Origin of the sequence: Halomonas sp. SpR8 (assembly GCF_031010195.1) — a bacterium.
Taxonomy (GTDB): domain Bacteria; phylum Pseudomonadota; class Gammaproteobacteria; order Pseudomonadales; family Halomonadaceae; genus Vreelandella.
In genome coordinates this window covers 1-57671 of sequence record NZ_JAUAMC010000005.1, presented here as the reverse complement: position 1 = coordinate 57671, position 57671 = coordinate 1, and the positions used below count along the sequence as shown (strand labels likewise).

At 56.1% G+C, this 57671-nt stretch carries 48 protein-coding genes, 2 tRNA genes and 1 rRNA gene (1 of these 51 running past the window's edge); 28 read left to right on the top strand and 23 right to left on the bottom strand.

The window, feature by feature from the left end:
• On the top strand, positions 1 to 234 hold the 3' end of the coding sequence (dapB, locus tag QT230_RS11245) for a 4-hydroxy-tetrahydrodipicolinate reductase (RefSeq protein ID WP_308321871.1). Its footprint begins 573 nt before the window's first position; the window shows 234 of its 807 coding nt (coding positions 574-807); its start codon lies beyond the left edge, outside the window; it ends in the stop codon at positions 232 to 234.
• Positions 235 to 372: 138 nt separating this feature from the next.
• Here the strand turns inward: dapB and guaD are convergent, their stop codons facing one another.
• The 4 genes from guaD to QT230_RS11225 all read right to left on the bottom strand — a co-directional run bounded on the left by guaD (position 373) and on the right by QT230_RS11225 (position 7049).
• A complete protein-coding gene (gene guaD, locus QT230_RS11240) occupies positions 373 to 1722 on the bottom strand; it encodes a guanine deaminase (protein ID WP_308321870.1) in 1350 nt (449 codons plus the stop codon).
• Positions 1723 to 1754: 32 nt separating this feature from the next.
• Positions 1755 to 4166, bottom strand: coding sequence for a xanthine dehydrogenase molybdopterin binding subunit (gene xdhB, locus QT230_RS11235; protein ID WP_308321868.1), 2412 nt, complete (start codon positions 4164 to 4166; stop codon positions 1755 to 1757).
• Positions 4150 to 5628 carry a xanthine dehydrogenase small subunit gene (xdhA, locus tag QT230_RS11230; protein WP_308321866.1) on the bottom strand — a complete coding sequence of 493 codons (1479 nt, stop codon included), beginning with the start codon at positions 5626 to 5628 and terminating at the stop codon, positions 4150 to 4152. Before xdhA ends, xdhB begins: the two co-directional genes overlap by 17 nt.
• 62 nt (positions 5629 to 5690) lie before the next feature.
• The gene (locus QT230_RS11225) at positions 5691 to 7049 is read right to left on the bottom strand and encodes an NCS2 family permease (protein ID WP_308321864.1); all 1359 of its coding nucleotides are present in this window, start codon (positions 7047 to 7049) and stop codon (positions 5691 to 5693) included.
• Positions 7050 to 7646: 597 nt separating this feature from the next.
• Between QT230_RS11225 and carA the strand changes: the two genes are divergently transcribed.
• The 3 genes from carA (at position 7647) to greA (ending at position 12568) form a co-directional block, all read left to right on the top strand.
• On the top strand, positions 7647 to 8792 hold the full coding sequence (gene carA, locus QT230_RS11220) for a glutamine-hydrolyzing carbamoyl-phosphate synthase small subunit (RefSeq protein ID WP_308322211.1): 1146 nt from the start codon (positions 7647 to 7649) through the stop codon (positions 8790 to 8792).
• Between the two features lie 72 nt (positions 8793 to 8864).
• Entirely contained in the window at positions 8865 to 12095 is a 3231-nt protein-coding gene (gene carB, locus QT230_RS11215) for a carbamoyl-phosphate synthase large subunit (protein ID WP_308321863.1), read from the top strand.
• Complete coding sequence (gene greA, locus QT230_RS11210) at positions 12092 to 12568, top strand: transcription elongation factor GreA (RefSeq protein ID WP_308321861.1); 477 nt, start codon at positions 12092 to 12094, stop codon at positions 12566 to 12568. The genes carB and greA overlap by 4 nt, the downstream gene beginning before the upstream one ends.
• 94 nt (positions 12569 to 12662) lie before the next feature.
• On the opposite strand, the gene yhbY is transcribed toward greA, so the two are convergent.
• Positions 12663 to 12989: a ribosome assembly RNA-binding protein YhbY gene (yhbY, locus tag QT230_RS11205; RefSeq protein ID WP_008958789.1), complete on the bottom strand. Its 327-nt coding sequence runs from the start codon at positions 12987 to 12989 to the stop codon at positions 12663 to 12665.
• 114 nt (positions 12990 to 13103) lie between these two features.
• Here yhbY and rlmE point away from each other — a divergent pair, with 114 nt between their 5' ends.
• The 19 genes from rlmE to QT230_RS11110 all read left to right on the top strand — a co-directional run bounded on the left by rlmE (position 13104) and on the right by QT230_RS11110 (position 34213).
• Positions 13104 to 13751: a 23S rRNA (uridine(2552)-2'-O)-methyltransferase RlmE gene (gene rlmE / locus QT230_RS11200; protein ID WP_308321858.1), complete on the top strand. Its 648-nt coding sequence runs from the start codon at positions 13104 to 13106 to the stop codon at positions 13749 to 13751.
• 237 nt (positions 13752 to 13988) lie between these two features.
• A complete protein-coding gene (ftsH, locus tag QT230_RS11195) occupies positions 13989 to 16001 on the top strand; it encodes an ATP-dependent zinc metalloprotease FtsH (RefSeq protein ID WP_308321857.1) in 2013 nt (670 codons plus the stop codon).
• Between the two features lie 113 nt (positions 16002 to 16114).
• Positions 16115 to 17029 carry a dihydropteroate synthase gene (gene folP / locus QT230_RS11190; RefSeq protein WP_308321855.1) on the top strand — a complete coding sequence of 305 codons (915 nt, stop codon included), beginning with the start codon at positions 16115 to 16117 and terminating at the stop codon, positions 17027 to 17029.
• Positions 17026 to 18375 (top strand): phosphoglucosamine mutase, encoded by a 1350-nt coding sequence (gene glmM, locus QT230_RS11185; RefSeq protein WP_308321853.1) that lies wholly within the window; start codon positions 17026 to 17028, stop codon positions 18373 to 18375. The genes folP and glmM overlap by 4 nt, the downstream gene beginning before the upstream one ends.
• A gap of 108 nt (positions 18376 to 18483) precedes the next feature.
• Entirely contained in the window at positions 18484 to 19233 is a 750-nt protein-coding gene (tpiA, locus tag QT230_RS11180; RefSeq protein WP_308321852.1) for a triose-phosphate isomerase, read from the top strand.
• 4 nt (positions 19234 to 19237) lie between these two features.
• On the top strand, positions 19238 to 19597 hold the full coding sequence (gene secG, locus QT230_RS11175; RefSeq protein WP_308321851.1) for a preprotein translocase subunit SecG: 360 nt from the start codon (positions 19238 to 19240) through the stop codon (positions 19595 to 19597).
• A gap of 94 nt (positions 19598 to 19691) precedes the next feature.
• A tRNA-Leu gene (locus tag QT230_RS11170) sits at positions 19692 to 19778 on the top strand.
• Positions 19779 to 19927: 149 nt separating this feature from the next.
• Positions 19928 to 20004, top strand: a tRNA-Met gene (locus tag QT230_RS11165).
• 244 nt (positions 20005 to 20248) lie between these two features.
• Positions 20249 to 20710 carry a ribosome maturation factor RimP gene (rimP, locus tag QT230_RS11160; protein WP_308321849.1) on the top strand — a complete coding sequence of 154 codons (462 nt, stop codon included), beginning with the start codon at positions 20249 to 20251 and terminating at the stop codon, positions 20708 to 20710.
• A gap of 72 nt (positions 20711 to 20782) precedes the next feature.
• Positions 20783 to 22297, top strand: coding sequence for a transcription termination factor NusA (gene nusA / locus QT230_RS11155; RefSeq protein WP_308321848.1), 1515 nt, complete (start codon positions 20783 to 20785; stop codon positions 22295 to 22297).
• Positions 22298 to 22324: 27 nt separating this feature from the next.
• Positions 22325 to 24922: a translation initiation factor IF-2 gene (gene infB / locus QT230_RS11150; RefSeq protein ID WP_308321847.1), complete on the top strand. Its 2598-nt coding sequence runs from the start codon at positions 22325 to 22327 to the stop codon at positions 24920 to 24922.
• A gap of 18 nt (positions 24923 to 24940) precedes the next feature.
• Positions 24941 to 25351, top strand: a complete 411-nt coding sequence (gene rbfA / locus QT230_RS11145; protein WP_308321846.1) for a 30S ribosome-binding factor RbfA — start codon at positions 24941 to 24943, stop codon at positions 25349 to 25351.
• Positions 25351 to 26271 (top strand): tRNA pseudouridine(55) synthase TruB, encoded by a 921-nt coding sequence (gene truB, locus QT230_RS11140; RefSeq protein ID WP_308321845.1) that lies wholly within the window; start codon positions 25351 to 25353, stop codon positions 26269 to 26271. The genes rbfA and truB overlap by 1 nt, the downstream gene beginning before the upstream one ends.
• Positions 26272 to 26435: 164 nt before the next feature.
• A complete protein-coding gene (gene rpsO / locus QT230_RS11135; RefSeq protein ID WP_007111823.1) occupies positions 26436 to 26705 on the top strand; it encodes a 30S ribosomal protein S15 in 270 nt (89 codons plus the stop codon).
• Between the two features lie 339 nt (positions 26706 to 27044).
• Positions 27045 to 27839, top strand: coding sequence for a DUF4886 domain-containing protein (locus QT230_RS11130; protein WP_308321838.1), 795 nt, complete (start codon positions 27045 to 27047; stop codon positions 27837 to 27839).
• A 170-nt stretch (positions 27840 to 28009) separates the two neighbouring features.
• A complete protein-coding gene (locus tag QT230_RS11125) occupies positions 28010 to 28933 on the top strand; it encodes a hypothetical protein (RefSeq protein WP_308321837.1) in 924 nt (307 codons plus the stop codon).
• 58 nt (positions 28934 to 28991) lie between these two features.
• Positions 28992 to 30563: a porin gene (locus QT230_RS11120; protein ID WP_308321835.1), complete on the top strand. Its 1572-nt coding sequence runs from the start codon at positions 28992 to 28994 to the stop codon at positions 30561 to 30563.
• Positions 30564 to 30739: 176 nt separating this feature from the next.
• Positions 30740 to 32908: a polyribonucleotide nucleotidyltransferase gene (pnp, locus tag QT230_RS11115; protein ID WP_308321834.1), complete on the top strand. Its 2169-nt coding sequence runs from the start codon at positions 30740 to 30742 to the stop codon at positions 32906 to 32908.
• Positions 32909 to 33043: 135 nt separating this feature from the next.
• Positions 33044 to 34213, top strand: coding sequence for an MFS transporter (locus tag QT230_RS11110; protein ID WP_308321833.1), 1170 nt, complete (start codon positions 33044 to 33046; stop codon positions 34211 to 34213).
• 66 nt (positions 34214 to 34279) lie between these two features.
• Here the strand turns inward: QT230_RS11110 and QT230_RS11105 are convergent, their stop codons facing one another.
• The 11 genes from QT230_RS11105 to dksA all read right to left on the bottom strand — a co-directional run bounded on the left by QT230_RS11105 (position 34280) and on the right by dksA (position 46723).
• A complete protein-coding gene (locus QT230_RS11105) occupies positions 34280 to 35458 on the bottom strand; it encodes an acetyl-CoA C-acetyltransferase (RefSeq protein ID WP_308321832.1) in 1179 nt (392 codons plus the stop codon).
• Between the two features lie 220 nt (positions 35459 to 35678).
• Positions 35679 to 36059: an aspartate 1-decarboxylase gene (gene panD, locus QT230_RS11100; RefSeq protein WP_088702203.1), complete on the bottom strand. Its 381-nt coding sequence runs from the start codon at positions 36057 to 36059 to the stop codon at positions 35679 to 35681.
• A gap of 29 nt (positions 36060 to 36088) precedes the next feature.
• On the bottom strand, positions 36089 to 36961 hold the full coding sequence (gene panC / locus QT230_RS11095; protein WP_308321830.1) for a pantoate--beta-alanine ligase: 873 nt from the start codon (positions 36959 to 36961) through the stop codon (positions 36089 to 36091).
• Between the two features lie 98 nt (positions 36962 to 37059).
• Positions 37060 to 37851, bottom strand: a complete 792-nt coding sequence (panB, locus tag QT230_RS11090; RefSeq protein WP_308321829.1) for a 3-methyl-2-oxobutanoate hydroxymethyltransferase — start codon at positions 37849 to 37851, stop codon at positions 37060 to 37062.
• Between the two features lie 156 nt (positions 37852 to 38007).
• On the bottom strand, positions 38008 to 38508 hold the full coding sequence (gene folK, locus QT230_RS11085) for a 2-amino-4-hydroxy-6-hydroxymethyldihydropteridine diphosphokinase (RefSeq protein ID WP_308321828.1): 501 nt from the start codon (positions 38506 to 38508) through the stop codon (positions 38008 to 38010).
• A 6-nt stretch (positions 38509 to 38514) separates the two neighbouring features.
• Positions 38515 to 39903, bottom strand: a complete 1389-nt coding sequence (gene pcnB / locus QT230_RS11080) for a polynucleotide adenylyltransferase PcnB (protein WP_308321827.1) — start codon at positions 39901 to 39903, stop codon at positions 38515 to 38517.
• A gap of 892 nt (positions 39904 to 40795) precedes the next feature.
• Positions 40796 to 42181 carry a sigma-54 dependent transcriptional regulator gene (locus QT230_RS11075; RefSeq protein WP_308321826.1) on the bottom strand — a complete coding sequence of 462 codons (1386 nt, stop codon included), beginning with the start codon at positions 42179 to 42181 and terminating at the stop codon, positions 40796 to 40798.
• On the bottom strand, positions 42159 to 45119 hold the full coding sequence (locus tag QT230_RS11070; RefSeq protein WP_308321824.1) for an ATP-binding protein: 2961 nt from the start codon (positions 45117 to 45119) through the stop codon (positions 42159 to 42161). Before QT230_RS11070 ends, QT230_RS11075 begins: the two co-directional genes overlap by 23 nt.
• Positions 45109 to 45285, bottom strand: a complete 177-nt coding sequence (locus QT230_RS11065; protein WP_007111811.1) for a hypothetical protein — start codon at positions 45283 to 45285, stop codon at positions 45109 to 45111. Before QT230_RS11065 ends, QT230_RS11070 begins: the two co-directional genes overlap by 11 nt.
• 1 nt (position 45286) lies before the next feature.
• Positions 45287 to 46198: a tRNA glutamyl-Q(34) synthetase GluQRS gene (gene gluQRS / locus QT230_RS11060; protein WP_308321822.1), complete on the bottom strand. Its 912-nt coding sequence runs from the start codon at positions 46196 to 46198 to the stop codon at positions 45287 to 45289.
• Positions 46199 to 46285: 87 nt separating this feature from the next.
• Positions 46286 to 46723: an RNA polymerase-binding protein DksA gene (gene dksA / locus QT230_RS11055; protein ID WP_308321820.1), complete on the bottom strand. Its 438-nt coding sequence runs from the start codon at positions 46721 to 46723 to the stop codon at positions 46286 to 46288.
• A gap of 230 nt (positions 46724 to 46953) precedes the next feature.
• On the opposite strand from dksA, the gene QT230_RS11050 reads away from it, so the two are divergent.
• Entirely contained in the window at positions 46954 to 48114 is a 1161-nt protein-coding gene (locus QT230_RS11050) for an aminotransferase class I/II-fold pyridoxal phosphate-dependent enzyme (RefSeq protein WP_308321819.1), read from the top strand.
• Positions 48114 to 48842: a DNA/RNA nuclease SfsA gene (sfsA, locus tag QT230_RS11045; protein ID WP_308321818.1), complete on the top strand. Its 729-nt coding sequence runs from the start codon at positions 48114 to 48116 to the stop codon at positions 48840 to 48842. Before QT230_RS11050 ends, sfsA begins: the two co-directional genes overlap by 1 nt.
• A gap of 7 nt (positions 48843 to 48849) precedes the next feature.
• On the opposite strand, the gene QT230_RS11040 is transcribed toward sfsA, so the two are convergent.
• From QT230_RS11040 to QT230_RS11015, 6 genes are all read right to left on the bottom strand, one after another.
• Positions 48850 to 49299: a DUF4426 domain-containing protein gene (locus QT230_RS11040; protein ID WP_308321817.1), complete on the bottom strand. Its 450-nt coding sequence runs from the start codon at positions 49297 to 49299 to the stop codon at positions 48850 to 48852.
• A gap of 39 nt (positions 49300 to 49338) precedes the next feature.
• Entirely contained in the window at positions 49339 to 49932 is a 594-nt protein-coding gene (metW, locus tag QT230_RS11035) for a methionine biosynthesis protein MetW (protein ID WP_308322210.1), read from the bottom strand.
• Positions 49932 to 51158: a homoserine O-acetyltransferase gene (locus tag QT230_RS11030; RefSeq protein ID WP_308321815.1), complete on the bottom strand. Its 1227-nt coding sequence runs from the start codon at positions 51156 to 51158 to the stop codon at positions 49932 to 49934. Before QT230_RS11030 ends, metW begins: the two co-directional genes overlap by 1 nt.
• Positions 51159 to 51246: 88 nt before the next feature.
• Complete coding sequence (locus tag QT230_RS11025) at positions 51247 to 51840, bottom strand: YggT family protein (protein ID WP_308321814.1); 594 nt, start codon at positions 51838 to 51840, stop codon at positions 51247 to 51249.
• 55 nt (positions 51841 to 51895) lie between these two features.
• Positions 51896 to 52720, bottom strand: coding sequence for a pyrroline-5-carboxylate reductase (gene proC, locus QT230_RS11020; protein WP_308321813.1), 825 nt, complete (start codon positions 52718 to 52720; stop codon positions 51896 to 51898).
• Between the two features lie 64 nt (positions 52721 to 52784).
• Positions 52785 to 53501: a YggS family pyridoxal phosphate-dependent enzyme gene (locus tag QT230_RS11015; RefSeq protein WP_308321812.1), complete on the bottom strand. Its 717-nt coding sequence runs from the start codon at positions 53499 to 53501 to the stop codon at positions 52785 to 52787.
• A 32-nt stretch (positions 53502 to 53533) separates the two neighbouring features.
• Between QT230_RS11015 and QT230_RS11010 the strand changes: the two genes are divergently transcribed.
• Positions 53534 to 54577 carry a type IV pilus twitching motility protein PilT gene (locus QT230_RS11010; protein WP_308321811.1) on the top strand — a complete coding sequence of 348 codons (1044 nt, stop codon included), beginning with the start codon at positions 53534 to 53536 and terminating at the stop codon, positions 54575 to 54577.
• A gap of 35 nt (positions 54578 to 54612) precedes the next feature.
• Here the strand turns inward: QT230_RS11010 and QT230_RS11005 are convergent, their stop codons facing one another.
• Entirely contained in the window at positions 54613 to 55752 is a 1140-nt protein-coding gene (locus QT230_RS11005; protein WP_308321810.1) for an anhydro-N-acetylmuramic acid kinase, read from the bottom strand.
• Between the two features lie 152 nt (positions 55753 to 55904).
• Here QT230_RS11005 and tyrS point away from each other — a divergent pair, with 152 nt between their 5' ends.
• Positions 55905 to 57104, top strand: a complete 1200-nt coding sequence (gene tyrS, locus QT230_RS11000; protein ID WP_308321809.1) for a tyrosine--tRNA ligase — start codon at positions 55905 to 55907, stop codon at positions 57102 to 57104.
• A gap of 461 nt (positions 57105 to 57565) precedes the next feature.
• Positions 57566 to 57671: ribosomal RNA gene (locus QT230_RS10995) — 16S ribosomal RNA — on the top strand; the annotation flags it as partial.

Sequence of the window (57671 nt, the reverse complement as noted above, 5' to 3'; positions counted from 1 at the left end):
GTAGGGCAGTGCGGCCCACGCAGTGATAAAGAGATCGGCTTTGCCACCGTCCGTGCTGGTGACATCGTTGGCGAGCACACGGTGATGTTTGCCACCGAAGGTGAGCGTATTGAAATTACCCATAAAGCTTCTAGCCGTATGACGTTTGCCAAAGGCGCAGTGCGCGCGGCGCGCTGGGTCGCTGACAAAGCGCATGGCCGTTACGATATGCAGGATGTGCTGGGTTTAGAGTAATGAGGTAATGCAACAGGGTGCATCTCGATAGGCATTTTGTTGGTCGTTGAATATGACGTTCTGGATGGCCTTCGAACCTGCCAAGGTGAGGGGGCTTAGCTACTTCTGGCCCCCCCCCCCTTCCGGCTGATTCTCTCCTCAATTCTGACGTCGGTGCTGCAGGCGCCCTCCGGCCCAGGTTTCGCAGATGGCGCGGTCGTCGCCCAGCATCATTAGGGTGAATAATTCCTCAGCCAAACTTTCGCATCGCGCCATGCGCCTTGCCATCAGCGGTGAGGCTGACAGGTCGATGACAACGAAATCGGCATCCATGCCCGGCGCGAGGCGGCCGATGCGGTCATCAAGCGACAGGGAGATGGCATTGCCCCGGGTCAGGGCGTGGAAGCCTGCCCAGGCCGTCAGTGGTTGGCCGAGCAATTGTCCTACTTGATAGCCCGCCTTGAGAGTGGCGAGGCCGGAAAGATCGGTACCAGCGCCAATATCGCTGGCTAGGGTTAGATTCAACCCGCTTTCATGTGCTGCGTGGCGGTCGAACAAACCGCTACCAAGGAATAGGTTAGAACTGGGGCAAAAAGCGATATTGGCACTGCGTTCGGCCAGCCGCTTACGCATTCCATCGTTCAGGTGGATGCCGTGGGCAAACGTGCTGCGAGGCCCAACAAGGCCGGACTGTTCGTAAACCTCAAGGTAGTCACGGCTTTCCGGAAATAGCTCGGCTACCCAGTCCAGCTCGCCGAGGTTTTCCGATAAGTGGGTTTGCAGCCATAAGCTGTCATCGTTGCGCAGCAGGCCACCGGCAGCATCCAGTTGGGCGCGAGTGGACGTGGGAGCAAAGCGCGGCGTAACACTGTAGCCAAGGCGGTCGGTGCCATGCCAGTCACTGATCAAACGCTCGGTATCGCGGATGCCGCCGAGGGTTTTATCGGTAAGCGCCTCGGGGGCATGACGATCCATCAGTACTTTGCCGGCGAGCATGCATAAGCCACGGCGTTGGGAAGCGCTAAAAAAGGCATCTACCGAGTTGGGGTGACTCGAACAGAACACCTGCGCCGAGGTGGTTCCGACCCGCATCAGTTCGTCGAGGAAGGCATCGGCCATGGTGTCGGCATGTGCGCGCTGGGCGAAACGACACTCCTCGGGGAAAGTGTAGTCATTCAGCCAGTCCAGCAATTGGCGGCCATAGGAGGCCATGATGTCGAGCTGCACGTAGTGAACATGGCTGTCAATAAAGCCTGGCATGATCAGCTTGTCACGCTGGTCGATGATACTGATATCTGCGGGCAGTCTAGGGGCTAAATCGTGGTAGTCGCCGACGCCCTGTATGCGACCGTCGGACCACCATAGGGCGCCGTCCTGATGGTAGACAACGCTGCCCTCTCGAGGTGTATCACCATCACCTGGGTCGGCATCGAAACTCAGGATGCGTGCACGGATCAGCCAGGCATGGCGCTGATCGCGTGTCGGGGCGTGCCCTTGCTCTTCATTCATAGTGTTGCTCCTGAAGGCAATTGAAAAGGGTGTTAGTGACCATTGCTGTGTCCTTCGTTCGTGGTATGGCCGAGTTTGGTGCGTGCGGCTTCGGCTGCTGCCATGACTCGCTCCGGTGTGGCTGGCGTGTCTAGGGGAATCGCCTGTGTGTATCCGTTTAGGCTGGCTAAGCCGTCACGCAGGGCCGCCCATACGGAGATGCCGAGCATAAAGGGGGGTTCGCCCACAGCCTTGGAACGATAGATACTGGCCATGGAGTTAGGGTGACCCTCCATTAGGCGGGTGTTGAAGGTGGCGGGAAGGTCGCCGTAAGTGGGGATCTTATAGGTCGCTGGGCCATTTGAGATCAGTTGGCCTCGGTCATTCCATTTCAGTTCTTCGCTGGTTAACCAGCCCATCCCCTGTATGAAGCCGCCTTCGACTTGGCCGATATCGATGGCGGGGTTAAGGGAGTCGCCCACGTCATGGAGGATATCGACACGCTCCACCAAGTATTCACCGCTCAGAGTGTCTATTGAGACTTCCGCCACCGCCGCGCCGAAAGCAAAGTAATAGAAAGGCCGCCCACTGCCTCTGGCGCGGTCATAGTGGATGAGGGGGGTGGCGTAGAAGCCTTTTTCAGATAGTGAGATGCGTGATAGGTAAGCGGTCTGAATCAGCTCTCCCCAAGCAATGCGGCGTTCACTTTCTCCGAAGCCTGCGATTAGATAACCATCTTTCATGTGGATGGTTTCTCGATCGAGATGGTAGTGCTCGGCAGCAAAGTCAAACAGCCGTGTTTTAAGCTTGAGCGCTGCATCGCGGGCCGCTTGACCATTGAGGTCGGCGCCACTGGAGGCTGCGGTGGGAGAGGTGTTGGGCACCTTGTCGGTACGTGTGGCGGTGATGCGTACGCTGTCGAGATCTAGCCCTAGCTCACGCGCTACCACTTGGCAAATCTTCGTATGCAGCCCCTGGCCCATCTCGGTGCCGCCATGGTTGATCATTACGCTGCCGTCGGTGTAGACGTGCAGTAGCGCCCCTGCTTGGTTGAGGTGCTGGGCAGTGAAGGAGATGCCGAATTTTACCGGGGTCAACGCTAAGCCTTTGCGAATGACGGGGCTTTTGGCGTTGAACTCTTGAATCGCTTGGCGCCGTTGCCAGTAATCGCTAGAGGTTTCGAGTTGTTCAACCAGTTCATGCAAGAGGACAGTCTGATCCACTGTCTGGCCGTAATGTGTTGTGTTGCGCCCGTCGCGGTAGAAGTTACGCTTACGTATCGTCAACGGGTCTTCGCCTAAGCTGCGAGCGATATCTTCCATGGCCGCCTCGATCACCATCATACCTTGGGGGCCGCCGAAGCCGCGGAAGGCCGTGTTAGAGGCAGTATGAGTGCGGGCGCGGTGCCCAGTAACGCGGACGTCACCCAGCGAGTAGGCGTTATCCGAGTGAAACATAGCGCGGTCGACAATGGCGTCGGAAAGGTCGGGAGAGTAGCCACAGTCGCCGATCACATTGATATCGCCACCCAGAATCACACCATGGGCATCGACGCCAAGGCGATAGTCATTATGAAAAGGGTGGCGCTTTCCGGTTACCCGCATGTCATCGACCCGCGGTAAGCGTAAGCGGCAACTGCGTCCGGTTCGCCTGGCGATTAAGGCGGTCAGGCAAGCCCAGGGAGAAGCCTGTGTCTCCTTGCCTCCGAATCCGCCCCCCATGCGTCGTGTCTCGACGGTAACGGCATGCAAGGGAATGCCTAGTACCTCCGCAACCAGTTTCTGAGTCTCACTGGGATGCTGGTTTGAGGTATGAATCATGACGCCTTCGTCTTCGCTGGGATGAGCGACGCAGGCCTGCCCTTCCAGGTAGAAGTGTTCCTGGCCACCGACAAACTGTTTGCCAGCAACGACAATGGCTGCATCGGCAAAGGCTTTTTCCCAGTCTCCACTGATCTGCTGGTGGGTGGGGCGTACCAGGTCGCCCGCTGTGACGGAGGCAACGGGGTCGAGGCTAGCAGGGCGCGCTTCGATCTCGATGATCGCCTTTTCGACTGCTTGACGGGCAGCGCGGTGGCTTTCGGCCGCCACGGCGAACAGTACTTGGCCGGCGTAGAGCACTTCGCCGTCAGCCATGATGGGATCCCCAGGGAAAACGGGGCCGATATCGGTATGGCCTGGTACGTCTGACACGCTAATGACATCGACCACGCCAGGAGCAGACCTTACGGCGTCCAAGTCCATGCGAGTGATACGACCGTGGGCGACTGATGAAAGACCCACGGCTAGATGCAGGGCATTGGCCGGAAGGGCTAGATCATCGATATAAGCCGCGCGTCCGGTGACATGCTTGATGGCACTCTCGTGATTGGCCGACGCGCCAGAAAAAAAACGGCCGGTATTCTGTGCTGGTTGAGAGGCTTTCTGCTCAGGCTGTGGTGCTGGCAGATCAGTGAGCGTACGCATGAAGCATCACCTCCTGAGTTGTTTGGGCGTGGGTAGACGATTCGATGACAAGGCGCAGGCGCTCAAGTAGCGCGCTGGCTGACCGTTGGCGGTAGTCGGCACTGCCGCGGACATCGCTCATCGGTGAAAAGTCACTGGTGAGTGCTTTGCGCGCAGCCTCGAATACGGTTGGTGATGGTGAATGCCCTTCGAGAGCAGCTTCGGCCCCTCGGGCTCGAGCTGGAATGCCGGCCATGCCGCCGAATGCCAGGCGTACATCGCGTAGATATCCATCCTCAAGATGCCAGGCAAAGGCACCAAGCACGGCTGAAATATCATCTTCGCGCCGCTTCGAGAGTTTCCATACTTTCAACTGACGGCCTGTTTGGGAGGCAGGAATAAAAATCGCGCTTAATACTTCGTTTTCAGCCAAGTCAGTCTTTTTGTAGTCGATGAAGAAATTGCTGGCGGCAATCTCGCGGGAACCTTTAGGGCCGGTAAGGCGAAGCTGTGCATCAAGAGCCAGCAGCACAGGTGGGGTGTCGCCGATGGGGGAAGCATTGGCGACGTTGCCTCCCAAAGTGCCGCGGTTGCGCACCTGAGCTGAGCCTAACCGGTGCAGAAGGTGGGCAAAGGTTGGGTATTCTTTATTGAGCAAGGGCTCCAGGCGAGCATAGGTGACGGCTGCACCGATCCACCAGCCGGGACGTCCGTTGACATCCCGGCCTTGCTCAATTTGCTGAAGCTCGCTTACGCGCGTGGTATCGATAACCCGTGGTAAGTCCTTAAGCTGTTGGGTGACTTCAAGCCAAAGATCCGTAGCACCCGCTACCAAGCGTGCTTCTGGGTGGGCAGCGCGTAGGCGTACCAGGTCATTCAGTTGGTGAGGCTGGTGGAAGCGGCTGCTAGCTTCGTCCAAGTCCGTGTGCTGGTTATCTTGCGCATCATCCAGCGTTGCATCCAACCATAAGGGGCGATGGCCATCGATGCTGTTCATTGCCAATGCCGCATCACGAATAGGGCGATAGCCAGTGCAGCGACACAGATTGCCGCCCAGTGCGGCTTCAAGGCGTTCGGGGCTAAGTGGAGCCGCGAGCGGGGCCGCATGCTGTTCTTCGTGCAGTGTGAACAGTGACATCACAATGCCCGGTGTGCAGAAGCCGCATTGGCTACCATGGCATTCGACCATGGCTGCCTGGGCGGGATGCAAGTATTGCTGGTTGTCAGCAAGACCTTCGACGGTGACTAAGTGGCGGCCTTGGAGCTGGTGAGCTGGCATGATGCATGCGTTGGCGCTGTGGTAGCGCAGCTCGCCATTGGCATCGAGGGCCCCGATGGCGACGGTGCAGGCGCCGCAGTCACCCGACGCGCAACCTTCTTTGGTGCCGGTCAGGTGTAATTGTTCTCTTAGCAGTTCCAGAACGCTAAGGTGAGCATCCGCTGCAACGCGATGTGGTTGCCCATTGAGGTGAAATGTAATCATGGTCTTACTCGTTATGTTGTTATGGGTTGTTTGGCTCATATATTAGTGGTCGCGAAAGCTGGCTACTGTGCTGTCAGCAGCATAACCACCGCTAACAGAGCAGAGACCCACATGGCGGGCTTAATCTCATGTAGTTTGCCGGTAGCCAGTCGGATTAGCACAAAGCTGATAAAACCAAAGGCGATGCCCAGGGTGATGGAGTAAGTCAGCGGCATTAATATGATGGCTAGAAATGCGGGGAAGGCTTCCTCGAGACGGCTCCAATCGATCTTTCCAATCGGTGCCATCATAAACAGTCCCACCAGTACCAGGGCTGGAGCAGTGGCAATACTGGGGACTAGGGACAGTAGCGGTGAGAGAAACAAAAACGGCAGAAACAATACGCCAATAACGACGGCCGTGAGTCCTGTGCGGCCGCCCTGGGCAACGCCGGCACCGGATTCGATAAAGGTTTGTGCAGCACTAGTACCGAGGGGGGCTGCGATCATCGATGCGAAAGCATCCACCGTCATGGAGCGCTTAAGGTTGCGTGGATTGCCGTTGGCATCCTTGAGATCAGCCGACTCGGACAGGGCCATAAAGCAAGACAGTGAGTCGAAGAAGTTAGTGAACAGCATCACGAAAATGAACGGCAGGTAAGCCACCTTGAGGGCGCCTAGAATGTCGACTTTCATCACTGCCGAGAAATCCGGCCATGCGGCTAGGCCTTGCCAGGCTACCAAGACGTCGTCACTCCACAGCCGCCCCATAGGGGCTGCCAGCAGAGTGGTTAGGGCGATGCCTAAGATTAGAGCGCCATTGAAGCCGCGAATGACCAATATCGCGGTGGCCATCAGGCCGATAAAGAAGGTTATTAGGCTTGCGTTTAGATCACCGAGGCTAATAAGGGTCGCTGGGTTGGCAACGATGAATCCGGCATTCTTGAGCCCAATAAAGGTGATGAATAGGCCTATCCCACAGGTAATGGCATAGCGCAATGAGGCAGGAATGGCCTCGATAATGGCTTCGCGAACGTTAAACAGCGCCAGGACAGCGAACAGTACTCCCGACCAGAATACGCATCCCAGAGCAACTTCCCACGATAACCCTGCGCCAAGCACCAGGGTGTAGGTGAACAGCGCATTCATGCCCATGCCGGGAGCAACTAAAATCGGGTTGCGGGCATAAAGGCCCATGGCCAAGCTACTAAAAAAGCTAATGACCACCGTGGCAGATAGTGCGGCAGAGAAGGGGATACCCGCATCGGATAGGATGGTTGGGTTGACCACGATGATATACATCCCGGCCAGAAAAGTAGCGATACCTGCAAGCACTTCGGTCTTCACCGAGGAGCCACGGCGACTGACATTAAAGTAATTATCCAGTGTGGTCGTTGCCTTTGCGGGAGGAGAGCCGGAATACGGCGTAGGGCTTTGCGGCATGACGATATTCTCTTTGTATTTGTTGGGTGAGCGATCAAAAAAACGCATTTGACCATTCGGTCAGCTATGGAGAGCGTAGACAAAAAAACACCAAAAAAGCAACAAAATATATTAATTACGTATACAAAAAAATTTCGGATAACTGCCATCATCCTCATTTATCGAAGAATTGAAGGCCGTGGCATATTGATTGCACAAGTAAAATGGCGCATATAAAGTTATTGGTAGTCGTAGGGCTAGCCTAAGATCGATAAAGCCTGTAAAATTCAAAAAATTTTGGTCCAGTGGCTGCAAAAAAGCAGCAGCATATCTGCATTAGACACACGTCTGAATAAGTGTGAAGTACGTGGATATAGAGAAAGCACCGCGCTTGTTGCACTGGCCTCAGGTTAGAAAAAAATAGTCAGCTAAATGCTGCGCCATGGCCATTCGCCACGGAAGAGAACAACAAGCGGGATGAGACCGATTTTTTACTTCGGCTTCGTCCCGCTTTTTTACGACCCGACGTTTGCACGCAAACGCCGACAAACCGGATCGCCGAGCCTGCTCCCACAGGCTCCCACCAGCATGGGAGAACTTGTCTTGAATAACCCCGCATTGAGCAAACCCGCGATATTGGCTCTGGAAGATGGCAGTGTGTTCCACGGCATCGCGATTGGCGCGGATGGCGTCACAAGCGGTGAGGTAGTATTCAACACGGCCATGACCGGTTATCAAGAGATCCTCACTGACCCCTCCTACACCCGCCAAATCGTTACTCTCACCTATCCTCATATCGGCAATACCGGTGTTAACGGCGAAGATGTTGAGTCGGCCTCTATTGCTGCGGCAGGTTTGGTGATTCGCGATTTGCCGCTTATGGCCAGCAGCTTTCGCTCTGAGCAGTCGCTGTCGGACTACCTGAAAAGCCAAAACGTGCTGGGCATTGCCGATATCGACACCCGCCGCCTGACGCGCATTTTGCGCGATAAAGGCGCCCAGAACGGGGCGATTCTGGCCGGCGCGGATGCGGAAGGTGACGACGCGGTGGCACGGGCGCTGAAAGCTGCCAAAGCATTCCCAGGTTTGAAGGGCATGGATCTGGCCAAAGAAGTCTCGTGTAAAGAAGCCTACGAGTGGTCGGAAGGTGAGTGGGCGCTGGGAGAAGGCTACGCTGACGCGTCTAAAGGCGAGCGCCCCTACCATGTGGTGGCGTACGACTACGGGGTGAAATTCAATATTCTGCGCATGCTGGCTGCGCGCGGCTGCCGCCTGACGGTGGTGCCCGCGCAAACGCCCGCCGCTGAGGTGTTGGCAATGAACCCGGATGGCGTTTTCCTGGCCAACGGCCCTGGTGACCCGGAGCCTTGCGATTATGCGATTAAAGCCATTCAGGACGTGCTGGAAGCCGATATTCCAGTGTTCGGTATCTGCCTGGGTCACCAACTGCTGGCGCTCGCTTCCGGTGCGAAAACGGTCAAAATGAGCCACGGCCACCACGGTGCCAACCACCCAGTGCAGGATCTGGACACTGGCACGGTGATGATTACCAGTCAGAATCACGGCTTTGCCGCCGATGAAGCGACTCTGCCTGCCAACGTGCGTGCAACGCACCGTTCGCTGTTCGATGGCACCTTGCAAGGTATTGAGCGCACTGACCGACCGGCGTTTAGCTTTCAAGGCCACCCCGAAGCGAGCCCCGGCCCGCGGGATGTGGCGCCGCTGTTTGATCGCTTTGTCGCGATGATGCAGGCCCGAAGCTAGCGCATCGCGCTATCAGATCACCTTATCGTCGTCTTTTGTCGCTCATCGTCACCATTTTTTGCGGGAACCGTTATGCCTAAGCGTACCGACTTAAACAGTATTTTGATCATTGGCGCTGGCCCGATCGTTATCGGTCAGGCCTGCGAATTCGACTACTCTGGCGCCCAGGCGTGTAAAGCGCTGCGTGAGGAGGGCTTCCGGGTTATTTTGGTCAACTCCAACCCGGCCACCATCATGACCGACCCGGCCATGGCCGATGCCACCTACATCGAGCCGATTACCTGGCAAGCGGTCGAGAAGATTATCGAGGCCGAAAAGCCTGACGCCATCCTGCCCACCATGGGTGGCCAGACCGCGCTCAACTGCGCGCTCGATCTGGAAAAGCACGGCGTGCTGGAAAAGCACGGCGTGGAGATGATCGGAGCCAACGCCGATGCGATTAATATGGCCGAGGACCGCGATCTGTTTGATCAGGCCATGAAGCGGATTGGCTTGGAGTGCCCGAAAGCCAAAGTCGCGCACACCATGGATGAAGCCTGGGAGATTCAGGCCGAGTTGGGCTTCCCGACGATTATTCGTCCTTCCTACACCATGGGCGGCTCCGGCGGCGGCGTGGCGTATAACAAGGAAGAGTTCGAAGAGATCTGTACCCGCGGTTTCGAGCTCTCCAATAACCACGAGTTGCTCATCGATGAGTCGCTGCTGGGTTGGAAAGAGTACGAGATGGAAGTTGTTCGCGACAAAAACGACAACTGCATCATCGTCTGCGCGATCGAGAACTTCGACCCCATGGGCGTTCACACCGGTGACTCGATTACCGTGGCCCCGGCGCAAACGCTGACCGACAAAGAGTATCAGATCATGCGTGACGCCAGCCTCGCGGTACTGCGCGAGATTGGTGTGGAAACCGGTGGCTCCAACGTCCAGTTCGGTATGGACCCCAAAACCGGGCGCCTAGTGGTTATCGAAATGAACCCACGGGTGTCGCGCTCCTCGGCGCTGGCCTCCAAGGCGACCGGTTTTCCGATCGCTAAAATCGCCGCCAAGCTGGCAGTGGGCTATACCCTGGATGAACTGCAGAACGATATCACCGGTGGGCAAACGCCAGCGTCGTTTGAGCCGTCTATCGATTACGTGGTTACCAAAATTCCGCGCTTTACCTTTGAGAAGTTTCCTCAGGCCAACGACCGTCTGACGACGCAGATGAAGTCGGTGGGCGAGGTAATGGCCATTGGCCGCACCTTCCAGGAGTCGCTGCAGAAAGCGCTGCGCGGTCTGGAAACCGGCAACGATGGCCTTGATCCGATCATTACCGAATTTACCCCGGACAACATGGCGATTATCCAGGGTGAGCTACAGGCCGCGGGCGCCGAGCGTATTTTATACATCGCTGATGCTATGCGTTCGGGGATGAGTATGGATGAGGTATTTACGCTCACCAATATCGACCCGTGGTTCTTGGTCCAGCTGGAAGATCTGGTGCTGACGGAAAACGCCGTCGCCAAGCGCTCGCTGGCTGACTTCTCGGCCAAGGAAATCTATCAGCTCAAGCGCAAAGGCTTTGGCGATGCGCGTCTGGCTAAGCTGCTTGGTGTTAGCGAAAAAGAGTTCCGTGAAACCCGTCAGGCGGCAGGTATTCGTCCGGTTTATAAGCGCGTGGATACCTGTGCCGCTGAGTTTGCTTCCGATACCGCCTATATGTACTCCACCTACGAAGAGGAGTGCGAGGCGGAAGTGTCTGACCGCCAGAAAATCATGGTGCTGGGTGGTGGCCCTAACCGGATCGGTCAAGGGATTGAGTTTGACTACTGCTGTGTGCACGCCGCCTTCGCCATGCGTGATGACGGCTACGAAACCATCATGGTCAACTGCAACCCGGAAACGGTTTCTACCGACTACGACACCTCTGATCGCCTCTACTTTGAGCCGGTGACGCTGGAAGACGTGCTCGAGATCGCCGACAAAGAGAAGCCGGTGGGCGTGATCGTTCAGTTCGGTGGTCAAACACCGCTGAAACTGGCTCGCGCGCTAGAGGCCGCCGGTGTGCCGATCATTGGCACCACCCCGGATGCTATCGACCGCGCCGAAGACCGCGAGCGCTTCCAGGTGATGATCGATAAGCTGGGCCTCAAGCAGCCGCCCAACGCCACCGCACGCAGCTTTGCCGAAGCGTTTGATAAAGCCGAAGCGATTGGCTATCCGCTGGTAGTGCGCCCCAGCTACGTGCTGGGTGGTCGGGCCATGGAGATTGTCTACGACGCCTCCGAGCTTGAGAACTACATGACCCATGCGGTGAAGGTTTCCAACGACTCGCCGGTGCTGCTGGATCACTTCCTGAGTGCGGCGATTGAGATCGATATTGATGCGGTGTCGGATGGTCAGCAGGTGGTGATCGGCGGCATCATGCAGCACGTCGAGCAAGCGGGTGTTCACTCCGGTGACTCCGCCTGCGCGCTGCCGCCTTACTCGCTGCCTGCCGATGTGCAGGACGAGATGCGCAAGCAAGTCAAGCAGATGGCTGTTGAGCTGGGCGTTAAGGGCTTAATGAACGTGCAGTTGGCTTGGCAGGATGGCGAAATCTACGTGATTGAGGTCAACCCCCGCGCCTCGCGTACGGTGCCCTTTGTCTCCAAGTGCATTGGCACCTCATTGGCGCAGATTGCGGCCCGCTGCATGGCGGGTAAAACCTTGGCCGAGCAGGGCTTTGAGAAGGAAATCGTGCCGCACTTCTATAGTGTTAAAGAGGCGGTGTTCCCGTTCAATAAATTCCCCGGCGTCGATCCGATTCTATCGCCAGAGATGAAGTCCACCGGCGAAGTAATGGGCTCTGGCGATACCTTCGCCGAGGCCTTCTTTAAGGCCCAGTTAGGGGCGGGCGAGGCGATTCCTGCGCTGGCGGGTGAGCGTAAAGCGTTCCTTTCTGTGCGTGAACCCGACAAGGCGGGGATTATCGAAGTGGGGCGATCTCTGTTAGCATTAGGCTTTACACTATGTGCGACACAGGGAACAGCGGCTGCTTTAGAAGCTGCCGGGCTCGCTGTTGAGCGCGTCAATAAAGTCTACGAAGGTCGTCCCCATATCGTCGATCTGCTTAAGAACGACGAAATCGCCTACATTGTGAACACTACCGAAGGTCGCCAGGCTATTAACGACTCTTCGGTCATTCGCCGTACTGCTCTCGCGCGCAAGGTGCCCTATGCGACCACCTTGGCGGGCGCTAATGCTGTTTGCATGGCGCTTGAGTACGGTAGGGAGATTACGGTGCGGCGCCTTCAGGATCTGCATGCAGGAGCAAGTCAATGAACAAGGTCCCGATGACGGTTGCGGGAGAAAGAAGTCTTCGCGAAGAGCTGAATCATCTCAAAGGCGAAGCGCGTCCGCAGGTGATCGCGGCCATCGCCGAAGCGCGTGAGCACGGCGATCTAAAAGAGAACGCCGAGTACCACGCCGCTCGCGAGCAGCAGGGGTTTATCGAAGGGCGCATCCAGGAGATCGAAAGCAAGCTTTCCGTGGCGCAAGTGATTGATGTCACTAAGCTGCCCAAAACCGGCAAGGTGATTTTTGGTGTCACTGTGTCGCTGATAAATCTGGAAACCGATGCGGAGGTCACGTATCGCATTGTCGGCGAAGACGAGGCGGATATTAAAGCTGGTCGCATCTCGGTTACTTCCCCCATTGCCCGTGCCTTAATCGGCAAGGAGGAGGGCGATGTTGTGGTGGTCAAAACGCCGGGTGGCGACGTCGAGTACGAAATAGCTAGCGTCGAGTACGTGTGATAAAAAACGCCCCTTCAATTGACCTCGGTTAGGTCGGTTGAAGGGGCGTTTTAGTGCAGCCGTATTCGTTTTTTGAACGAGTTCAATCTAACGGTCAGTGCCGACCGTGGTGGTTCTCAAAGCGAGTAACATTAGAAAGCTTTGGATTCACTTGCGGATTTCTGCGGTAGAGCAGCGCCATTTTGCCAATGGTTTGCACCAGGTCTGCACGACTGTTGGCGATCAGTTCGGCGATCATGGCTGCCCGATCATCACGTTCAGGGATTGCGAGTTTCACTTTGATCAGTTCGTGATCGGTGAGTGCGCGGTTGAGTTCTGCGAGCAAATTTTCGGAGACGCCGTTCTCAGAAACGGTGACCACTGGGTTAAGATGGTGGCCAATGCTACGAAATGCTTTCTTTTGTGCCTGTGACAAGCTCATGGTATCTTGCGGTATCCCGGTTAGCGCTTAACGCTCCATCTTACGGTGAAACGTCACCGAGTGAAAGCGATCGCGTGAATGCGCCCATCTCATATTCCAGTGTTAGATTCCCACATGCAGCAAAAGCCCCCAAGTCGTAAACATTCTGTCAGCAAAACCAGCAACAACTGGAAGAAGGAGCACTTCGACGACCAGTATGTAAAGCAGAGCTGGCAAGATGGCTACCGCTCACGGGCTAGCTATAAGCTGCTTGAGTTGGATGAGAAGGATAAGCTGCTGCGCCCCGGTATGACGGTGATAGATCTGGGTGCCGCACCGGGAGGGTGGAGTCAGATTGCCGCAGAGAAGGTAGGGCCTGAAGGTGTCGTCATTGCCTCTGATATACTGGAGATGGATGCACTGGCGGGCGTGGACTTTATCCAAGGGGATTTTACCGAGGATGCGGTGCTGGAGGCGATACTAAAACGTCTTGATAATCGGCGCGTAGACCTTGTGATGTCGGATATGGCCCCCAATATGAGTGGTATGGCGGCAATTGATCAGCCTCAGGCGATGTATTTAGTTGAGCTAGCGTTAGAGCTTGCGCGCGAAACGTTGTCCCCTGGTGGCCGATTTTTAGCTAAAGTATTTCAAGGTGAAGGGTTTGACAGCTATTTGAAAGAGTTGCGCGGCAACTTTGGTAAAGTAGTTATCCGCAAGCCAGACGCGTCCAGGGCGCGCTCCCGTGAAGTCTATTTTCTGGCAGAGGGGTTTCGTGGATAGCTATCCATGACAAAATGTGGGTGTGGTTGAATATCGACCGCGTGGTTCATAGCCAAGATTTATCAGCGCAATTGCCAGACAGGCATGCGCAACGTGTGTCACATTAGTCACTATAAGTGCGCGTGACGCAGATGGCCCGAGGCATAAGACGCTTTGGCAATGGTTGAACGCTTGATGCTGATGTAATGTCTTAGCATTAGGATTTAACTGACGGATTCTTGTAATGAGGGTAGCCCCTTGAACGATATGGCGAAGAACCTGATTCTGTGGCTGGTCATCGCGGCCGTCCTACTGACAGTGTTCAATAATTTCAGTACGGAAAGCGCACCGCAAAGCACCAACTACTCTCAGTTTGTGCAGCAGGTGCAAAATCAGCAGGTACGTAGCGTCACTATTGATGGTTACACCATCAACGGTGAGCGTACGGACGGCTCTCAGTTTCAGACGATTCGCCCCTCGGCGGAAGATCCTAAACTGATGGACGATCTGCTGAGCAATGACGTGACGGTGGTGGGTAAGGCGCCAGAGCAGCAAAGTATCTGGACGCGTCTGCTAATTGCCAGCTTCCCGATTCTGCTGATTTTGGGCATCTTCATGTTCTTTATGCGCCAAATGCAGGGCGGAGCCGGTGGTGGTAAAGGCGGCCCGATGAGCTTTGGTAAATCGAAGGCGAAGCTGCTCTCTCAAGATCAGATCAAAACGACGTTTGCCGACGTGGCAGGCTGTGATGAAGCCAAGGAAGAAGTTGAAGAGCTAGTCGACTTTCTTCGCGACCCAACCAAATTTCAGCGTCTGGGTGGCACGATTCCCCGTGGCGTATTGATGGTAGGCCCTCCCGGTACCGGTAAAACACTGCTAGCAAAATCCATCGCTGGCGAAGCCAAAGTGCCGTTTTTCTCGATCTCTGGTTCTGACTTTGTCGAGATGTTTGTGGGTGTTGGCGCATCACGCGTGCGTGATATGTTCGAACAGGCCAAGAAGCAGGCGCCCTGCATCATCTTCATCGATGAAATTGACGCCGTTGGCCGCTCGCGTGGCGCCGGAATGGGGGGCGGTAACGATGAGCGCGAACAGACGCTCAACCAGCTCTTGGTCGAGATGGATGGTTTTGAAGCCAACGAAGGGATTATCGTTATCGCCGCGACCAACCGTCCTGACGTACTTGATCCTGCGTTAATGCGCCCTGGCCGTTTTGATCGTCAGGTGACGGTTGGTCTGCCAGATATTCGTGGCCGCGAGCACATTCTGGGTGTTCACTTGCGGAAGGTTCCGCTGGCGGATGATGTGAAGCCACAGCTCATCGCACGCGGTACACCAGGCTTCTCCGGGGCGGATTTAGCCAACTTGGTCAATGAGGCGGCATTGTTTGCTGCACGTCGTAACAAGCGCCTAGTGGCGATGGAAGAGCTCGAGCTTGCTAAAGACAAAATCATGATGGGCGCAGAGCGCAAATCAATGGTGATGACCGACAAAGAGAAGCTCAATACGGCTTATCACGAATCGGGTCACGCAATTATTGGTCTGGTGGTGCCTTCGCATGATCCAGTTTACAAGGTGACGATTATTCCACGAGGCCGTGCCCTGGGTGTCACCATGTTCTTGCCGGAAGAGGATCGCTACAGCCTGTCGCGCCAGCAAATTCTGGGTCAAATCTGCTCACTGTTTGGTGGTCGTATTGCCGAAGAGATGACGCTCGGCCCGAACGGTGTGACGACGGGCGCTTCCAACGACATTAAGCGTGCCACCGAATTGGCTCACAACATGGTCGCCAAATGGGGCTTGTCGGACGAAATGGGCCCGATCATGTATGACGAAGACGAGTCGCATCAGTTTCTCGGCGGTCCGGGGCAGGGCGGCAGTAAGATGAAGTCGGGTGATACCACCACGCGCCTCGATAAAGAAGTGCGTAAGATCATCGACGATTGTTATGAGCAGGCGCGTCAGATCCTGACCGATAATCGCGATAAGCTGGACGCCATGGCTGAGGCCTTGATGAAGTACGAGACCATTGATGCTGCTCAGTTAAAGGACATCATGGAAGGTCGTACCCCGCGCCCGCCTGAAGGTTGGGACGACGGTGATTCATCGGGAGGCGGCACGCCTGTCAACGATGACAAGCCGCAGGCGAAAGCTGAAGACGATACTCCTAACACTTCAGAAAATGATTCTTCTGGAGGCGATAGCGAAGAGGACGACGACGAGCCACGCCGGCGCCCCTCTGATCCTCTTGGCGGTCCTGCTGGGCCCTGATGACTAGATAGTTATCACTGCGTATCAGTTGAAGGCGCCCCGTCACGGGGCGCCTTTTTTGATATGCTGTGCGCAAATCTCTGTGATGTTTCTTTTCTTGATCAGGCTGCAGCATGAAATCACTTCTGAACACCTCCTCTACGCGAACCTCTGAAGACGCTTTTCAGCTGCGCTGTGGGCGCCATCTTCTTGATCTGTCGTTTCCGCGCGTGATGGGTATACTCAACGTGACCCCGGACTCTTTTTCCGATGGTGGGCAGCACGTGGCGTTGGATGACGCCTTACGCCATGCCGAGCGTATGTTGGCTGAAGGGGCCGCGATGATTGATGTGGGCGGAGAGTCTACTCGCCCTGGCGCGTTGCCGGTTAGCCCGCAGGAAGAACTGGACCGTGTCGCTCCCGTAGTAGAAACCTTGGTGCGCGAGTTGGATGCGCTGGTCTCGGTGGATACCAGTTGCCCGACCGTGATGCGTGAAGCGGGAGGGCTAGGGGCTGGAATGATTAACGATGTGCGCGCATTAGAACGCGAAGGAGCCTTGCTGGCGGCGGTCGGCAGTGGTCTGCCCGTCTGCTTGATGCATCGCCAGGGCGAGCCGCAGGATATGCAGCAGTCGCCTGCGTATGAGCGCCCGATTGAGGAAGAGGTGGCGGACTATTTAGCGCGCCGAGTTAGCGAGTGTGAAGCGGCTGGGCTTCGTCGTAACCGACTATTGATCGACCCTGGCTTTGGCTTCGGCAAAACCGTTGAACACAATCTACGCTTATTAAAATACATGGAGGCGTTACAGTCACTGGAGCTTCCATTGCTGGTAGGGATGTCACGCAAGAGCATGATTGGTAAGGTGCTAGGTCGCCCGGTGGAGGAGCGTCTCTCCGGAGGTTTGGCGCTTGCTGCTATGGCGGTAGAGCGTGGGGCAAATATTCTGCGCGTGCATGATGTTGCTGCAACGGTCGATGCAGTCAATATGGCGTGGGCGGTACTACAAGAAGGCTGCGAGCCGCCGCTTAATAAGGAGTCAGATGTATGACAAGGCGCTATTTTGGTACGGATGGTATCCGTGGTACGGTGGGAAAGTCGCCTATTACCGCCGATTTTATGCTCAAATTAGGCTGGGCGGCAGGGCAAGTGCTGCGCCGTGATAAAGGCCGAACGCGGGTGCTGATCGGTAAAGATACGCGTATCTCCGGCTATATGTTTGAATCCGCCTTAGAGGCTGGGCTTTCGGCAGCAGGCGTCGATGTGTCGCTATTGGGGCCAATGCCGACGCCAGGCATTGCTTACCTAACGCGTACGTTTCGCGCCGATGCGGGCATTGTTATTTCGGCGTCGCATAATCCGTTTGACGACAACGGCATCAAGTTTTTCTCTGCTGAGGGTAAAAAGCTGCCCGATGAAACGGAAGACCGTATCGAGGCGATGCTTGAAGCCCCGCTGACCACCGCTGAAGCCGCTCAGTTAGGTAAAGCAACTCGTATTGACGACGCCGCAGGCCGTTATATCGAATTTTGTAAGTCGACGCTGCCTGATCGGCTTAGCCTGCACGGCCTTAAAATCGTCTTGGATTGTGCCCATGGCGCTACGTACCATATTGCACCGAACGTTTTTCGCGAGCTGGGGGCTGACGTCACCACGATTGGCGCCTCTCCCGATGGGCTAAACATTAATCAGCAGGTGGGCTCGACGCACCCAGCCGCACTGCGTGCCGCGGTGATTCAGCAAAATGCTGATTTGGGAATCGCCTTTGATGGCGATGGCGACCGAGTGTTGCTGGTAGACGGCGACGGGCGTGAAGTCGACGGTGACGATATTCTCTATCTGATTGCCCGCGATCGCCACGAGCGGGGGCTGCTTGGCGGTGGCGTTGTTGGTACGTTGATGTCTAATTTTGGTTTGTCGATGGCGCTTGATAAGCTGGGTATTCCCTTTGAGCGCGCCAAAGTAGGTGACCGCTTTGTGATGGAGCGCATGGCTGCCAACAGTTGGGAGCTAGGTGGCGAATCGTCAGGGCATATTGTATGCGGTCATGTGCAGACCACTGGCGATGGTATAGTCTCGGCGTTACAGGTGTTGGCGCTAATGATGCGCGAGCAGAAGAGTTTGCCGACGCTGCTTAAAGAGCTGGAAAAAGTGCCCCAGGCACTCATTAATGTACGATTGCCTGCCAATGCCAGCGCTAAGGAAGTAATGGAGTCGGCACCGCTCCAGCAAGCAGTGGCTGCACTAGAGCATGAGTTAGGCGATGAGGGGAGAGTGCTGTTACGACCCTCCGGCACCGAGCCGCTGATTCGTGTGATGGTGGAAGGCCGCGCTCATTTGGATGTAGATCAATTGGCACGTACCTTGGCTGGCCAGGTACAGGCTCTGCTTGGTTAGGCTTGGCCAATAATCTTGCGCGACAAACCAAGCCTATGCTTGTAACAGCGGTTGTCTTGACAAGGCCGCTCCTATACCATTTCGCTCCACCTTGAGTGAGGAGAGTCGATGCGTACCCCCTTAATCGCCGGCAACTGGAAAATGAATGGTTCCGTGGCGCTGATCAATGAGTTCGGTCAGGCTTTCTCTGCTGCCGTATCGCCAGCGAACGTGGATATCGTTATTATTCCGCCGTTCCCCTATTTAGATGCGGCGCGCCATGCGTTTGAAGGTGCGGGGCTGTCGTTGGGCGCGCAAACGCTGAACCCCATTCACTCTGGGGCGCATACCGGTGAAGTCAGTGGCCGCATGCTTAAAGAGTTTACTGTTTCCCATGTGTTAGTGGGTCACTCAGAGCGGCGTCAGCTCTATAAAGAGAGTGATGAACAGATCTTTGCGCGCCTGCTGGCTGCATTGAGCGTGGATATCATGCCTATCCTCTGTGTGGGTGAATCTTTAGAAGAGCGCGATGCGGGTCGCACCATGGAAGTGGTGCTTCGCCAAGTTGGATATGTGATGTCTCGCCTAGAGCCAGAGCAGCGCAAGCAGGTAGTTATTGCCTACGAGCCTGTTTGGGCTATTGGCACGGGTCGCACGGCGACGCCTGAACAAGCCCAGGACGTGATGGCAGGCATTCGTGCCTACCAAGCGGGTTTCGATGCGGTGCTAGCAGAGCAGTTGCGATTGCTCTACGGCGGCAGCATGAATGCAAGCAATGCGGCTGAGCTGCTTGCTCAGCCGGATATCGACGGCGGTCTAGTGGGCGGAGCCTCACTTAAGATCGATGATTTTTACGCCATTTGTCAGTCAGCAGGATAACGCCATGCAAGTTGCAATTCTTATGATCCATGTGGTGATTGCGATCGCCCTGGTGGTACTCATTCTGCTTCAGCAGGGTAAAGGCGCCGAAGCCGGTGCTGCCTTTGGGGGCGGTGCGTCCCAGACAGTGTTCGGTTCACGAGGCAGCGGCAACTTTTTGTCACGCACTACGGCTATTTTGGCGGCGTGCTTTTTCGCCACTTCAATGGCGTTGGCCTACTTTGCGACCCAGGCCGGCCAAGCACCGGAAGCTGGTATTCCCGACTCGCGCTTGATCGAGCAACAGCAAAGCGTCCCGACGCTTGACGATAGGCCTGCGGATGTGGATAATACCGCGCCAGTGCTAGAGGAAAGCAGCGACTAACAAGCAGTTAATGAGTGGTAGTCAGTTAATGAGTAGTAGTGACTGAGTTAGTTGTTAACGAGTTAGTAGCTGTGATTTTTTAGTCTCCCCTGATGCCGAAGTGGTGGAATTGGTAGACACGCTATCTTGAGGGGGTAGTGACCGTATGGTCGTGCGGGTTCAAGTCCCGCCTTCGGCACCATCTGTTTTGTTGGCTTGTCAACGTCTCAGAGTTTTTTCGTAATGAAAGCTAGGTTTGATACCTGAGTCGATAAAGACAGTTTACGTAAGTAGAGCAAGTAGTTCTTGACGTAAGCAGCATAAGTGTCTATTATCTTCGACCTAGATTGATGCGGGGTGGAGCAGTCTGGTAGCTCGTCGGGCTCATAACCCGAAGGTCATCGGTTCAAATCCGGTCCCCGCTACCATTACGTAGAAATGGTACTTAAGGTTTCTTTTAAAAAGCCCCTTCCAGTGAAGGGGCTTTTTGTTAGCAGCTTTTGGTTAGTCAGCACATTGCGGTAACGCCTTTTTTGGCTAACGCGAGTATTTAAATAGCGGATGTCATCCGGATAACCGGAGGCACATTTCCGAGTAACGCCAATCAGCCACCTAGCTTTTCTAATAACTCCTGGCCAGGTGCCTGATGCAACGGCTGTAGGAGCTTTGTCTGTGGCCACTAAACACGCTGCGCTTCACGCGCTGATTGAACCTGTCGTAGCCGCCATGGGCTTTGAACTGTGGGGCATCGACCATCTTTCCCAGGGCAAAAATTCGCGGCTGGTGATTTATATCGAGCGCGAAAGTGGTGTCAGCGTCGAAGACTGCGCAGATATAAGCCGCCAAGTCAGTGCTGTAATGGATGTAGAAGACCCGATTGCCGGTGAGTACCGGTTGGAAGTCTCCTCACCAGGCATGGCACGTCCCTTGTATTCCCTGGATCAGTTTACCCGCTTTCAAGGTCATCACGTCGCGCTCAAACTGCGTACTGCCTTTGACGGGCGGCGCAAGTATCAAGGGCTGCTTGTGGGTGTTGAGGGAGATGAAGTGCTGTTGCAGTTGGATGGCGAAGAGTACTGCTTTCCGATTGAGAGTATTGATTCTGCTCACATTGTACCGCAGTTCGATAATTGACCGAGTGGCGGCGCTGCCGGCAGGCTGCCGGGGTGATGTACATAAGGATAGGTTTTCTGGCGAGGCATACGCATGAGTAAAGAAATTTTAATGGTCGTTGACGCGATCTCCAATGAGAAGGGCGTCCCACGTGATGTCATCTTCGAAGCGGTTGAAGCCGCTCTTGCGAGCGCGTCACGCAAGCGTTTTGAAAAAGAAGAAGCCAATGTTCGCGTGCATATTGACCGTCGCACCGGCGATTACGAAACCTTCCGTTTCTGGACTGTCGTAGAAGACGACGAATTTGAAACGCCAGATTACGAGATCAAAGAGACTATCGCCGAGCAGCGCGATCCGCCGTTGAAGCTAGGCGATGTGGTCGAAAAAAGCATCGAAAATGCATCATTTGGCCGTATTGCTGCGCAAACCGCTAAACAGGTCATCGTGCAGAAAGTCCGTGAAGCCGAGCGAGCTGAAGTGGTGCGCCAATATGCCGACCGCGAAGGCGAACTGGTGGCTGGGATTGTCAAGAAGACCACTCGCGATGGCCTGATCATTGATTTGGGTGAAAATGCTGAAGCGTTTTTGCCCCGCAATGAAATGATTCATGGCGAGCGTTACCGCATGAACGAAAGGGTACGCGCGCTGTTGGTCAAGGTGGATCCAGATGCACGCGGTGCACAGCTTCAGCTATCGCGGACGTGTCCCGAGCTGATAATCGAGCTGTTCAAAATTGAAGTGCCCGAGATAGCCGAGCAGTTGATTGAGATTAAAGGCGCGGCGCGTGACCCCGGTTCGCGCGCCAAAATTGCCGTCAAAACCAATGACCGCCGTATCGACCCTGTCGGTGCGTGCGTGGGCATGCGCGGTTCGCGCGTTCAAGCGGTCTCTTCTGAGCTGCAAAACGAACGGGTTGATATTGTGCTTTGGGACGACAATCCTGCCCAGTTGGTCATCAACGCCATGGCGCCCGCCGGCGTTGGGTCTATTCTAGTTGACGAAGATGCCCATGCGATGGATGTCGCTGTGGCACAAGACAATCTAGCTCAGGCCATTGGACGTAGCGGTCAGAACGTGCGTTTGGCCTCAGAACTTACCGGCTGGCGTATTAATGTCATGACCGAAGAGGAAGCTGAGTCTAAGCGCGATCAAGAAATTGATAGCCTGGTTGACTCTTTTGTCCAGCACCTTGAAGTGGATGAAGATGTAGCCCGCCTGTTAGTGGAAGAGGGGTTTACAACCCTGGAAGAAGTCGCCTACGTGCCGCTGGAAGAAATGCTAGAAATCGAAGAGTTCGATGAGGACTTGGTAGAAGAGCTACGTGCACGAGCGAAAGACGAGCTGCTGACGATGGCCATTGCCTCGGAAGAAGCGCTGGACGGCGCCCAACCAGCAGTTGATCTGTTGGAGATGGATGGCATGGAGCGCCACCTGGCCTTCATTCTGGCCAGCCGCGGCATTGTCACTATGGAAGATCTCGCCGAGCAGTCAGTCGACGATCTGGTCGATATCGAGGAGTTGGACGAAGCGCGCGCAGCGGCACTGATCATGACTGCCCGTGCGCCCTGGTTTGAAGACGAAGACGTATCGGATTCGAACACACAGTAAACAGGTCACGGGCTGAGGAGGGTCAATATGTCAGATATGACAGTTAAAGATTTCGCAGTAAAGGTGGGCCGTGATGTGCCTCGCCTACTAGAGCAAATGAAAGAAGCGGGTTTAAAGCACGCCTCTGAAGGCGATGCTGTGTCTGAAGAAGATAAGCAGAAGCTGCTAAGTTTCCTGAAGAAAAGTCACGGCGGCAGCGACGCTGGCGATACGGGCAAAAACCGCATCACGCTGACGCGTAAAACCCGTAGCCGTATCAATACTGGCGAGCGCGGTAAAACCATCGAAGTGCAGGTACGTAAGAAGAAAACCTACGTAAAAAGCGCTGAAGATGAGAAGCCGAAAGCGCCAGAACCTAGCTACACCGGCCCGCGCCAGCTTGTGGGCGATATGGCAGAAGCCGAAGCCGAGCGTAAAGTAACGGATGCGCGTGAAGCAGAGGAAAAAGCCGCTGCTCAGAAAGCCCGTGCTGCTCAGGTAGCTGAAGCGACCGCGCGTAGCAATAAAGAAGCTGAAAGCGCGGCGCGTAGTAAGAAAGAGGCTGCATCAGCGCCAAAAGCCGCCAAAGCGCCTGCTAAGCCTGATGTGCAAGTGCCTAATCTTGAAATCGACGACACGCCGTCCGGTGAAGATATGCCGCCAGCGCCGCCGAAAGAGGGCCGTACTGACCGTCGTACCGCGCCGCCCAAGAAGGCTGCTGCGGCGAAGGCCAAGGGCCGTCGTGACGATGACGATCGCGGTGATCGTGAAGAGCGTAAGCGCGGTGGCGGCGGTAAGAAGGTAAAACGTGCCGAGCAGCGTCGCGGTGGTCGCCGTGGTGGCAACCAGACCGGCAATGGCAAGCACGCTTTCCAGAAGCCGACTCAGCCAATCGTGCGTGAAGTATCGATCCCTGAATCTATCAGCGTGGCGGAATTGGCCGACAAAATGTCGATCAAAGCCAACGAAGTGATCAAGGCCATGTTTAACATGGGCGCAGCGGTGACCATCAACCAGACCATCGATCAGGATACGGCTGCGATCGTGGTGGAAGAGATGGGCCATACCGCGAAGCTGGTGAAAGATGACGCGCTGGAAACGGAAATGCTTGAAGGCATCTCCTACGAAGGCGAAGAGATCACCCGCTCGCCCGTTGTTACCGTTATGGGTCACGTTGACCACGGTAAAACATCGCTGCTTGATTACATCCGTAAAGCGAAAGTGGCGACCGGTGAAGCCGGTGGTATTACTCAGCATATCGGTGCCTACCACGTGGAAGATAACCACGGTGGCGTTACCTTCCTGGATACCCCCGGCCATGCGGCGTTTACCGCTATGCGTGCCCGTGGTGCCAAGGCGACGGACGTGGTGATTCTGGTGGTCGCAGCGGATGATGGCGTAATGCCGCAGACCGTTGAGGCGATTGAACACTCTAAAGCTGCCGAAGTCCCCATGGTCGTGGCGATCAATAAAATCGATAAAGATGGTATTGATCTTGACCGTATCAAAAATGAGCTTTCGCAGCACGGCGTTATCTCGGAAGAGTGGGGCGGTGACACTCAGTTTGTTCACGTCTCAGCGCATACCGGGGAAGGTATTGAAGAGCTGTTGGAAGCGATCCAGCTGGTCTCTGAAGTGCTTGAGCTTAAGGCCGTACCGGAAGCGCCAGGTAAAGGCGTGGTGGTTGAATCGCGTCTTGATAAAGGTCGTGGTCCCGTTGCTACCGTATTGGTTCAGAACGGCACGCTGAAGAAAGGCGATATCGTTCTTGCGGGCCTGCACTACGGTCGCGTGCGTGCGCTGACCAACGAACTTGCTCAGCAAGTGGATGAGGTCGGCCCGGCGATGCCGGTCGAGATTCAAGGCTTGGGCGGTACGCCGGATGCCGGTGATGACTTTATGGTTGTGGCCGACGAGAAGAAAGCCCGCGAAGTGGCTAACTTCCGTCAAGGCAAATACCGTGAAGTGCGCTTGGCACGTCAGCAGAAGGCCAAACTGGAGAACATGTTCAGCCAGATGGGTCAAGACGAAGTGGCCAAGGTCAATATCGTCCTCAAAGCCGACGTGCAAGGCTCGCTGGAAGCGATCAAAGGCGCCCTGGAAGAGCTCTCCACGGATGAAGTCGAAGTGGCTGTGGTCTCCTCTGGCGTGGGTGGTATCACCGGTACCGATGCCAACTTGGCGCTTGCTTCAGAAGCCATCGTGGTTGGCTTTAACGTCCGTGCTGACGCCGCTGCCCGTGAGATTGTTGAGCGCGAAGGCCTGGATCTACGCTACTACAGCGTCATCTACCACTTGATCGACGAGGTCAAGCAGGCGATGAGCGGTATGCTCGCCCCTGAGTGGAAAGAAGAGATCGTCGGTATTGCTGAAGTGCGCGATGTATTCCGTGCGCCGAAGATTGGTGCCATCGCCGGTTGTATGGTCATCGAAGGCAACGTGCATCGTAATAAGAAGATCCGCGTATTGCGTGATGACGTGGTGATTTACGAAGGCGAGCTCGAATCGCTGCGCCGCTTCAAAGACGATGTACAGGAAGTGCGCAACGGCATGGAGTGTGGCATCGGCGTGAAGAACTACAACGATGTCCAAGTCGGCGATAAGATCGAAGTCTTCGACCAAGTGAAGGTCGAGCGTAGCCTGTAAGGCTGCGAGGAGCTAAACATGCGCGAATTTAAGCGTACCGACCGGGTAGCCGACCAGCTCCAAAAGGAGCTGGCGGTACTTATTCAACGCGAAGTGAAAGACCCGCGTTTAGGCATGGTCACGGTTAGCGGTGTCACTGTTAGTCGTGATCTTGGTTACTCCGATGTCTATGTCACGCTGTTGGGTGAGCAAGAACCCGAGCGTATTAAAGAAAACCTGCAGGTGCTTAAACGTGCCGCCGGTTTTCTAAGAAGCCAGATTGCTAAGCGCATTAAACTTCGTCACGTGCCAGAACTACGCTTCCACTTCGATGAGAGCGTGGTGCGCGGTCAGCAACTCTCTTCACTAATTGATGAAGCGGTCACCACTGATCGAGCGCGTCATCAGGATGAAGAGGGCGATACCGGGCAGAGCGAGGAAACGCGCTAGTGGCGCGTCAACGTCGCGGTTTGCCGGTCAATGGCGTACTGCTGTTGGATAAACCCAAGGGGCTTTCCAGCAATCATGCACTGCAGCGTGTTCGTCGGCTGTTCCAGGCCCAAAAAGCCGGGCATACCGGCACGCTAGATCCAATGGCCACCGGCTTGTTGCCGATTTGCCTCGGCGAAGCGACCAAGTTCTCATCGCACTTGCTGGAAGCCGACAAGGTGTATCGCACCCGGATAGAACTGGGGGTGATCACCGATACGGGCGATGCGGAAGGCACGATTATTGAGCAGCATGAAGTCCCTAGCCTAAGCGTCGATGACGTGGAGGCTGTGCTCACCCGCTTTCGTGGTGAGATTGACCAAGTGCCGCCCATGTATTCGGCGCTGAAGCATCAGGGCAAGAAGCTTTACGAGCTGGCTCGGGAAGGCAAGCAGGTAGAACGTGCAGCCAGGCGAGTAAGCGTGTATGATGCGCGCCTGCTTTCGTTTGAAAGGACCGCGTTTGAGCTGGAAGTAAGCTGCAGTAAAGGCACTTACATCCGCACGTTAGCAGAAGATATTGGCCAGACACTCGGCTGTGGTGCGCATATCAGTCAACTAAGAAGGCTCAAAACGGGGCCTTTTTTAGCCGATGCGATGTGGACGCTAGAGGCCTTGGAAGCATTGTCAGACCAAGCGGCACTGGAAGCTGAGCTAATGCCAGCGGACGTGCTGGTAGATCATTTACCGTCGTTGACGGTAGACGATGCTGCCCACAGCCGTTTGGCCCACGGTCAGTCTGCCAATCTGACGACCGGCACGTTAGCGCCGGATGCGTTAGCCCGACTTTATTACGCCGAGACGTTTATCGGCCTTGGCGTAGTGAAAGGTGCTCAGGAAGTGGCGCCTAAGCGGCTGTTAAGTACCGTCGCTATCTCGTAAACAGCGTTGCAAGGATGCAGCTGTCTGCGCGAAAACAGTTAGTAGAGATTAGCTAGTAGGATTGAGCTAATAGAAACTAGCTAGTAAAAAATAGCAGCTTGAGACTGCAAATATGCGTGGTCTCACCCATTCATTTTTAGGCATATTGCTTACTGGAGATACAGATGGCTTTAACCGCTGAGAAGAAGGCCGAGATCGTCACCGAATACGGCCGCGGCGATAACGATACCGGTTCCCCTGAAGTGCAAGTTGCCCTGCTGAGCGCCAACATTAATGGCCTGCAGGATCACTTCAAGACCAACAAACAGGATCACCACTCTCGTCGTGGCCTGATCCGCATGGTTAACCAGCGTCGCAAACTGCTGGATTACCTAAAGCGTAAAGATTTCGAACGCTATCAGTCCCTGATTCAGCGTTTAGGTCTACGCCGCTAAGCATTAACGGCTACGATTAGAAACGGGCAGCTCCTTGTGAGCTGCCCGTTTTGCGTTGGACTGCACAGTATTGATAATGCGCTTTAGTGTGCGGTTTCCCGCACATAAGTAGATGTCTGCCTGTGTGGAAAACCCATCATCAGCTGGAGTGCAGTATTCAACTTTTGTAGTAGTTTGTCTTTTTAATTATTTGAAATACAAGAGTAAAGCCAGAGAGGGAGTGAAATTTGCAGAAGTCTGTGTGAAGTGCCTGTGAAGTTCCGAGATGTCTGTACACGATACACCTCGGATTTTCACAAAACGATTCTCACAAACAGTTCCAGGATGGAAACAATATCAATGAAAACGTCCTTCGCCAGAATGAGCATTCTCACCATGGCCGCGCTGCTACCTGCATATGCGATGGCCGATGTTGAACCCCAGCTTGATGCCCTCAAATCCCCGAACCCAAAGCAGTTGCTTTACGTTGGCAATAGCTACCAATATTACAACAATAGTCTACACAACTACGTAAAGCGTATGGTGGCAGCCGCTCAGCCGGATATAGCAGAACAACTGAACAGCAAGTCCGTGACTATTTCGGGTGCTTATCTGTCGCAACATGAAGTAAAAAATTATCTGTTCCCAGATGCTTTAGGTTTACCTGATCCTTATGACGCTGTCGTTTTGCAAGGTCATAGCAGCGCGGCTCTGACAGACGAGAAGCGCCAGATGTTTCATGATGCTGTTATGCGACACCATCAAGCCATTGAGGCGACAGGAGCAGAGACCGTGCTCTACATGACGCCTGCCTACAGCGAAGACCACGATGGTTATGACCCCGGCATGATCGACAAGATCGATGATTTATATACGACGGTCGGCAATGAGATTGGTGCCCTGGTTATCCCGGTCGGTCTTGCGTTCAAAAACGCCTATGAGCAGCGCCCAGAGTTAGCTTTGCATGTTGACTACGATGGTAGTCACCCCACCCCTGAGGGCACTTACTTAGCCGCGGCTACAGTGTTTGCCGCGCTCTACGACACCTCTGTCGTCGGTAACCCCTACACCTATTACGAGCGAATCAACGAGGACGACGCTGCCTTTCTACAACAGGTCGCCGAAGATACGGTGATGGAGTACTACAGTCGCTAGGCGACAGCACCATAGCCTTATTTAGTGAGATATCTATATCTGAGTGTGCCTGCTTCTCGCTCGTACTGTCGGCAGCTAGTGGATTCGTGCGGGCTAGCTAAGCAGGTGCTTGTCAGAAGCTTTCTGGTAGGGCTGTCCAAATCTTAATAAATAGAATAAGAGAGAAAGAAATGAGAATTTTGTGGTTCACACTAATGGTGCTGTGCCTGCCATTACCAGCGGTCGCCGCCAGTGAGCGTGTAGCAGGTATGGAAGAAGGCGCTGGACACTATATCTTCAACGATCCGGCGACACAGCAGGACGTCAGTGTTTATTACTACCAGCCGAATAACTATACGGCTAATACGCCAGTGGTGCTCGTACTGCACGGATTACGACGAGACGCGAAAGAGTATCGTGATAGCTGGGCGGAGTATGCCGAACGGGAGGGGCTGATGGTGTTGGTTCCCCGGTTCAGTTCTGAGGCTTATCCCGGTGGCAACGGCTTCAACCTGGGGAATGTCTTCCGAGCCACCTCGGCCGAGGAGGAGCGAGGCTTCTCTAGACTAGAGCAGATGAATCCTCCGGAGCAGTGGGTCTTCACTTTAATCGAGCGCGTGTTTGCTGACTTCAGATCCGCTCGTAGCAACAGTAACCGTGAGACCTACTATCTATATGGTCACGGAGCCGGTGCGCAGGTGGCCCACCGTTTCGCCATGTTTATGCCGGAGTCGCATGCGGAAGAGATCATCATCGGCGCGGCGGGTTGGTACACGATGCCGGATGAGTCGATTGCGTGGCCATATGGAACAGGCGGTGTGCCAATGCTGGACGCCACTGCGATCAAAGCTTTTCTTGCTCAGCCGATGTTACTGCTGGCAGGGGGGGCGGATACCGCAACGCTTCATACCGTCATGCGTCAGACGCCCGAGGCCAATGCCCAAGGTGCGACACGAGTGGAGCGGACTCGCTACTACTATGAATTTGGTAAGCGCCAGGCCCAATCTTTGAGCACGGAGTTCAATTGGCGGCACTGGGTTTTACCCGGCGTGACACATAGCCCTGGTCAGATGACGCCCTTTGCGGCTCGCTATATTGCATCGCGAGCACGTTAATTGTGCCGCTAATGCTTTGGATAAACATAATACGATCCTTAAGGCTTAGAGAATAATCATGCTAAAACATAATAATTCAGGCCGCAGTGTCATGCTGTCTGCCGTCACCCTGGGGGCACTAGCACTACCTGCTTTCAGCGGAAGTGTGTTAGCCAGTGACGCGACGTCGGCTGAACTTGCTGAGCTAATTGAGCGCCAATCCGAAATGCTGGCTCGTCAGGCGCAGCAACTTGAGGTCATGCAGGCCCGCTTAGGACAACTGGAATCTCGAGATGGCATAGATAGTGCCGCTCCTATTCAATCTGTGGAGGATCAAGGCGTAACTCCATCGGTAAGAAGAATGTCGAGTGCTTCGGCGTCACAAAGCACTGCGCCCACTGCCTCTAGCGATAGAGCGGCCATTGAAGAACTGCAGAGCCAAGTGTCATTGTTGGAGGCAGCACAGACGGATCAGTCACGTATCGACTGGTCGGGCGGTGGGCCTGAGTTCATCAGTGCTGATGGTAGCCGGCGCCTGAAGATCGGCGGGCGATTACAGTATGACGCCTCAACCACCAGCGGTTCGGCATTTGACGACAGCGACAACGATCGCAATATTAGGGGTACGACGGCGCGACGACTGCAACTGGACATTGCGGGGAAAATGTCTGAGCGCATCGGCTATAAGCTTGGTTATGACCTGGCGGGCAACGGGGTCAGCATGCGCGATGCTTATGTTTCAAGCTTGTTCAACTGGGGTGATGAAGATGTCGTGCTCTACCTCGGTAACAAGTACGACGATCGCTCATTGGATGGGGCAACCTCGTCTAATAATACTTGGTTTATGGAGCGCAACTTCGTCAGTGGCGCCATTGCTCCAGACCGCGGTTCATACGGACTGGGGCTTAAGGGCAAAATCTACGGCGACAGTCGCGACTGGCATGCGTCCTTCGCCGTGACCAATGGCAGGCTTGGCGATGACACCGACCGTTCAGATACCACCACCTTGATGGCACGGGCCCACTGGAACCCATGGTATAGCGGTACGGATATGGTTCATCTTGGCAGTTGGGGGTTCTACGAGGATTTTGATCGCAGCGATACGACCGTGTTCAAAAATATCAATGCCGCTGATAATTTCAATGACAATGTCGCCATTCGCAGCCGTGCCATCAGCGATCCGGAGTCGAGCAGTGCGTATGGGCTTGAACTTGCAACTTCGCTGGGCTCGTTTGCCGCTGCGGCCGAGTATGGGCAGCGAACCGTGGATCAGCGTGACTCCGCAGGCGGTGAAACCATGAGTTATGACGCCTGGGGGGTTCAGGCTAGCTACTTCCTGACCGGCGAGCGTCATGGCTATTCTCGCAAATCAGGTTTCTGGCGCCTGCCTGACGTTAATGACTCAGTTTCATCAGGGGGGCTTGGTGCTTTTCAGCTCGCCGCCCGTTATCAGGAACTGGACTTCTACGATGCGCCAGATTACCCAGGTGGCGACGGTAATGCGAGTACACTGGGCCTGAACTGGTATCCGAACGGTTGGTCGCGGGTCATGCTCGACTATACGCACTGGAATACTGACAATCGTACCGGCGACTTCAAGGGGCCAGATGACGGCGATACGCTATCCGCGCGGTTACAGGTGGTATTCTGATGGTAAGCGCCGGTTGACATTAGGCATAAATCAGCACGGGCAGCTCCGAAGGAGTTGCCCGTTTTTTTTGTGTTTCGCCGTCACTAAAGTGGGAACAGGTAGCCCTATCGCGCTCCAGCGCCTAGAATGGTAACGAGTCAAAACGACATAAACGAATAGACAAGTAGATATTGATAATGCTGAAGGAAGTCGCTGTGAATCCGGTAAAGAAAACGTTCCAGTACGGTCGTAGCACCGTCACGCTCGAAACCGGGCGTATTGCTCGCCAAGCAACCGGCGCTGTCATGGTTACCATGGATGACACCGTCGTGCTGTGTACCGTTGTCGCTCGTAAAGAGGCCAACCCGAGCCAACCCTTTTTCCCGCTCTCGGTTCACTACCAAGAGAAAACCTACGCAGTGGGTAAAATTCCCGGCGGCTTCTTCAAGCGCGAAGGGCGCCCTACCGAGAAAGAGACGCTAACCTCGCGGCTGATTGATCGTCCGATCCGTCCGCTGTTTCCCAAAGGCTTTATGAACGAAGTACAGGTAATCTGTACCGTTTTATCGACCGATCGCAATCACGACCCAGATGTCGCGGCGATGCTGGGCACCTCCGCAGCGCTATCGATTTCGGGCGTACCGTTCAGCGGTCCGATTGGCTGCGCGCGCGTTGGCTTTAACGAAGAGAAAGGCTACTTCCTGAACCCGACCGTCGAAGAACTGAAGAACTCCGAACTGGATATGGTGGTCGCCGGTACCGATAAAGCCGTATTAATGGTGGAATCTGAAGCCCAAGAGCTGCTCGAAGACGAAATGCTCGGTGCCGTGCTGTTTGGCCATCAGGAAATGCAGGTCGCCATCAGCGCGATTAACGAATTGGTTGCTGAAGCCGGTAAGCCACGCTGGGACTGGCAGCCCCCGGAAGAGAACCAAGCGCTTAAAGCCGCCATGGCCGATGCTTTCGAAGCCAAAGTCGGTGAAGCCTATCGGATTACCGATAAAATGGCCCGTCAAGATGCGCTGTCGGCATTGAAGGACGAGGCGGTGGCTCTGCTGGTCGCTGCCGAGGGAGAAGGGGCTGAAGGTAAATTTGCCAAGGATGATGTCAAAGGTGCGTTCGCGAGCCTTGAAAAGCGAGTGGTTCGCTCGCGTGTCGTAAAAGGCGAGCCACGCATCGATGGTCGTGACAACCAAACCGTTCGTCCGCTGTCCATTGAGGTGGGTACTCTGCCCAAAACCCATGGCTCCGCTATCTTCACCCGCGGCGAAACCCAGGCGATTGCTATTGCAACCTTGGGGACGTTGCGTGATTCGCAGCTAATCGAATCGCTGGAAGGTGAACGCAAAGACCGCTTTATGCTGCACTATAACTTCCCTCCCTACTGCGTGGGCGAAGCGGGCTTTTTTGGCGGGCCGAAGCGTCGCGAAATCGGCCACGGCCGTTTAGCACGCCGTGGCGTCCAGGCAATGCTGCCGTCAGAAGACACATTTCCCTACACTATTCGTGTAGTCTCGGAAATCACCGAGTCTAACGGCTCAAGCTCGATGGCCTCTGTGTGTGGCTCGTCGCTTGCCTTGATGGACGCAGGCGTACCGCTAAAAGCACCGGTGGCGGGTATTGCCATGGGCTTGGTGAAAGATGAAGACGGCTTCGCGGTACTGACCGATATCCTGGGTGACGAAGATCACCTTGGCGATATGGACTTTAAAGTGGCCGGTTCCGAAGAGGGTGTTACCGCCCTGCAGATGGACATCAAGATCGAGGGCATCAACGAAGAGATTATGGAGCTTGCGCTGCAGCAAGCCCTTACCGCGCGTCTGAGTATTCTTGAGCAGATGAATGTGGTGATCAGCCAGAGCCGTAGCGATGTCTCTGACAACGCGCCGTCCATGGCGACGATCAAAATTGATCCCGACAAGATCCGTGATGTCATCGGTAAAGGTGGCGCGACGATTCGCAAAATTTGCGAAGACACCGGCGCTTCCGTCGATCTGGATGACGACGGCACCGTAAGAATCTACGCGGAAGACAAAGCCGCCGCCAAGCGTGCCATTGATACCGTTCTGGCAATTACTGCTGAAGCGGAAATCGGCAAGCTGTATATGGGCAAGGTGGTACGCATTGCCGACTTCGGCGCATTCGTTAACATCATGCCGGGTACCGACGGCCTGGTACATATCTCGCAGATTGTTGCCGAGCGCGTAAATAACGTGCGCGACTTCTTGAACGAAGGCGATGACGTGATCGTTAAAGTGCTCGATATCGATAACCGCAACCGCGTGAAGCTGTCGATGAAAGAGATCAGTGAAGAAGAGAAAGCCGCTTTTGCAGCAGAAACAGCGGAAACCGAAGCTACGATTTAAACAGAATGATTTAAAGCGAGTGATTTAAATCGTTAGTTAGGTTTCTGGTACCGCCCTCGTAGCCCCGGCTGCGGGGGCGGTGTTGTTTTTGAGCTTTGATCGTTAGGTATTTAAAGAATCAGGGAGTCATCTGCAATGGATCAGGATCAAGCGCCGCGCTGGTGGGCGGTGGTGGCCGTGATGATCGGCATTTTTTTATTGGTGACCGCAGAACAGCTGCCGATTGGCTTATTGTCCCAGGTTGCTTCATCGATGGGCGTTACCCCAGGCATGGCGGGCTTAATGGTGACGGTGCCTGGCGTGGTTGCTGCCTTCTCAGCCCCGCTGCTACCCGTCGCGGTGGGGCGCCTGGATAGGCGCATCATGCTCACGTTATTAATGGTAGTCATGGTAGTAGGCAGCGTGCTCTCGGCGCTGGCAAGCAGCTTTATCCTTCTGCTTGCCGCCCGAGTGCTAGTAGGCCTAAGTATTGGTGGATTTTGGGCGGTGGCCGGCAGTATTGCCCCGCGCTTGGTGCCTGAGGCGAAAGTGCCCAAAGCGATGACGATGATTTTTGGTGGCGTTGCGGCGGCCTCGGTGCTTGGCGTGCCACTGGGCACGCTGCTGGGGGATATTAGCAACTGGCGGGTGGCCTTTGGCGCGCTGGGCGGTTTTAGCCTGTTAACGGCCATTGCGCTGTGGCGTTGGCTGCCGCCTTTGCCACCACGTGAACCGGTGCGCCTACGGGTACTGGCGCAGCAATTTAGCAACCGTGGCGTACGGGTGGCGGTGTTGACCACGGGCTTTGTGGTGGTCGGCCATTTTGCCGCTTACACCTTTATTAGCCCCATTCTGCAAGAGATTAGTGGTATCTCCCAGCGCCATGTAGGTAGCCTGCTGCTGCTTTATGGGGCGGCGGGCATTATGGGCAATATAGCGGCGGGCATGTTTGCCGGGCGCCACCCGTACCGTGCGGTACTGGCGATTCCCAGCCTGCTGTTTATCGTTGTGGCCGCGTTCCCGATGCTGGGTATTCAACCGAGCAGTGGCGTATTACTGCTAATGGCTTGGGGTGCCGTGTTCGGCAGCGTATCGGTGAGCATTCAAACCTGGATTTTGCGCACCGCGCCCAATACCGAAGCCGCCACGGCGTTGATGGCGTTTATCTTCAATATGTCGATTGGCCTAGGCGCCATGCTGGGCGGACGTGTCGTTGACGGCACTAGCTTACCTATCGCGATGTGGGCCGCATCGGGCTTATTTCTACTGGGGATGCTGCTAGTGCTAAGCACGCCAGCGAAGGTGGTAGGTGAAAAGTCACGTTGACCAAATACACGTTAAAAAAAGCCCCCGTAACGGGGGCTCTGGTTAGGCGTGAACCTCAGTGGATAATTAAGGGCGCTCAATCGCTAGCGCTACACCCTGGCCACCGCCGATACATAGCGTCGCGAGGCCTTTTTTGGCATCGCGGGCGATCATTTCGTGGAGCAGGGTGACTAGTACGCGACAGCCGGAGGCGCCGATGGGATGACCCAGAGCAATGGCGCCGCCGTTGACGTTGACCTTGCTGACATCCCAGCCGAGCTCTTTGTTAACTGAGAGGGCCTGGGCGGCGAAGGCTTCATTGGCTTCCACCAGATCCAGGTCATCCAGGCTCCAGCCGGCTTTTTCCAAGCAGCGGCGGGTGGCCGGTGCGGGGCCGATACCCATGATGGCGGGGTCAACCCCTGCGTTGGAGTAAGCGGCGATGCGCGCCAGTGGCTCTAGCCCCAACTGCTTGGCTTTTTCAGCAGAGCAGAGCATGACCACCGCCGCACCGTCGTTGAGGGCAGAGGCGTTACCAGCGGTAACGGTGCCGTCTTTCTTAAACGCGGGGCGCATGCCGCCGAGTTTTTCAGCGGTGACTTCGCGAGGATTCTCGTCGGTGTCGAATACCACCGGGTCGCCTTTGCGCTGGGGAATTTCCACTGGGACGATTTGGCCTTTGAATTTACCCTCTCTAATCGCCGCCGCAGCTTTCTGCTGCGACGCCGCAGCGAACTCATCCATCGCTTCGCGGGTGATGGCGTACTTCTCGGCTAGGTTCTCGGCGGTGATGCCCATATGGTAATTATTGAACGCATCCCAAAGGCCGTCGTGCACCATGGAATCAATCGCCTTCCAGTCACCCATGCGTTGGCCATTGCGCGAGTTGGGCAGCACGTGTGGTGAGGCCGACATGTTCTCCTGGCCACCTGCCAAAATCAGCTCGGCATCGCCGCAGCGAATGGCCTGGGTGGCGAGATGCAGCGCTTTCAGGCCCGAGCCACACACTTTATTGATCGTCATGGCCGGTACCGAGTCTGGCAGGCCACCTTTGATTGCTGCCTGACGTGCCGGGTTTTGACCAACGCCTGCGGTGAGCACCTGACCCAGCAGCACTTCATCAACTTGGTCGGGGCTAACGCCGGTTGAAGCGAGGATATCTTTAATCACCAAGGCGCCCAGGTCGCTCGCTGGAATACCTGCGAGGGATCCACCGAAAGCGCCTACAGCGGTGCGGCGTGCCGCAACAATGACTACTTCTTGCATAAAATGACTCCTGGAGTAATTAACAGACAGTCTGAAGCCAGATGCCCGATAGGCGTGCTCTGTTAGCCGTACTCTTTTAGTCGTGCTCTGTCAGCCGTCTCTTCAGCATAGGGGAAGGTGGTGCGTTGCGGCAATAAACCTTTATGGGCAAATAAAAACGGGCCCACATGTGGCCCGTCAGGAGAAAGTAGTAGAGGCGCTAAGATTAGGCCAATGGTGATTAGGCCAACTGCACCGGGATAATATTGCTGGTGTGGCTGACGTGGTTGCCTTCCTGGAGATACACCAGTGCTGGCTGATGCTTTTCCAGTTCGGCTTCAGAGTAGTGGGCATAGCTGCAGATAATGATCCGGTGGCCCGGCGCAGCTAGATGGGCCGCAGCACCGTTGATCGAGATGAGCTTGGAGCCCTCCTCTCCGCGAATAGCGTAGGTGGTGAAGCGCTCGCCGTTTTCGACGTTGTAAATCTGGATCTGCTCATTTTCACGAATGCCCGCCATATCCAGCAGGTCACCGTCGATGGCGCAGGAGCCTTCGTAGTTGAGTACCGCGTGAGTGACGCGCGCCATGTGGAGTTTGGCTTTAAGCATAATGGTGTGCATGGTGAGTTCCTGTATTCCCCGTTGTTTGTTTATTCATTAATAGTAGCGGCAGCGCTGACCGGGAGTTGAACCGTGAGGTTGTCGATTAACCGCGCCGGGCCTAACTTGGCGGCGGCCAGCAGTATCGCATGGCGGGTCGCTAGGTTTACGGGGCCTAGCGTGGCATCGCGTAGTTCCAGATAGTCCAGCATAAAACCCGCATCATACAGCGTGGTGCTGCCCTGGTGTAGTACCTTTTCGATAGCTTCGCCGCGTTCCAGAGCATCGCGCAACGCGCACAGCGTGCGGTAGAGCAGTGGTGCAATGGCACGCTCTTCGCGACTTAAATAGCCATTGCGCGATGATAGCGCCAGGCCATCCTCTGCACGTACAATGGGCACACCGATAATTTCGATGGGCATGTGCAGGTCGCGCACCAGCTTACGTATTACCGCAAGCTGCTGGTAATCCTTCTCCCCAAAGCAGGCGACGTCCGGTTGCACCAGGTTAAACAGCATACTGACCACGGTGGAGACACCGTCGAAATGACCGGGGCGCGAGCCGCCGCACAGTCCTTCGCCCACCACGGGCACATGCACGCGGGTCTGGGCGTCTAAGCCGTTGGGGTAGAGCGAGCTTACCGCCGGAGCAAATAGGATGTCGCAGCCGGCCTCGATAAGCTGCCTTTGATCGGCATCAAAGGTACGTGGATAGCCGTCTAAATCTTCGCCTGGGCCAAACTGCATGGGATTGACGAACAGGCTTGCGACCACGATATCGGCGTGCTGGCGCGCGCAGGCGACCAGCGCTAGGTGCCCGGCATGCAGGTTGCCCATGGTAGGCACCAGGGCAATACGCTGGCCGCGTTGGCGGTAATCTCGCAGCATGCTGCGTAGCTCATCAATGTCTCGCAAAGTGCGCATAGTCGTTTCGTGCCAATAACAAAAAATGGGCGATAGTCGAGCTGCCTTAAAAACGGCTTTTAAAAACCGGGCTTAAAAACCGATTTTAAAAACTGATTTTAAAAACAGTGCTCTTGAGCCGGGAAGGCGCGGGTTTTGACCGCTTCGTGATAGTGCTGGAAAGCTGTTTGAATGCTGTCAGCGTCGGCCATAAAGTTTTTCACAAAGCGCGGTGTACGGCCATGGGTAACGCCAAGCACATCGTGCATCACCAGAATCTGGCCATCGGTATCCGGTCCTGCGCCAATGCCGATCACTGGTACCTCCAGTGCTTCGGTCACCGCTTTGCCTAGGCTGGCAGGGACGCACTCTAGCAGAATCACTGAAGCGCCTGCCTCGACTAAAACTTTGGCATCGCTGATGATTTGCTCGGCGTGAGCGGCATTGCGGCCTTGCACTTTATAGCCACCCAACTGATGCACGGTTTGTGGGGTCAAGCCCAAATGCGCGCATACCGGTACGCCGCGGCGGGTCAGTTCACGAATGCCGTCGGCCATCCACGCTTCGCCTTCCAGCTTGACCAATTCCGCTCCTGCGCGCATCACAGCACCGGCATCTTCCAGCAGACGCTCGGTGGTGGCGTTGCTCATAAACGGCAGATCTACCATCAGCAGGCTATGGCCTTTACCGCGCGCCGCACAGCGGGTGTGGTAAACGATGTCTTCAATGGTGACGGGGAGGGTGCTGTTATGGCCTTGTAGCACCATGCCCAGCGAATCACCGACCAGCAGGACATCAATGCCTGCTTGGCTTGCCGCATGGGCAAAGGAGGCATCGTAAGCGGTCAGGCAGCTAAACGTCTCGCCAGCCTGCTTATAGGCCTGCAGCGTGCTTAGAGTGACGGTTTTCATGGCGTGCTCTCGTTTTACGTGAGGCCGCTGCGACATAGGCAGCTGACCATTATTGATGCTGCATCCCTGCATGCGCGATGTGGCGTAACCGCCAATTGTTACCTGAATGGGGTGTCAGTGTCGAGATTTGTGTCAGATGGTAGCAGTGAGTGCTGATTAAGCCTTGGCTAGGCGCTCTAAGCTTTGGCCTGGGTCTTGTTGCTCAATACGCTCGAGCCAACAAGTGAGTGGCGTTTGGTAAAGCTGAATCGAAGGGGCTATCTCTGCAAGCGGTGCCAATACAAAGGCGCGGGTGGTCATGTGTGGGTGTGGGACGCGCAGGCGCGGTGTGTCGATGTGATCATTAGCGTAAAGCAGCAGATCAAGGTCCAGCGTACGCGGCCCCCAGTGATGCTGGCGACGGCGGCGATGCTGCTGCTCTAACGCCTGGAGCTGATCGAGCAGCGCCAGTGGTGAGAGGCGTGTCTCCAGCGCCGCCACGGCGTTAATAAAGTCCGGCTGATCTTGCGGCCCTACCGGTCGGCTGGCGTAAAGCGAGGATGCTGCTACCAAGCGACTCAGCGGCAATGTGGCTAGCTCGTCAAGCGCTTGGCGAACCTGCTCGATAGGATAAGCTAGATTGCTACCTAGGCCGATATAGGTAAGCTTGAGCGACATTAGCCGCTACTCTGACGCTGGGCCGGAGGGTTTACGCCGCCTTTTGCGACGACGATCACCCTGGCTGGCGGGGTCGCCGCCTACTTTTTGCAGCAAGCGGCGCTGCTCGTGCTCATCGCCGCGCTGGAAAGCCGTCCACCAATCGCCTAAGCCGCGGGGTATCTCGCCCGCCTGTTCGCGCAGCAGCAATAAATCATAGCCCGCCCGGAAGCGGGGATGCTCGCGGGTTTGGAAGGCTTTTTTACCGCGCCGCTGGGGCAGGCGCTGCTGGAGCTCCCAGATCTCCCGCATCGGAATACCAAAGCGCTTGGGAATCGAGGTGTGCTCTAGTTGACGCGAAACCACCTGCTGAGCGGCGGCCTGCAAGGCGGGAATGGCGGGCATACCCTCTTGCTCCAACTCTTCCTGGCGCTGTTTAACCGGCGCCCATAAAAACGCCGCCAGCAGGAACGCCGGAGTGACCGGGCGCTCTTCGGCAATGCGCTTGTCAGTATTGGTGAGTGCCTGCTCAATCAGCTCTTCGGCCCAAGCGGCATCGGCCATGGCTTCTTCGGCTTCGGGAAACAGCATGCCGAATAGGCCGTAGTGACTCATTAGGCGGAACGTGACCAAACCGTGGCCCGACATAAACAGCTTGAGCACTTCGTCAAATAGCCGCGCGGGAGGAATTTGCAACAGCAGCGGCGCCTGATCGTACATCGGCTCTTCGGTGGCGGGGTCTAACGTGAAATCGAGCTTAGCCGCAAAGCGTACCGCCCGCAGCATTCGCACTGGATCTTCGCGGTAGCGCGTCGCGGGATCACCAATCAGGCGTAGAGTACGCGTCTTGATGTCTTCGGCACCATTGGCAAAATCAGTGATGCTGAAGTCGGCAATATTGTAGTAGAGCGCATTAACGGTGAAGTCGCGGCGTAGCGCGTCCTCTTCGATATTACCCCACACATTGTCACGCAGCAGCAGCCCTTCATCGGATTGATGGGCAATGTGATCGCCGTGCTCGTCTTGGGGTTTGCCACGGAAGGTGGTCACCTCAATGACCTCTCGGCCAAAGCGTACATGGACAATCCGAAAACGACGGCCGATCAGGCGTGAGTTGCGAAACAGATCACGAACCTGCTCAGGGGTGGCATTAGTGGCGACATCGAAATCTTTGGGCATCTTGCCCAGCAGCGCATCGCGAATGCAGCCACCGACCAAATAGGCGTCGTAACCTGCCCCACTTAAGCGATAAAGCACTTTTAGAGCGGCATCGCTGATTTGCTGGCGAGAAACGGGGTGCTCGGACCGTGGGATGTTACGCGGAGAGAGGGCGGTGGTGGTGCTCTCTTGGGGATCGAGCAAGGTTTTCAATTGCTCCCCCGGGCTGTGTAGGAAACGGGTAAATCCTTTAAACATGCGATAATGTCAACTCGCAGGGTACGAAAAAATAGTCATTAGTAAGCACTTCAAACGAGTACTGAACGTGAACAGTCAGTGGCTGAGTGTAGCCGACCCTTTGTTACTTGCAAAGAGGGGCTTGCAAAGAGCAGCTTGCAAAGCGCGTGAGGCAGGCGGATGTAAACTCAGGGGGCCAGACATGGAAAAGGGAGGCTAAGAGAGCCTCCCCTATTAAGCAATTAATCAGCGTCCATGCTGCTGTTTTTCTTCATGATGGCACATCGCCCTGAATACGCACCGCAGTCGGCAGGCGTAAGGATCACGATAGTTCCGACCGCCTCGTATTCAAAACAATAATCCAACCGCGAACTTTTCTCCCCCAGGTAATTATTGTTGGCGCCGGGGTGTACACACTTACCGCTATTGTTGTTATTAGGATGCCAAGTATTGGTGTACGTCGCGTCCGTTCGGGCTACTTGCTAAATTTGTTGTTATTCGCGGCGCCTGTGTTGCCTGCGCCAGCAAGTAATGAGATTCAAGCCTGTTGTTATTGTTAGTACCTTATATCTCTACCTGGCCCTGTTGTTTTTGTTGTGACTCAGGTTGGGTCGAGGTCATATTATTTTTGTTGGTGACCTACCGCTATGCCCAGTTTGTTTTTCTTACCCAGTAGTATTGCAGTCGCTGTGCCAGCTGTTGAATAAATTATAAATTTCAGAAGGTTGGCGCTTTTAATATCATTGAGGAACGTTGCGATGCGAAAAGTGTTACCCCTTTTGCATCCGTTTGTGCGTGATGTTGTGTGGGAAGGTAACAGTGCCAGACAGCGATAAAATGGGATATTTGTTATTTAAAATCAGTGTATTAGACAATGGTCGTAGGTAGTGCAGCATAACCGCGATTCAGTACTTCAATCAGGGCGGCGGGCGGTTTTTTTACGCGGTATGCCAAGCCGCTGGCGCCGCTCCCAGAGATTTTTACGGCTAATGCCAAGTTTCTGTGCCAACTCTGTTTCACTCATTTGGTCTTGGTGCTCGAGCACGAAGTGCTGAAAATAATCCTCTAAAGAGAGGTCGTCTTCATTCTCTTCGGCGTTTTTCTCCATGCTACTGGAGGTTGAGGTGTTCGCAGGAGGCGCATGAGAACGAGTGGTTGTCGGCGCCAAGCCTAAATCATCCGGGTGTATCAGATGCCCCTCGGCAAGAATGACGCCGCGTTCCAGCGCGTTCTCCAGCTCGCGAACATTGCCTGGCCAAGGGTAGTCGCGCACATCCTGGCGGGCGGCACGAGATAGGCGCAGCCCCGTTCGCTCGTGGCGCTTACATGCCTTGTCGAGCAGAATATCGGCGATTTCAAGCACGTCATCCTCGCGCTCGCGCAGTGGCGGCAGCTCGATCTGCATGACGTTCAGGCGGTAGTAAAGGTCGAGACGAAATTCACCGGTTTTTGACAGCGCACGCAGGTCGCGATGAGTCGCCGCAATTAGCCTGACGTCAACGTGGCGGGTTTCTACCGAACCAATTTTACGGATTTCCCCCTCTTGCAGAACGCGTAGCAGGCGTGCCTGGGCATCCAACGGAAGCTCGCCAATCTCATCCAAAAACAGCGTGCCGCCATCAGCGGCTTCGACTAACCCAGTGCGCGCAGCGCTGGCGCCGGTAAAAGCGCCTTTCTCATGGCCAAACAGCTCGGATTCGATCAGCGTTTCAGGAATTGCCGCGCAGTTGACGCAGATCAGCGGTGCCTTGGCACGCTTGCTTTGCTGGTGAATGGCGCGTGCTACCAGTTCTTTGCCGGTGCCCGACTCTCCAAGCACCAGTACGGTGACATCGGCAGGCGCGGTTTTGCGAATGCGTGTGTAAACCTGCTGCATGGCCGCGCAGTTGCCGATCATGGTCTGGCGGCCGCCGCCTGCATCGGTGATATCCGGCGGCGGGCTCTGCTGCATCGACTGTTTATGCAGAATTCGCTCGACGGTTTCGAGCAGTTCGGCGTGGTCGAAGGGCTTGGCAACGTAGTCCACGGCACCCTGTTTGAGCGATTCTACCGCAGAGCGCATGCTGGCGTAGCTGGTCATGATCAAGACGGGCACCGGGGTCGCGGCAGCGATCAGAGTAGTGCCCGGCTCGCCCGGTAGGCGCAGGTCGCTGATGATGAGGTCGAATTCTTTGAGCTCAAGCTGGCAGGCCTCCTCAGCGCTGCCTGCTTCGCTGACCGTATAGTCGTGGCGTTCCAGAAGGCGCTTTAACGCGCTGCGAATAATCGCTTCATCTTCAACAATCAGAATCCTGGGCATGGGCTGGCTGATCATCCTGTTGGTAGAGCGGCAGCCATAACGTAATGGCCGTGCCGCGAGGCTGTCCGGGCGGTGGCGAGGCCACGTCTATTTTACCCTGGTGCTCATTGATAATCTGATAAGCTAGTGAAAGGCCCAGGCCAGTGCCTTCGCCCGCTGGCTTGGTGGTGGTGAATGGCTCGAATAAGTGATCCCGCACTCGTGGGTCGATGCCCTGACCGTTATCCGTTATTCGCCACCAAGCAAGCTGTTCATAGCGCCCGGCATTAATATTCACCTGCCCGCCATGGTCGCAGGCATCCCGAGCATTGCTGAGCAGGTTGACCATCACCTGGGTTAGCCGTTGAGCATCGCCGCGAACCACCAGATCGTCGGGCGTCTCATTGGTTAAGGTGACATCCTCTCCCGAGCGGGCGAGGTGGATCAAGTGCAAAGCATCTTCACTAATCGAGGCGAGCGCCACGGGTGAGGCGGGGAGCGGCACCGCTTGGCGTCCGCCGTGGGCAAACCCCACCAAAGAGTTGACGATTTTAGTCACTCGTTGGGTTAACTGCTGAATCTGATCGGCGGTTTCCAGCAGTGCTGGGTCGTTGGTGTCATAGCGCAGGTTTTGCGCCAATGATGAGATGCCGGTAATCGGGTTGCCAATTTCATGGGCGACCCCGGCGGCTAATTGGCCGATAGAAGCAAGACGCGCCGCATGCACCAGTTCATCTTCGAGCCACTTCATTTCGGTATGGTCTTCAATCAAAATCACGCTGCCACCACGGCTATCGTGGCCGCTAAGAATAGCTCTGTGCAGGGTCAGAAAGTAGTCCTTGCCATGCAGCGTTACCGCCTGTTTGTACAGTGGACCTGGCGTAGCGTCTAGCACGCTGCCTAGCAGGCTTGGCCAAGGCGCGGGCAGGCTATCGCGGCGCGAGCCGATCACACTTTCACCGCTAATCCCCGAGAGCTCCGAGAGTGCTTGGTTCCACATAAGCAGTTCATCGTCATCGCCCAGCACGCATAGCCCAACGGGCAAATAGGCCAGGGTTTGGCGATGATGGCGGCGCAATCCGTCGAGTTCACGAGCCAATCCCGTTAGCCGCGAACGATAGGCCTCCAGGCGGCTTTCAACAAAGTGAATATCGTCGGTTTCCGGCGTGTCGTCGTGACGGTAGGGCAGGTAACGATCGACGATGTCGCGGGCTACCGAGGGGCCCATTAAGCCTGACAAGTTCGCCTGGATGCGATCGCGCAGGCGGCGCAGCGCGTAGGGGCGCCGCTCTTGGGGCGTTAAGTTAAGCGCTTTTAAGGCCCGGGCGACTTCGCGCTGCGCGGCCTCGTCGCCCAGCGCCTGGGCTAGGTGATTAGAAAAATCGCTGGCCGTCGCGGCTTCCAGCGGAAAACGCTTCGAGCGGATCACCGCATCCACCGAGCACGCTTCCGCGGCGGACTGCTCCCCTTCTGAAATTCGCGTGAACAGCGATATGACGATCAGCAGCAGAATGTTAATCGTTAATGACAGCAGTGTGATGTTATACCAAGCCGGCGCATTGGCAGGCGTAAGCGGTGTAAAGGGTAGCGTCGGTACGGGGAGCGAGAACATAAGCGGCAGCCATAGGCCCCACAGCCATACGCCGACGCCGGCGATCAGGCCAACAATCATGCCTTTACGGTTAGCGCCGGGCCAATAGAGTAGCGCCAGCATGCCGGGCAGGCATTGGGCCATGCCTACAAACGCAGCTAGCCCCAGCCCGATTAGGCCGTGATGGCGGCCTATCCACTGGTAAAACACCCAGCCACCGATAATCACTGCAACGACTAAGCCGCGACGTAGCCACAGCAGCCAGCCATAAAGATCACTGCGCGCCTCGGGAGGCCTCGCGACCAGCACAATGTGGTTGAGTACCATGCCGGAAAGCGCTAACGCGATCATGATCATGGTGCCACTGGCGGCGGCTAACCCACCGATAAAAGCCAGCGCCCCCACCCACCAGTGTTCGGTCATCAGGTAGGCTGCATAGGCGGCAATGGGTATATCGGGGTTAACCGATTGAGCTGCCCACCAAATCAACGGCACGGGCAATGCCATTAGCAGTAGAAACAGCGGCAGTGTCCAACTGGCTTGTAGCAGGGTATGCCGCGACAGACTTTCCGCAAAGCTGATATGGAAAAGGTGCGGCATCATAAAGGCCGCGGCAAAAAACAGTAGCAGCAGGGTTCGCCACTGCGCCGGGTCAAGTTGGGGTGTCTGTTGCTGGAGGATAGCACCGGGGCCTTCCAGCCACAGCTGTAGATCGCCTGGGCCGTCAAACACCATCCATAGCGCCACCGCACCAAGCCCCAACATGGCCAGCAGCTTGACGATGGATTCAAATGCAATGGCGTTGAGCAGGGTGTCGTGACTGCCGTGAGTCTGACTGTGGCGGGCGCCGAAAATCACTGCAAAGGCGGCAATAACGATACAAAAGAGCAGTGCGATGCTGCCCCCCGCTTGGCTAACGGTGAGGATATCGATAGCTTCGCTAAGGGTTTGGACTTGAATGCCGAGCAGAGGTAGTACCGCCAACAGACTGACGACAGTCACCAGTGTGCCCGCCCACCGCGAGCGAAAGCGAAAGGCAAATAGATCCGCCAGCGAGGCTAACTGATAGGTACGGGTAATGCGCTGGATCGGGACCAGCAGCACCGGTGCGAGCAGGAACGCCCCCGCCGCGCCCAGGTAGTAGGCGAGGTAGCCAAACCCTGCGTTGGCGGCCATGTCCACGCTGCCGTAAATTGCCCAGGCACTGGCGTAAACCCCCAGGGCGAGGGTGTAAACAATCGGGTGACGGGTAATGCGCACCGGCACCCAGCCGCGCTCTACCGCAAAGCCGCAGCCAAACAGCAGCGCTAAATAGCCTAACCCCAGCAGCAGGACGCCGACTATCTCAACGTGCACCTCAACGTTCATCAAGCTTCCTCTTCTGCTCCAGCCATAGGGTCAGCGCAATCAAGCCGCCCCAAATCGCAAAAGGCCGGTACCAGGCAGCTTCTGGGTCGCTCCAGCCATTCATCAGCAGGGGAGAGAGCAGGTAACCGCCAAACACCAAAAACAGCATGATGCGATAGACGTACATATCAATCTCCTGATGGATGTAAGAAGGGCGTTAAACGGTGTGGTGTTGGGCTTAACTGCGCCAACGACCAGTTGGCTACCGCCCAGTGTAGCTGAGTCGCCGGTGGCTCTGCTGCTAGGTCTTGGGGCGGCGATTGATCCAGCGCTTCCAGCGCCTGAAAAAGCTGCTGGCGTACACCGTGGTCATCTTCCGCCAGAGCGGGGGCAAGGTTCTGCTTCGAGAGCTTCTGGCCTTCAGCGGTGACGATGAGCGGCAAGTGTAGATAGCGCGGTTGCGCTAGCTGAAGTGCGCTCTGCAGCTGGCGCTGCCAGGGGGTGTTGTCGAGCAGGTCGAGTCCGCGCACTACATCGCTAATCTGCTGCTCGGCGTCGTCTACCACCACCGCGAGCTGGTACGCCCATAGGTCATCTTTGCGCTTTAATACCACATCGCCCAGTTCAGCCGGGTCAAACTGCTGCTTGCCGAATAGCCGGTCTTGCCAGCGAATAGGACGCTCGCCGTAGTCGCTGCGCAGCCGCCAGGCCACCGGTTTAGTAGGATCGCATACGCCATCGCGGCACCAGCCGGGGTAGATGTCAAACGCCTGCCACTGCTTACGCGAACAGCTGCAGGGGTAGGCAAGGCCTAGTTGGATAAGCTGATCTAAGGCAATTTGATAAGCCCCATCACGGGTGTGCTGCCACATAACACTCCCATCCCACTCCAGGCCAAAGATTTCCAGCTGACGCAGGATCGTGCTCGCCGCTCCATCGGGGCAGCGGGGCGGGTCGATATCCTCAATGCGTACCAACCACTCCCCCTGTGCCGCACGGGCGTCTAGGTAGCTGCCTAAAGCGGCGACCAAAGAGCCAAAGTGCAGCGGGCCTGAGGGCGTAGGCGCAAAGCGGCCACGGTAGCGAGCAGGTTCATTCATAGTAGCGTCAGACTAGTCAGTGCGTGGGGGTTAACAAAAACGGGCACCCTAAGGTGCCCGCGTTCGAGTTGAGCGTTCGTTTAGCGCTCAGCCGCCGAGCTGTTTCTCTTTGAGTTCTGCCAAGGTTTTGCAATCCACGCAAAGCGTAGCGGTAGGGCGAGCTTCTAAACGCCGAATGCCGATTTCAACGCCGCAGGCTTCGCAGAAGCCGTAGTCATCATCATCGATTTTATCGATGGTTTCGTTAATCTTCTTGAGCAGCTTACGCTCACGATCCCGAGTGCGCAGTTCCAGGCTAAAGCCCTCTTCCTGGGTAGCACGGTCGGCGGGGTCGGCGTAGTTGTTCGCGTCTTCCTGCAGGTGGCGTACGGTACGATCCACCTCTTCCATGAGATCCTGTTTCCAATCCAGCAGCAGCTGACGGAAGTGCGCTAGCTGCTGCTCGTTCATATACTCTTCACCCGGCGCTGACTCATACGGGGTGAAGGACTTGGACGCTTCCGGTTTCTTTTCTGCTACTGGCATGGGATGCCCCCTACATATGTGACTACTGATCGACCATGAGCAACTGTCACGATCTCACGCCAAAGGGATGCTTGTTTAGCTGAAAAATGACGGAGTTGCAAGCATAATGGTGCCTTTTCGATGATGGTCTTGTCTCTAATATGACTAGTGTCATGTTTTAGTTAACTTTTAATTATTTTCCAGTTTTACTGATGCCTCGGTTTTACTAATGACTAGATACAGGAGCCGTTATGGCCTGGAATTCGCGTGTCGACCATGTTGCCCCTTTCAGGGTCATGCATTTGCTGGAAATGGCCCAGGCGCGTGAAGCCGCCGGTCACGATGTGATTCATCTGGAAGTGGGCGAGCCTGATTTTGCGACCCCAGCGCCGATTATCGCGGCCGGGCAGCAGGCGCTGGCCAATGGCCATACTCGTTACACTCCCGCTGCGGGCTTGCCTGCACTGCGCGAGGCAATCGCCGGGCACTACGCCGAGCACTTTAACGCCTCGGTGGATCCGGCGCGCATTTTGGTAACGCCAGGGGCGTCAGGGGCGCTGCTGCTGGCCAGCCAGCTGTTAGTCGCCACTGGCTCGCGGGTGCTGATGGCTGACCCAAACTATCCCTGCAACCGTCACTTTATGGCCTTGGCGGGGGCTGAAATTGATGCGGTCTCTGTGGGGCGTGAGAGCGGCTGGCAGTTAGACGCTGCCCTGGTCGCGCAGCATTGGCGCGAGAATACGAGTCTCGCCATGCTGGCATCGCCCTCTAATCCCACCGGTCATACGTTGAGCGCGCAGCAGCTTTCTGCCGTGCTGGCAGCGGTTGCCGAGCGTGAAGGCGAGGTGATCGTCGATGAGATCTATCAGGGGCTCAACTACGATAATGCGCCGCTGTCGACCACCTCGCTGTCGGCCAACGCCTTTGTGGTCAATAGCTTCTCGAAGTATTTCGGCATGACCGGCTGGCGCTTGGGCTGGCTGGTGGCACCGGAACATGCCGTGGAGCCGTTAACGCGATTGGCACAGAATATGTTTCTTGCCGCGCCGACGCCTTCACAGCATGCCGCATTGGCAGCTTTCACACCCGAGTGCCGCGCTATCCTCGAACAGCGCCGCGCAACGCTTAAAGAGCGCCGTCAGGTGCTTTTGGAAGGCTTGGCGAGCCTGGGGCTGGCGCCGGACCTGCCGCCCCAGGGGGCGTTCTATCTTTGGCTGGATATCGCCCGCTACAGCCACGATAGTCAGGCTTTCTGTGAGCGCTTATTGCAGCAGGAGAACGTGGCGATTACCCCCGGTATCGATTTCGCCGTGCGCGGTGGTGAGCACCATGTGCGCATCGCCTTCACCAATGAGGTTGCCCGCCTGGAAGAGGCGGTGGCGCGGATTGCCCGCTTTGTGGGCAGGCTGTGATGCTGAACTATCCAGCGCTTGTGCCGGGCACGCTACTCAAACGCTACAAACGATTTCTGGCCGATGTGCGCTTGGACGACGGTCGCGAGGTGGTCGCACACTGCCCCAATACCGGCTCAATGAAGGCGGTGAACGTGCCTGGGTGCCGAGTATGGCTGTCGCCCAGCGATAATCCCAAGCGCAAGCTTGCCTGGACGTGGGAGTTTATCGAGCTGCCGCAAGCCGATGGGCAGGTAGCACTTGCCTCGGTGCATACCGGCCGCGCTAATCGCATGGTGGAAGCGGCGCTGGAGGCGGGTTCGTTGGCAACCTTGGTAGGCTACGCTACGCTGCGCCGAGAGGTAAAAGTAGCCGATGCCCGGCTCGATTTTAGGCTGGACGATCCAGAGCGGGGGCGGGCGTATATCGAGGTGAAGCAGGTCACCCTCAAAGAGCAGGATGGCCATGGCTACTTCCCCGATTCGGTCAGCGTGCGCGGCACCAAGCATCTGCATTCGCTGCGCGTGCTGGCAGAGCAGGGCGAGCGGGCGGTGCTGCTGTTTTGTGTCGCCCACGAAGGCATTGCAGATGTGGCCGCCGCTGCGCATATCGACGCGACGTACGCGGCAGCCCTGGCGGAGGCCTCGGCCAGCGGGGTGGAAGTGCTGGCCTATGGTATTGAGGTGATACGGGAGCAGGAGTGGCCGTTTAGGGTGGGACTAACCCGCCACCTGCCTGTCCGGCTATAGCTAGTGCCTAGCGATCAATATAAAAACGCTGAATAAAGTTCACCGGTTCGGGGGCCGAATTGCGGTCATAGCGCACGCCTAGCTCAAAGCGCATGCTTTCATCTTCGCGCATGGTAAACGGTGCCAGGTGGTAAGTGGCATCTCCGTCATGCACGGTACGAAAGCTGAGTGACTCCTGAACGCCGGTTAAGCCGCTGACGTGGCCCTGCACGCTGGCGTTAACCGGGCGGGTACTGCCATCGTCCTGGCGCTCGCGAACGCTGACATTTACCAGGCCGCGGTTAGCGCTGCGCTGGAGGTTGTTCGCCTGAGCCACTTCAGGGGTTAAAAAGCTGCTGTTCACTGCACTGTAGTGAATCTCGTAATCGTCCACTCTGACGAATTGCTCAGCGTGAGCCGCAGCGCTGGCGAAGAGTGTGCCGACAAGGGCGGCACTGATCATTAATCTGCGTAGCATGGCGTGGCTCCTTGGGTAATGGTTAAACACGCTGCAAATCTAGCGGCGGCGAACGCGGAAAATGGCAATTTCACCAAATAGGTTGGGCCATAGCCGCGATTTCCAGTGACCTTGATGATCCCCCACGCCCACCGCACGATCAACAATCACCAAGCCCTTTTCCCGGCACAGGTGCTCAAAGTCGTTGAACGTTGAGAGGTGGATGTTGGGCGTGTCGTACCAGGCGTGGGGCAGCGATTTGGATACCGGCATATAGCCGCGTAAGCCCAAATACACACGGTGGCGCCAATAGGCGAAGTTAGGGAAGGTAATGATGCCCTCTTCGGCGACACGCAGCATTTCATCGAGCATCTTGTCCGGCCGTCGCAGCGCTTGCAGTGCCTGGGTCATGATGACCTGATCGTAGCTGTTATCGCAGAAGCTGCTTAAACCGTCATCCAGGTTGTGCTCAATCACGTTGACGCCACGGGCAACGCAGGCATTGATCCCGTCATGGTCAATTTCCAACCCATAGCCGGTCACGCCTTTATTGCGCGCCAGCGTCTCCAGCAGTTCGCCGTCGCCGCAGGCGAGGTCGAGAACGTGCGCACCTTCGGGCACCCAGTCGTATATCAACTCAAGATCGGCGCGCATCATGGCGACTCCTCCGTACCCGGTTCATCTTTGCACTGTTCATCTGCACCTGTTTCGACGAGGTTAAGCTCCTGGGCGGCGCGGCTCATAAAGGCGCTGAAGATGGCATCGTAGCGCGGCGCTGAAAGTAAGAACGCATCGTGCCCGTGGGGTGAGTCGATGTTGGCGTAGCTGACCGATTTGCCTGCGCGGATGAGCGCATCGACCAGCTCGCGGGAACGCGAGGGCGGGAAGCGCCAGTCGGTGGTAAAGCTGACAATCAAAAACGGGCACTGCGCTGGGGCCAGGGCGTTGGCTAAGTCGCCCCCCTGGGTGGCGGAGGGATCAAAGTAATCCAGCGCCTTGGTCATCAGCAGGTAGGTATTGGCATCAAAGGCGGTGGAGAAGGTATCGCCCTGATAGCGCAGGTAGGACTCTACTTGGAACTCGACATCGAAGCCGAAGTTAAGGTCGTCGCTACGCAGGTCGCGGCCAAACTTGCTGCCCATAGCGTCTTCCGACAGATAGGTGATATGGCCCACCATACGCGCTAGCTTTAGCCCGCGCTTGGGCACGGTGTCGTGCTCGGCGTACCAGCCGTCGAAGAACTCCGGGTCAGAGCGAATCGCCTGGCGGGCCACTTCGTTAAAGGCGATATTTTGTGCCGAGAGCCGGGGCGTGGCGGCAATCACCACCGCGTTAGCCACCCGCTCTGGGAAGGTCATCGTCCACTGCAGCACCTGCATACCGCCCAGGCTGCCGCCCACCGCCGTGGCCCAGCGCTCGATTCCCAGGTGGTCGGCTAGCCGTGCCTGGCTGGCCACCCAGTCGCTTACCGTGACCATGGGGAAATCTGGCCCCCACTGGCGGCCAGTGTCAGGGTTGTGACTAACCGGCCCGGTGCTGCCGTGGCAGCCACCCAGGTTATTTAGCGAAACTACAAAAAAACGATTGGTATCGATCGCTTTGCCGGGGCCGATATGGGCATCCCACCAGCCGGGCTTGCGGTCCTCTTCGCTATGGTAGCCCGCCGCATGGTGGTGGCCGGAAAGCGCATGACAAATCAGCACTGCGTTGCTGCGGTCAGCGTTCAGAGTGCCGTAAGTTTCGTAAATCAGCTCGTAGGCAGGCAGTACTTTGCCGCAGGCAAGAGCGAGCGGCGTGTCGAAGCATGCCACGTGTGGGGTGACCAGGCCGACGGAACCCGACGGTCGGTCTGCAAACGCATGCGTATCTGAATCAGGCATTGAAGGCGCGAGTCCTGCTAAAAAGTACGTCTAAATGAATCAAGCTGGAGAAAGATTCATTGCACAAAGAGCTGGCAGACAGCCGTGATCAGAGACCGACCAGTGCCCCTGAAATGCCCGCCGCACGGACCAGAGCGCCGACCACCAAACTATCGACCAGGTTAATGGCGATAAACACCACGATAGGCGAGAGGTCGATCATGCCCAGGGGGGGGATCACTTTGCGCACGGGGGCCATAATCGGCTCTACCAACTGCATTACCAGCAGCGCGCCAGGGTGGCTGGCGTTGGGCGCTACCCAGCTCAAAATAATCATCACGATCATGGCGAAGAAGTAGATTTTTAAAATCGCATTCGCCAATGCCGCCACACCGGCGATGAGCAGCCCGGGAATGGGTGGCATGCCCACGCCAATGACCATAAAGATGGCGATGATGCTGACCACTTTCAATACAAAGCCTGCCGCTAACGTGGCAAGGTCAAAACGGCCCGCAACGGGACCTAAAAAGCCTTGAAACAGGCCCACCACCGGCTGGGTGATTTTGACTACGGATTGGCTTAACGGATTGAAGTAATCCGCCCGTGATGCCTGCAGCAGAAAGCGCAGCATGAGTAAAAACAGATAAATATTGATCAGGGTGTTGACCAGCATCAATCCTGCACTGCCCAGTTCGTTGCCCATTGTAGAGTCTCCTTGATGATCCGTAGCTTAACTGCGCGCTCGCCGAATGGCTGTATTAGCTGCCGCTTAATTCCTTGGCCATTGCCTGGGCACGATCGGCGCAGGCCTGCATGGCGTCGGCAATCGTGGTGCGCAATTGTGCCTCTTCCATATGTTGAATGGCACGCTCGGTGGTGCCGCCCGGCGACATCACGTTCTGTTTCAATGTGGCGGGGTCTTTATCACTATGCTGTGCCATCGTAGCCGCGCCCAGCGCGGTTTGAATCGCCAGGCGGCGCGCGGTGGCGGCAGGTAGGCCGAGTTTGACGGCGGCTTCTTCCATGGCTTCAAACATTAAAAAGAAGTAGGCCGGGGCGCTGCCGGAAACAGCGGTCACTGCGTCTAACAGGGCCTCTTCTTCCACCCACTCGACAATGCCAACCGCTTCCATCAGTTGGGTAGCCACGTCGCGCTGGGCGTCGCTAACTTTGCCATTGGCGTAGAGGCCGCTGGCGCCATAACCCACCAGCGAAGGCGTATTGGGCATGCAGCGCACCATGGCGTTTTGGCCGCCTAGCCACTGATCGATAGTGTCGGCATCCAGGCCTGCCGCAATCGAAATCACCAACGGCTGCTGGCGCTGAACGCTGTCGCGCAGGGCTTCGCATACGCCGCGCATAATTTGCGGCTTCACCGCTAACACCACCACGTCGGCGTCAGCCACCGCCGCGTTGTTGTCGGTGTCGGTATTGATACCTAAACGCTGTTTAATCGCTGCCAGCTCGCTGTCGTTCGGCGCGGTGGCGGTAATAGTAGACGGTTCAACGCCGCTGTCGATCAGGCCGCCGATAATGGCGCTGGCCATATTGCCGGCCCCAATGAAGGTAATCTTATTCGCCATAATAGGTGTCCCTTTAGTAAACGTTGGCTAAGTAATGTGTGGGCTGCAGCATAGCGTTATTTATCTAAGCCGTCTGGCGGGCGCCGAAAATTGCGGTACCTAAACGCACCAGCGTGGCGCCTTCGAGTATCGCCGCCTCCAAATCGTCGCTCATGCCCATCGAGAGCGTATCAAGCGGCGCTTCGGGCAGGGCGTTTTGCAGTGCTGTGAACCCCTCGCGCAGCGCGGCTAATGGCTGGCGTTGCGCCTCGACGCCTTCTGCCGGGGCGGGTATCGCCATCAAGCCGCGCAAGTGCAGGTTAGGCAGCGTGGCGACCTTCCTGGCTAAGGCTTCCAACTCCTCGGGAGGCACACCCGCTTTGCTCTCCTCGCGGCTAATATTAACCTGCAGGCAAATGTTCAGCGGTGCAAGATGCGTTGGACGCTGCTCGCTCAGGCGCTTGGCAATTTTTAGCCGATCAACGCTGTGCACCCAGTCAAAGTGTTCGGCCACTGAACGGGTCTTGTTGGACTGCAGCGGCCCGATGAAATGCCACACAATGCCATCAAGATCAGCGAGTTCAGTCTGCTTCTCCAGCGCTTCTTGCAGATAGTTTTCACCGAACTCACGCTGACCCAACTGCCAAGCCTGGCGAATCATTGCCGCCGGTTTGGTTTTGCTGACCGCCAATAGCTTGGCTGCATCCTGGGCGCGCCCGGCGCTTGCTAATGCGTTACGCAGGCGTTCAAGCGCCTGATCGTATGAACTGGCGAGTAACTCGTTAAGCGCGATGTCTGTCATACTCAAGCACCTTACCGCAGCGGGGAAGAGAGATGGATATTACCGAACTGCTAGCATTCTCGGCAAAGCAGAATGCCTCTGACCTGCACCTTTCGGCCGGTTTGCCGCCCATGATACGTGTAGACGGCGACATTCGTCGGCTCAATGTGCCCGCTATCGATAATAACGATGTGCGCAAGCTGATCTACGCCATCATGAATGATCGTCAGCGGCGCGACTACGAAGAGCACCTGGAAATTGATTTTTCCTTTGAAGTGCCGGGGGTGGCGCGCTTTCGTGTCAACGCCTTCACTCAAGCGCGCGGGGCGGGGGCGGTATTTCGTACTATTCCCAATCAAGTGCTCTCCATGCAAACCCTGGGGTTGGGTGAGGTGTTCGAGCGCCTGGCGATGTTGCCGCGGGGGCTGGTGTTGGTGACCGGGCCGACAGGGGCGGGCAAGAGCACCACGCTAGCGGCGATGATCGACTATATTAACGACCATCGCTACGAGCATATTCTCACCATTGAAGATCCCGTTGAGTTTGTCCACGTGAGCAAGCGCTGTTTGATTAACCAGCGCGAAGTGCACCGCGACACCCACAGCTTTGCCGACGCACTGCGTAGCGCCCTGCGCGAAGACCCGGATGTGATTCTGGTTGGCGAGCTGCGCGATCTGGAAACCATTCGACTGGCGTTGACCGCAGCTGAGACTGGCCACCTGGTGCTGGGGACGTTGCATACAACGTCTGCCGCCAAGACAGTCGACCGGATTATCGATGTCTTTCCCAGCGAGGAAAAAGCCATGGTGCGCTCCATGCTGTCTGAATCGCTCCAGGCGGTGGTGTCGCAATCGCTGCTAAAGCGTGAGGGTGGTGGCCGGGTGGCGGCGCACGAAGTACTGATTGCGACCTCGGCCGTGCGCAACCTGATTCGTGAAGACAAAGTGGCACAGATGTACTCGGCCATTCAAACCGGCGGCAGTCTGGGTATGCAAACCCTGGATGCGGTGCTCACTCGACTCGTTAAAGAGGGCGTGGTGAGTTTGCAAGAGGCGCAGCTGAGTGCGAAGGGCACGCTGGCACTTCAGGATGAGTAACCCTCGTGCGCCAGACACGATAACGGCTTCTTCTTTTAGCTGGCATAAATGCCACCCAGCACCCGCGGTCCCTGCGCGCCGGTGACCGAGGGCAGGTTGCCAGGCAGGTGGTGCAAGCGTTGGTGAGCCAGCCAGGCGAAAGCACCCGCCTCAATCCAGTCTTCAGGCCAGCCGCACTCTGCTGGTGAAGTGAACGTTGCGCGCGGGAGGTAGTAGGCAAGGCGCTGCATTAAATAGCCATTATGGGCGCCACCGCCAGCGGTGATCAACGTGAGGGAGCTGTCATCGATCTGCAGTTGTTCAACGCCTTGAGCGACGCTGACGGCAGTGAGCTCTGCAAGCGTCGCCTGCACATCGGCAGCCGTTTCCTGGCCGCTGAGGTGTTGGCGGAGCCAATCTAGATGGAACAGCTCACGCCCCGTACTTCTTGGCGGCGGCTGCTGGAAGAACGGTTCTGACAATAGCCGAGCTAACAGCGCTTCATCTACTTTACCGCTAGCAGCCCAGTCACCGTTCTGATCAAAGCGGTCGCCTTGATGTAGCGAGAACCAGCCATCCAATAAAACATTCGCTGGCCCGGTATCAAAACCAATCACTGGGTCGCTCGGCTGGCTCGAAAGCCAGGTCAGATTGGCAAAGCCACCAAGGTTAAGCACCAACTGATGCGCGTCTGCTCGACCAAATAGCGCCTGATGAAAGCCGGGTGCCAGCGGTGCAGCCTGGCCGCCAGCGGCTAGGTCGCGGCGACGGAAATCGGCCACGACCGTGCAGCCAGTTAGTTCTGCCAATAGGCTGGGGTTGTCCAACTGCAGCGTATAAGCCGGGCCGTCGCCGTGGCCTGCAGGAGCGTGCTCAATAGTTTGACCATGACTGCCTATAGCGCTGATCTGCTCGACACCTACTGAGAGCGGCGCTAATAACTGTTGCACGGCTTGAGCTTGGCATTGGCTGAACGCGTGCTCTGCTGCGGCGAGCTGCGCAAAACTCACCTGCTCTGCATGGCACAGTTTAAACAGTAGGTGATGCAGCTCATCCGGCATCGGTTCGGCGTGGGTTGCCAGCAGGCGCGGTGGTGAACCATCTTCGAGAGCGATAAGCGCTGCATCAATACCGTCCAGGCTGGTGCCGGACATCAAGCCAATATAGTAAAGCGGCGAAACGGTTGGTGTTTTCATAAGCAAACTCGTACAAAGTGGGGCTAATATCCAGCCAGGGCTAAAACAAGACCGAACCAAGGCTCAACCAGGGCGAACGAGCATGGTAACATCGTCGGTTATTTATCACCTGAGCCCGGTATGGGCGGTTCTTATTATAGTGGAGAGAGGCAATGAGTGAGGTGGATCAGGCTTTAGCGCTGCTGTCGCGGGGTACGCATGAAATCCTGGTAGAGGATGAGTTAAAAAACAAGCTGGCTTCAGGCCGCAAGCTGCGTATCAAAGCGGGTTTTGATCCTACTGCCCCTGACCTTCACTTGGGACACAGCGTGCTGTTGACCAAAATGCGTCAGTTTCAGGATTTGGGGCACACGGTAATCTTTCTGATCGGTGACTTTACCGGCCGTATTGGTGACCCCACCGGTAAAAACGTAACGCGCAAACCGCTCACTGAAGAAGACGTTAAAGCCAATGCCGAAACTTATAAGGAGCAGGTGTTTAAAATCCTCGATCCTGAAAAAACCGAAGTGCGCTTTAACGCCGAATGGTTTGGCGAGCTCTCCGCCGCCAAAATGATTGAGCTGGCAGCGCAAAGCACTGTCGCTCGTATGCTCGAGCGGGACGACTTTGAAAAGCGCTACAAAGCCAATCAATCCATTGCTATCCACGAATTTCTCTACCCGCTGGTACAGGGCTACGACTCGGTAGCGCTTGAAGCGGATGTGGAGCTGGGCGGCACCGACCAGAAGTTCAACCTGCTGATGGGGCGCGAGATCCAAAAGCACTTCGGTCAGGAGCCCCAGGTAGTCATCACCATGCCGTTGCTGGAAGGGTTAGACGGCGTGCAGAAAATGTCGAAGTCATTGGGCAATTACATTGGTGTCGATGAAGCGCCGGGCTCCATGTTCAATAAGCTGGTCTCCATGCCCGATAGCTTAATGTGGCGTTACTTTGAGCTGCTCTCTTTGAAATCGAACGAAGAGATCGACGCGCTTAAGCAGAGCGTTGAGCAGGGTGCGAACCCGCGTGACGTCAAAATGGAGCTGGCGCGTGAGCTCATCGCCCGTTACCACGGTGATGAAGCGGCGGCCAATGCGCATAAGTCAGCGGGTAACCAACTGGCCGACGGTGAACTGCCGGAAGACCTACCGGAAGTGACGGTTGATTTTGAAGGTAGTAAAGAAGCACCTATTGCAGCCGTGCTAAACAGAGCAGAGCTCGCCAACAACAGCGCCCAGGCTAAAGACATGCTGGGTAATGGCCGCGTTAAGGTCGATGGCGACGTCGTCGCTAAAGACACCATGCTGGCGACAGGTAAGAGCTATGTGATTCAGGCGGGCAAGAAACGTTACGCCCGTGTGACGCTTGTTTGAACTTTTTGTGCTTATTTTCCATGAAGGTCTTGCCAACCTGGCAGCGAATCCGTAAAGTACGCATCCGCTGCCGGGGACGCATGGCGTTACCAGCGGTGAATGAAGTGTAAAAAGCTTCGGTTTGTCAGAAGGTTAGAGCAGTTTTGTTGCTCGCCTCATTCGCTAAAAACAGCGATTGACAAACACCAGGAAATGCGTAGAATACGCCTTCCTCGCTGAGGCAAGCCAGCTCAACGGTTTGTAGGTAGTTTTGACAACTATCGCAGCGAAACAGCTCTTTAACAATTTGATCAGGTAATTCATGTGGGCGCTTGCTGACGTTGGTGACAAGTCACCAAATATCAAGGCAAGCGAACATATCGATACTCTTCGGAGTATCACAGTGAATTCGTTTGAACCTTGAGCCAAGTTTGGTTCGCTTCTGTCACTTACGAGTGGCGGGTAAGAACCGCATAGATCTTAAACTGAAGAGTTTGATCATGGCTCAGATTGAACGCTGGCGGCAGGCCTAACACATGCAAGTCGAGCGGTAGCAGGGGGTGCTTGCACCCCGCTGACGAGCGGCGG

Bases quoted from the DNA above. Each gene is read 5' to 3' on its own strand.
- glmM (WP_308321853.1), top strand. From the start codon at position 17,026: ATGACAAGGCGCTATTTTGGTACGGATGGTATCCGTGGTACGGTGGGA.
- infB (WP_308321847.1), top strand. From the start codon at position 22,325: ATGTCAGATATGACAGTTAAAGATTTCGCAGTAAAGGTGGGCCGTGAT.
- greA (WP_308321861.1), top strand. From the start codon at position 12,092: ATGAACAAGGTCCCGATGACGGTTGCGGGAGAAAGAAGTCTTCGCGAA.
- QT230_RS11040 (WP_308321817.1), bottom strand. From the start codon at position 49,299: ATGCTACGCAGATTAATGATCAGTGCCGCCCTTGTCGGCACACTCTTC.
- tyrS (WP_308321809.1), top strand. From the start codon at position 55,905: ATGAGTGAGGTGGATCAGGCTTTAGCGCTGCTGTCGCGGGGTACGCAT.
- QT230_RS11015 (WP_308321812.1), bottom strand. From the start codon at position 53,501: ATGACAGACATCGCGCTTAACGAGTTACTCGCCAGTTCATACGATCAG.
- gluQRS (WP_308321822.1), bottom strand. From the start codon at position 46,198: ATGAATGAACCTGCTCGCTACCGTGGCCGCTTTGCGCCTACGCCCTCA.
- QT230_RS11075 (WP_308321826.1), bottom strand. From the start codon at position 42,181: ATGCCCAGGATTCTGATTGTTGAAGATGAAGCGATTATTCGCAGCGCG.
- QT230_RS11120 (WP_308321835.1), top strand. From the start codon at position 28,992: ATGCTAAAACATAATAATTCAGGCCGCAGTGTCATGCTGTCTGCCGTC.
- QT230_RS11005 (WP_308321810.1), bottom strand. From the start codon at position 55,752: ATGAAAACACCAACCGTTTCGCCGCTTTACTATATTGGCTTGATGTCC.
- panC (WP_308321830.1), bottom strand. From the start codon at position 36,961: ATGCGCACTTTGCGAGACATTGATGAGCTACGCAGCATGCTGCGAGAT.
- folP (WP_308321855.1), top strand. From the start codon at position 16,115: ATGAAATCACTTCTGAACACCTCCTCTACGCGAACCTCTGAAGACGCT.
- QT230_RS11010 (WP_308321811.1), top strand. From the start codon at position 53,534: ATGGATATTACCGAACTGCTAGCATTCTCGGCAAAGCAGAATGCCTCT.
- tpiA (WP_308321852.1), top strand. From the start codon at position 18,484: ATGCGTACCCCCTTAATCGCCGGCAACTGGAAAATGAATGGTTCCGTG.
- rbfA (WP_308321846.1), top strand. From the start codon at position 24,941: ATGCGCGAATTTAAGCGTACCGACCGGGTAGCCGACCAGCTCCAAAAG.
- QT230_RS11125 (WP_308321837.1), top strand. From the start codon at position 28,010: ATGAGAATTTTGTGGTTCACACTAATGGTGCTGTGCCTGCCATTACCA.
- pnp (WP_308321834.1), top strand. From the start codon at position 30,740: ATGCTGAAGGAAGTCGCTGTGAATCCGGTAAAGAAAACGTTCCAGTAC.
- carB (WP_308321863.1), top strand. From the start codon at position 8,865: ATGCCTAAGCGTACCGACTTAAACAGTATTTTGATCATTGGCGCTGGC.
- metW (WP_308322210.1), bottom strand. From the start codon at position 49,932: ATGCGCGCCGATCTTGAGTTGATATACGACTGGGTGCCCGAAGGTGCG.
- pcnB (WP_308321827.1), bottom strand. From the start codon at position 39,903: ATGTTTAAAGGATTTACCCGTTTCCTACACAGCCCGGGGGAGCAATTG.
- QT230_RS11110 (WP_308321833.1), top strand. From the start codon at position 33,044: ATGGATCAGGATCAAGCGCCGCGCTGGTGGGCGGTGGTGGCCGTGATG.
- QT230_RS11070 (WP_308321824.1), bottom strand. From the start codon at position 45,119: ATGAACGTTGAGGTGCACGTTGAGATAGTCGGCGTCCTGCTGCTGGGG.
- rlmE (WP_308321858.1), top strand. From the start codon at position 13,104: ATGCAGCAAAAGCCCCCAAGTCGTAAACATTCTGTCAGCAAAACCAGC.
- QT230_RS11050 (WP_308321819.1), top strand. From the start codon at position 46,954: ATGGCCTGGAATTCGCGTGTCGACCATGTTGCCCCTTTCAGGGTCATG.
- rpsO (WP_007111823.1), top strand. From the start codon at position 26,436: ATGGCTTTAACCGCTGAGAAGAAGGCCGAGATCGTCACCGAATACGGC.
- yhbY (WP_008958789.1), bottom strand. From the start codon at position 12,989: ATGAGCTTGTCACAGGCACAAAAGAAAGCATTTCGTAGCATTGGCCAC.
- QT230_RS11030 (WP_308321815.1), bottom strand. From the start codon at position 51,158: ATGCCTGATTCAGATACGCATGCGTTTGCAGACCGACCGTCGGGTTCC.
- QT230_RS11025 (WP_308321814.1), bottom strand. From the start codon at position 51,840: ATGGGCAACGAACTGGGCAGTGCAGGATTGATGCTGGTCAACACCCTG.
- panD (WP_088702203.1), bottom strand. From the start codon at position 36,059: ATGCACACCATTATGCTTAAAGCCAAACTCCACATGGCGCGCGTCACT.
- QT230_RS11225 (WP_308321864.1), bottom strand. From the start codon at position 7,049: ATGCCGCAAAGCCCTACGCCGTATTCCGGCTCTCCTCCCGCAAAGGCA.
- guaD (WP_308321870.1), bottom strand. From the start codon at position 1,722: ATGAATGAAGAGCAAGGGCACGCCCCGACACGCGATCAGCGCCATGCC.
- panB (WP_308321829.1), bottom strand. From the start codon at position 37,851: ATGAAAACCGTCACTCTAAGCACGCTGCAGGCCTATAAGCAGGCTGGC.
- folK (WP_308321828.1), bottom strand. From the start codon at position 38,508: ATGTCGCTCAAGCTTACCTATATCGGCCTAGGTAGCAATCTAGCTTAT.
- secG (WP_308321851.1), top strand. From the start codon at position 19,238: ATGCAAGTTGCAATTCTTATGATCCATGTGGTGATTGCGATCGCCCTG.
- nusA (WP_308321848.1), top strand. From the start codon at position 20,783: ATGAGTAAAGAAATTTTAATGGTCGTTGACGCGATCTCCAATGAGAAG.
- QT230_RS11130 (WP_308321838.1), top strand. From the start codon at position 27,045: ATGAAAACGTCCTTCGCCAGAATGAGCATTCTCACCATGGCCGCGCTG.
- QT230_RS11065 (WP_007111811.1), bottom strand. From the start codon at position 45,285: ATGTACGTCTATCGCATCATGCTGTTTTTGGTGTTTGGCGGTTACCTG.
- QT230_RS11105 (WP_308321832.1), bottom strand. From the start codon at position 35,458: ATGCAAGAAGTAGTCATTGTTGCGGCACGCCGCACCGCTGTAGGCGCT.
- proC (WP_308321813.1), bottom strand. From the start codon at position 52,720: ATGGCGAATAAGATTACCTTCATTGGGGCCGGCAATATGGCCAGCGCC.
- xdhB (WP_308321868.1), bottom strand. From the start codon at position 4,166: ATGCGTACGCTCACTGATCTGCCAGCACCACAGCCTGAGCAGAAAGCC.
- xdhA (WP_308321866.1), bottom strand. From the start codon at position 5,628: ATGATTACATTTCACCTCAATGGGCAACCACATCGCGTTGCAGCGGAT.
- sfsA (WP_308321818.1), top strand. From the start codon at position 48,114: ATGCTGAACTATCCAGCGCTTGTGCCGGGCACGCTACTCAAACGCTAC.
- dksA (WP_308321820.1), bottom strand. From the start codon at position 46,723: ATGCCAGTAGCAGAAAAGAAACCGGAAGCGTCCAAGTCCTTCACCCCG.